The sequence below is a fragment of the Pseudomonas fluorescens genome (genome assembly GCF_000967965.1).
Classification (GTDB): Bacteria; Pseudomonadota; Gammaproteobacteria; order Pseudomonadales; family Pseudomonadaceae; genus Aquipseudomonas; species Aquipseudomonas grandcourensis.
Genome location: NZ_LACC01000036.1, coordinates 1 through 57,671 on the forward strand (window position 1 = coordinate 1; position 57,671 = coordinate 57,671).

Annotated in this window: 34 protein-coding genes and 1 pseudogene (1 of these 35 running past the window's edge); 13 read left to right on the forward strand and 22 right to left on the reverse strand. The window is 62.7% G+C overall.

The features are described from left to right. Positions 1-650, reverse strand: a 650-nt coding sequence (locus tag VC35_RS24555) for a type VI secretion system Vgr family protein (RefSeq protein WP_046043230.1), incomplete at its 3' end; no start/stop codon positions are given. Positions 651-983: 333 nt separating this feature from the next. On the opposite strand from VC35_RS24555, the gene VC35_RS24560 reads away from it, so the two are divergent. Together VC35_RS24560 and VC35_RS24565 are read left to right on the forward strand one after the other, a co-directional pair. Continuing rightward, the gene (locus VC35_RS24560; RefSeq protein WP_046043129.1) at positions 984-2,105 is read left to right on the forward strand and encodes an HlyD family secretion protein; all 1,122 of its coding nucleotides are present in this window, start codon (positions 984-986) and stop codon (positions 2,103-2,105) included. After that, the gene (locus tag VC35_RS24565) at positions 2,102-3,694 is read left to right on the forward strand and encodes a DHA2 family efflux MFS transporter permease subunit (protein ID WP_046043131.1); all 1,593 of its coding nucleotides are present in this window, start codon (positions 2,102-2,104) and stop codon (positions 3,692-3,694) included. The genes VC35_RS24560 and VC35_RS24565 overlap by 4 nt, the downstream gene beginning before the upstream one ends. A 12-nt stretch (positions 3,695-3,706) precedes the next feature. Here the strand turns inward: VC35_RS24565 and VC35_RS24570 are convergent, their stop codons facing one another. From VC35_RS24570 to VC35_RS24590, 5 genes are all read right to left on the reverse strand, one after another. Next, entirely contained in the window at positions 3,707-4,147 is a 441-nt protein-coding gene (locus tag VC35_RS24570; protein WP_046043133.1) for a carboxymuconolactone decarboxylase family protein, read from the reverse strand. A gap of 91 nt (positions 4,148-4,238) precedes the next feature. Further along, positions 4,239-5,681: a cyclic nucleotide-binding domain-containing protein gene (locus tag VC35_RS24575; protein ID WP_046043134.1), complete on the reverse strand. Its 1,443-nt coding sequence runs from the start codon at positions 5,679-5,681 to the stop codon at positions 4,239-4,241. A 222-nt stretch (positions 5,682-5,903) separates the two neighbouring features. Next, entirely contained in the window at positions 5,904-6,530 is a 627-nt protein-coding gene (gene ycaC / locus VC35_RS24580; RefSeq protein ID WP_046043135.1) for an isochorismate family cysteine hydrolase YcaC, read from the reverse strand. 56 nt (positions 6,531-6,586) lie between these two features. Then, entirely contained in the window at positions 6,587-7,270 is a 684-nt protein-coding gene (locus VC35_RS24585; RefSeq protein ID WP_046043137.1) for an isochorismatase family protein, read from the reverse strand. Between the two features lie 93 nt (positions 7,271-7,363). Next, positions 7,364-8,230 (reverse strand): pirin family protein, encoded by an 867-nt coding sequence (locus VC35_RS24590; protein ID WP_046043139.1) that lies wholly within the window; start codon positions 8,228-8,230, stop codon positions 7,364-7,366. 104 nt (positions 8,231-8,334) lie between these two features. On the opposite strand from VC35_RS24590, the gene VC35_RS24595 reads away from it, so the two are divergent. After that, on the forward strand, positions 8,335-9,243 hold the full coding sequence (locus VC35_RS24595) for a LysR family transcriptional regulator (RefSeq protein ID WP_046043140.1): 909 nt from the start codon (positions 8,335-8,337) through the stop codon (positions 9,241-9,243). A gap of 216 nt (positions 9,244-9,459) precedes the next feature. After that, positions 9,460-9,549 (forward strand): annotated as a pseudogene (dkgB, locus tag VC35_RS30115) (2,5-didehydrogluconate reductase DkgB); the annotation flags it as partial. A 3-nt stretch (positions 9,550-9,552) separates the two neighbouring features. On the opposite strand, the gene VC35_RS24600 reads toward dkgB, so the two are convergent. The 7 genes from VC35_RS24600 to VC35_RS24630 all read right to left on the reverse strand — a co-directional run bounded on the left by VC35_RS24600 (position 9,553) and on the right by VC35_RS24630 (position 20,157). Next, positions 9,553-12,780, reverse strand: a complete 3,228-nt coding sequence (locus tag VC35_RS24600; protein WP_046043141.1) for a transporter substrate-binding domain-containing protein — start codon at positions 12,778-12,780, stop codon at positions 9,553-9,555. After that, positions 12,781-13,407 carry a response regulator transcription factor gene (locus VC35_RS24605; RefSeq protein ID WP_046043143.1) on the reverse strand — a complete coding sequence of 209 codons (627 nt, stop codon included), beginning with the start codon at positions 13,405-13,407 and terminating at the stop codon, positions 12,781-12,783. It lies immediately after the preceding gene. Between the two features lie 108 nt (positions 13,408-13,515). Next, the gene (locus VC35_RS24610; RefSeq protein ID WP_046043144.1) at positions 13,516-13,917 is read right to left on the reverse strand and encodes an ANTAR domain-containing protein; all 402 of its coding nucleotides are present in this window, start codon (positions 13,915-13,917) and stop codon (positions 13,516-13,518) included. Positions 13,918-14,022: 105 nt separating this feature from the next. Then, positions 14,023-14,739, reverse strand: coding sequence for an MgtC/SapB family protein (locus VC35_RS24615; RefSeq protein WP_046043146.1), 717 nt, complete (start codon positions 14,737-14,739; stop codon positions 14,023-14,025). A 180-nt stretch (positions 14,740-14,919) separates the two neighbouring features. After that, on the reverse strand, positions 14,920-17,634 hold the full coding sequence (mgtA, locus tag VC35_RS24620; protein WP_046043148.1) for a magnesium-translocating P-type ATPase: 2,715 nt from the start codon (positions 17,632-17,634) through the stop codon (positions 14,920-14,922). A 569-nt stretch (positions 17,635-18,203) separates the two neighbouring features. After that, entirely contained in the window at positions 18,204-19,541 is a 1,338-nt protein-coding gene (locus VC35_RS24625) for a lysine N(6)-hydroxylase/L-ornithine N(5)-oxygenase family protein (RefSeq protein WP_046043149.1), read from the reverse strand. Positions 19,542-19,674: 133 nt separating this feature from the next. Beyond that, complete coding sequence (locus tag VC35_RS24630) at positions 19,675-20,157, reverse strand: sigma-70 family RNA polymerase sigma factor (RefSeq protein WP_046043151.1); 483 nt, start codon at positions 20,155-20,157, stop codon at positions 19,675-19,677. A gap of 334 nt (positions 20,158-20,491) precedes the next feature. On the opposite strand from VC35_RS24630, the gene VC35_RS24635 reads away from it, so the two are divergent. The 3 genes from VC35_RS24635 to VC35_RS24645 are packed head-to-tail and all read left to right on the forward strand — an operon-like array spanning position 20,492 to position 25,040. After that, positions 20,492-21,664 carry an efflux RND transporter periplasmic adaptor subunit gene (locus VC35_RS24635; RefSeq protein WP_046043152.1) on the forward strand — a complete coding sequence of 391 codons (1,173 nt, stop codon included), beginning with the start codon at positions 20,492-20,494 and terminating at the stop codon, positions 21,662-21,664. Next, positions 21,665-23,638 (forward strand): MacB family efflux pump subunit, encoded by a 1,974-nt coding sequence (locus VC35_RS24640; RefSeq protein WP_046043153.1) that lies wholly within the window; start codon positions 21,665-21,667, stop codon positions 23,636-23,638. Between the two features lie 7 nt (positions 23,639-23,645). Then, positions 23,646-25,040, forward strand: coding sequence for an efflux transporter outer membrane subunit (locus VC35_RS24645; RefSeq protein WP_046043155.1), 1,395 nt, complete (start codon positions 23,646-23,648; stop codon positions 25,038-25,040). 131 nt (positions 25,041-25,171) lie between these two features. Here VC35_RS24645 and pvdP read toward each other — a convergent pair whose 3' ends face one another. Further along, entirely contained in the window at positions 25,172-26,791 is a 1,620-nt protein-coding gene (gene pvdP, locus VC35_RS24650) for a pyoverdine maturation tyrosinase PvdP (protein ID WP_046043157.1), read from the reverse strand. 258 nt (positions 26,792-27,049) lie between these two features. On the opposite strand from pvdP, the gene pvdM reads away from it, so the two are divergent. The 5 genes from pvdM to VC35_RS24675 all read left to right on the forward strand — a co-directional run bounded on the left by pvdM (position 27,050) and on the right by VC35_RS24675 (position 34,920). Then, positions 27,050-28,399: a pyoverdine-tailoring dipeptidase-like protein PvdM gene (gene pvdM / locus VC35_RS24655; protein ID WP_046043159.1), complete on the forward strand. Its 1,350-nt coding sequence runs from the start codon at positions 27,050-27,052 to the stop codon at positions 28,397-28,399. Between the two features lie 29 nt (positions 28,400-28,428). Further along, on the forward strand, positions 28,429-29,709 hold the full coding sequence (gene pvdN / locus VC35_RS24660; protein WP_046043161.1) for a pyoverdine-tailoring periplasmic protein PvdN: 1,281 nt from the start codon (positions 28,429-28,431) through the stop codon (positions 29,707-29,709). Between the two features lie 16 nt (positions 29,710-29,725). Further along, a complete protein-coding gene (pvdO, locus tag VC35_RS24665) occupies positions 29,726-30,610 on the forward strand; it encodes a dihydropyoverdine dehydrogenase (RefSeq protein WP_046043162.1) in 885 nt (294 codons plus the stop codon). A 116-nt stretch (positions 30,611-30,726) separates the two neighbouring features. Further along, positions 30,727-32,376, forward strand: a complete 1,650-nt coding sequence (locus VC35_RS24670) for a cyclic peptide export ABC transporter (RefSeq protein WP_046043164.1) — start codon at positions 30,727-30,729, stop codon at positions 32,374-32,376. A 126-nt stretch (positions 32,377-32,502) separates the two neighbouring features. Then, positions 32,503-34,920 carry a TonB-dependent siderophore receptor gene (locus tag VC35_RS24675; protein WP_046043165.1) on the forward strand — a complete coding sequence of 806 codons (2,418 nt, stop codon included), beginning with the start codon at positions 32,503-32,505 and terminating at the stop codon, positions 34,918-34,920. Between the two features lie 100 nt (positions 34,921-35,020). Here VC35_RS24675 and VC35_RS24680 read toward each other — a convergent pair whose 3' ends face one another. From VC35_RS24680 to relB, 3 genes are all read right to left on the reverse strand, one after another. After that, complete coding sequence (locus tag VC35_RS24680; protein ID WP_046043166.1) at positions 35,021-35,527, reverse strand: PaaI family thioesterase; 507 nt, start codon at positions 35,525-35,527, stop codon at positions 35,021-35,023. 111 nt (positions 35,528-35,638) lie between these two features. Continuing rightward, positions 35,639-35,908, reverse strand: coding sequence for a type II toxin-antitoxin system RelE/ParE family toxin (locus VC35_RS24685; RefSeq protein WP_046043167.1), 270 nt, complete (start codon positions 35,906-35,908; stop codon positions 35,639-35,641). Continuing rightward, on the reverse strand, positions 35,898-36,089 hold the full coding sequence (gene relB, locus VC35_RS24690) for a type II toxin-antitoxin system RelB family antitoxin (RefSeq protein WP_046043169.1): 192 nt from the start codon (positions 36,087-36,089) through the stop codon (positions 35,898-35,900). Before relB ends, VC35_RS24685 begins: the two co-directional genes overlap by 11 nt. A 567-nt stretch (positions 36,090-36,656) precedes the next feature. Here relB and VC35_RS24695 point away from each other — a divergent pair. After that, a complete protein-coding gene (locus VC35_RS24695; protein ID WP_046043171.1) occupies positions 36,657-37,016 on the forward strand; it encodes a DUF6124 family protein in 360 nt (119 codons plus the stop codon). Positions 37,017-37,211: 195 nt separating this feature from the next. Here the strand turns inward: VC35_RS24695 and VC35_RS24700 are convergent, their stop codons facing one another. The 5 genes from VC35_RS24700 to VC35_RS24720 form a co-directional block, all read right to left on the reverse strand. Continuing rightward, on the reverse strand, positions 37,212-38,177 hold the full coding sequence (locus tag VC35_RS24700) for an alpha/beta hydrolase (protein WP_046043172.1): 966 nt from the start codon (positions 38,175-38,177) through the stop codon (positions 37,212-37,214). Between the two features lie 272 nt (positions 38,178-38,449). Beyond that, positions 38,450-50,251 (reverse strand): amino acid adenylation domain-containing protein, encoded by an 11,802-nt coding sequence (locus VC35_RS24705; RefSeq protein WP_046043174.1) that lies wholly within the window; start codon positions 50,249-50,251, stop codon positions 38,450-38,452. Further along, positions 50,248-53,346, reverse strand: coding sequence for a non-ribosomal peptide synthetase (locus tag VC35_RS24710; protein WP_046043175.1), 3,099 nt, complete (start codon positions 53,344-53,346; stop codon positions 50,248-50,250). The genes VC35_RS24705 and VC35_RS24710 overlap by 4 nt, the downstream gene beginning before the upstream one ends. Positions 53,347-53,357: 11 nt before the next feature. Continuing rightward, the gene (locus VC35_RS24715; RefSeq protein ID WP_046043176.1) at positions 53,358-54,416 is read right to left on the reverse strand and encodes a TauD/TfdA family dioxygenase; all 1,059 of its coding nucleotides are present in this window, start codon (positions 54,414-54,416) and stop codon (positions 53,358-53,360) included. 52 nt (positions 54,417-54,468) lie between these two features. Beyond that, a protein-coding gene (locus VC35_RS24720; protein ID WP_046043177.1) for a non-ribosomal peptide synthetase crosses the window boundary here: on the reverse strand, positions 54,469-57,671 show its final stretch. The gene runs 6,046 nt beyond the window's last position; the window shows 3,203 of its 9,249 coding nt (coding positions 6,047-9,249); its start codon lies beyond the right edge, outside the window; its stop codon occupies positions 54,469-54,471.

Genomic DNA, 57,671 nt, shown 5'->3' on the forward strand with positions numbered 1-57,671 from the left:
TCGACGTCGAACTGGTAGCAGCGCTGGTCGTCGCAGAACTCGACGACGTCGAAGGCGAGCTCTTCGTGCTGGATGCAGCGGTACCAGATGCCGACCTCGGCCAGGATCCGGCTGATGAAAGCCAGGTCGCTTTCCTGGTACTGCATCACCTGCTCGCGCGGCGGGTACTCGCGCTTGAGGTTGAAGCGAAAGTGCCCGGTGTCCAGACCGTGGCGGTCGCGCAGAATGCTTTTGACGATGTCTGGCACGGACTGGTGCTGATAGATCCGCGTTTGCTGGCCGCGATCGAGCAGGGCCAGGCGCGGTTGCAGGGTGACTTCGTAGCGGGCTTCGTCGATTGAGCCGGACAGGCGCTGGCATGCGGTGATGCGGCCGTAGAGGGTGCGCAGAGGCGTGGGCGGCTTGGGCACTTCCCAGTCGAACACGGGCACGTCGGACGGTGCGTCGTACAGGCTGAACTCGACGTACTGGCCGATGAATTTTTCCGCGCCGATGTCGAGGTCGCTGGCGGTGAATTCGATGCGGTAGAGGTAGGGTTGGCTAAGGTACTCATGACCCTCGAAGGTGAGGACGTCGAGGTGGGTGTCGAGGCCATCGATCTGTAGTTTGTGGCGGCTGTGGTCGAAGAAGGTGCGCGGTGTGTTGGACAAAATCAGGCCTCCCTTGGCTTTTGAAGCGGACGGGGAGGCTTCGTTGCCACCCTCGTTCAAACGCTCGGCAGCTTTCAGGAAGGTAAAAAAGGTTGATATAGGACGTTTCTAATAAGCGTGTAGGGTGCTTCCGAATAATGCAGCAGGCCACGACGCCCTAAGAATCTACCTACAACAGCAAAAGAATCCTCGGCATCTCGACACCGACCATGAATGAGTCTTTCTGACCAGGACTCCACCTGACGACCGGCAGCAAAAACCATTTGCCACAAAATATTACATACGTCATATTACAGCCATCATAATTACCGACACCCTGACAGGTATCCCTCCATGACCAGCATGTCCACCGTAGAACCCGATCTGGACTCCCCGGTGAAGCCGGCAAAACCTCCCCTGCTCAAACGCCTGCTGTTGCCAACCGTGGGCATCGCAGCACTGGTGCTGGCTGGTGTGTATGGCGCGCACTGGTGGAGCGCCGGGCGTTTTATCGAGGAAACCGATGACGCCTACATCGGCGGCGATGTGACGGTGATCGGGCCGAAAGTGGCGGGTTATATCGACGAAGTGCTGGTGGCCGACAACCAGCAGGTCAAGGCCGGCGACGTGCTGATCCGTCTCGATTCGCGCGACTACCGCGCCAACCTGGCCAAGGCCGAAGGCGCAGTGGCCGCCCAGGAGGCCTTGCTGGCCAACCTCGACGCCACCGAACAACTGCAACAGGCCGTCATCGGCCAGGCCCGTGCCGGCATCGACGCCGCGGGTGCCGAAACCGCCCGTTCGCGGGATGACGATGCCCGCTACAAGAAACTGGTGATCACCAACGCTGTCTCGGTGGAAAGCGCCCAGCGCGCCAACACCACGTTCAAGACGGCCCAGGCCCAAAGCAACCGCGCCCAGGCTGAATTGCTGGCCGCGCAACGCCAGTTGAATGTGATCGACACCCAGAAACAACAAGCCCGGGCCGCCCTGATCCAGGCCAAGGCTGAGCGCGACCTGGCGCAATTGAATGTCGGCTACACCGAACTGAAGGCACCGGTCGACGGTGTGATCGGCAATCGCCGGGGCCGGGTCGGCGCCTATGCCCAGGCCGGCTCGCAATTGCTCTCGGTGGTGCCGACCAGCGGCCTGTGGGTCGATGCCAATTTCAAGGAAGACCAACTGGCACACATGGTGCCGGGGCAACGGGTGGTGATCCGTGCCGACGTGCTGTCGGGGCAGGAATTCCACGGTCACCTGGACAGCCTCGCCCCCGCCAGCGGTTCGCAATTCAGTGTGTTGCCGCCGGAAAACGCCACCGGCAACTTCACCAAGATCGTGCAGCGGGTGCCGGTGCGGATTCACCTCGACCCGGCCGACAGTGTGCTCGGTCACTTGCGTCCGGGGTTGTCGGTCACCGCTGAAGTGGACACGCGCAAGGAGCCTGAAGCGCCAGCCGTGGCCAGCGCGCCATGAGCCGCGCCCTCGCCGCCCCGGCGCAACCGTTCAATGCCGCGAACATGGCCACGGCGACCAAGGTCTTCGCCTTTGCCAGCATGTGCATCGGCATGTTCATTGCGCTGCTGGATATCCAGATTGTCTCGGCTTCGTTGCGTGACATCGGCGGCGGGCTCTCCGCCGGCACCGACGAAACCGCGTGGGTGCAAACCAGTTACCTGATCGCCGAAATCATCGTGATCCCCCTGTCGGGCTGGCTGTCCCGGGTGCTCTCGACGCGCTGGCTGTTTTGCGCATCGGCGGTGGGTTTCACCCTGACCAGCCTGCTGTGCGGCGTGGCCTGGAACATCCAGAGCATGATCGCCTTCCGCGCCCTGCAAGGGTTTCTGGGCGGCTCGATGATTCCGCTGGTGTTCACCACGGCCTTCGTGTTCTTCACCGGCAAGCAACGGGTGATCGCCGCCGCCACCATCGGTGCCGTGGCGTCCCTGGCACCGACCCTGGGACCGGTGATCGGTGGCTGGATCACTGACATATCGTCCTGGCACTGGCTGTTCTACATCAACCTGGTCCCCGGCATCTTTGTCGCCGTGGCCGTGCCGATGCTGGTGAAAATCGACCAGCCGGAACTGTCGCTGCTCAAAGGCGCGGATTACTTGAGCATGGTGTTTCTGGCGCTGTTCCTCGGCTGCCTGGAATACACCCTCGAAGAAGGCCCGCGCTGGAACTGGTTCAGCGACCGCACGATCCTGACCACCGCGTGGATCAGTGGCCTGGCCGGGCTGGCTTTCATCGGCCGGACCCTGCACGTGGCCAATCCGATTGTCGATCTGCGCGCCTTGAAGGACCGCAACTTTGCCCTCGGCTGTTTCTTCTCGTTCGTCACCGGCATCGGCCTGTTCGCCACCATTTACCTGACGCCGCTGTTCCTCGGCCGGGTGCGTGGCTACGGAGCGCTGGACATTGGTCTGGCGGTTTTCTCCACCGGGGTGTTCCAGATCATGGCGATTCCGCTGTATGCCTTTCTGGCCAATCGCGTCGATCTGCGCTGGATCATGATGACCGGCCTTGGACTGTTCGCCTTGTCGATGTGGGATTTCAGCCCGATCACCCATGACTGGGGGGCCAAGGAGTTGATGCTGCCGCAAGCCCTGCGCGGGATTGCCCAGCAATTGGCAGTGCCGCCAACGGTGACCTTGACCCTAGGCGGTCTGGCGCCGGCACGGCTCAAGCATGCGTCGGGGTTGTTCAATCTGATGCGCAACCTGGGCGGCGCTATCGGCATTGCCGCCTGCGCGACCATCCTCAACGACCGCACCAACCTGCATTTCACCCGGCTGGCGGAGAATCTCAACAGCACCAACGAGGCCCTCAACCAATGGCTGTCCCAGGTCGGCAACAACTTCGCCGCCCTCGGCCAGAGCGGTGACGCCGGAGTCACCGCCAGCCTGCATCAGTTATGGTTGTTGACTTACCGCGAAGCCCAGACGCAAACCTATGGCGACGCGTTCTTGATGATCATGGTCTGCTTCATTATCGCCACGGCGATGGTGCCCCTGATGCGCAAGGTGCAACCACCGGCCGCACCGAGTGCCGATGCTCATTGATGCTTGTGCAGGTCAGGCCTGAGGCATTTTGCGAAAGCCGATCGCCAGGCGGTTCCAGGCGTTGATGGTGGTGATGGCGACGGTCAGGTCGACCATTTCCTTGGCATCGAACTGGGCGGTAGCCAGTTCATAGTCTTCGTCCGGGGCATGGGTCTGGCTGATCAGGGTCAGGGATTCGGTCCAGGCCAGTGCGGCGCGTTCACGCTCGGTGAAGAACGGCGTTTCGCGCCAGGCCGACAGTGTCGCCAGGCGACGCTCGGACTCACCACCCTTGCGTGCATCGGCGCTGTGCATGTCCAGACAGAAGGCGCAGCCGTTGATTTGCGAGGTGCGCAGCTTGACCAGTTCGATCAGGTTTTTTTCCAGCGGCAGCTTCGACACCGCTGTTTCCAGGGCGATCATCGCCTTGAGGGCATCAGGGGAAGCGGTGTAGAAATCGATACGGGTTTTCATGGCGTGCTCCAGGGCAAGTGGGTGTGTCACTACGTTAGTCCCACGACCGGTCTGCACAAATAGCCAATCCTTCAGAAGTCGAGGAGGCCATTCAAACCCGATTGCGCAACCACTGCAAAAAGCCCTTTTTCGCCTCCGTCACCGGTAGCTCCTGAGTCAGGACTTTCGCTTTGTGCAGCCGGTAATCGAGCAAGGTTTTCATTGCATCGCTGATGTCGTGACGGGCATCCAGGCATGGCTTGAGGTATGACTTTTCGATGCGGTACAGGCCACAGAAGGTCTTGGCGGTAAACTGCGCAGGCAGCGCGCTGTCGGTCAGAATACCCGCCTCGCCGATCACCTCCCCTGGCCCCATGCGGCCGGATTCGATCGGCGCTCCGTGGCGCATCAGCGTCACCGAGACCACGCCGGACTCAATGATGTACAAGTGATCGCTGATCTCCCCCGCTTCCAGGATCGCCTCCCCGGCGCGGAAGGTTTGCAAGGTCATGTTCTGGCTGAACGTGTCTTTCTCTTCCTGACGCAAAGTGGAAAAAATCGGCGAGCTGTCGAGCAATGCCCGCGGCCGTGTCAAGTTGACCGGTGGATTGGGCTCCGCGCTCGACAACAAATTGACCCCCGACGCCTGCAAGTGCCGGTAGGCCAGGTCGTATAGCTGATTGCGCGCTGAACGTTTCTCATCCATCGACGCGACAAAGCCGCTGATTTCGTAGACCGCTCCGGTGTTGCTGGCGTTTTTCAGGCCGACGCTTGGCGACGGGGTATCCAGAAGCGCACGGCAACCCTGCATGGCCCGCTCCAGGGCTTCGATCACCGTGTTCGGCCGCGCGTGGGGGCTCACTTCCAACGAAACGGAGATGCCGAACATATCGCTCGGCCGACTGAAATTGATGATCTTGGCCTTGGCTGCCAGGGAGTTGGGTATGACCGCCATGCAACCCTGGGAAGTCTGCAGGCGCGTGGCACGCCAGTCGATGTCGGTGACCCGGCCCTCCATGCCATCGATGGAGATGTAGTCATCCAGTTGATAGGGTTTGGTGGTGTTCAGGACGATTCCGGAGAACACGTCGCTGAGGGTACTTTGCAAGGCCAGGCCTACGATGATCGCCAACGCACCGGACGTCGCCAGCACGCCCTTGACCGGCAGATCCAGTACATAGGCCAGGGCGGCAATGACCGCGATCAGGAAAATCACCGCACCGAGCAAGTCCTGAAGCAATCGCCCGGTATGACCGACCCGTTGCATCATCACCGCGCCGATCAGCACGGTCAGGGTCCGCGCACCGAACAACCACCAGCCGATCTGCAAGCCGGTGGCCGCCAGGTGCAGCGGCACGTTGTCGGCCCAGGGCGGCGGCTCCATCGGGTTCAGGCCTTCGTTGAACAGCAGGAGACTGAACAACGAAAAAATCACCACCCGTACCAACAGCCGCCAGGCGCTGCCAACGGCACTGAGCAAGTACCACAACCCAAGATCGATCAGGATCAGCGCCATCGCGCAAATCAACGGGTGTTCGGTGAGCAATGACAGCATCAAGCAACTCCAGCCAGGGTCAATAACGCGAAGATCGCATGGATTGGCCATAGTGTAGGAGCAATTGATTTGGCAGGAGGAACACGTCTGGCAGGACACCCAAAAAACCTGTGGGAGCGAGCTTGCTCGCGATGGCGGCAAAACAGTCACTGATGTTCTGACTGTCAGGTCGCTATCGCGAGCAAGCTCGCTCCCACAGGGGGGGGATGCGTGATGCCGAAGTTACTTGCTATTGGCCAGCGAGCTGTAGCTGGTCATCAGGTTGCGGTAATCCGGAATATGGTTGGAGAACAGCGTGCCCAACCCTTCGATATCGTTGCGCCAGTCGCGGTGCAGTTCACAGGCCAGGCCGAACCAGGTCATCAGTTGCGCGCCCTGAGCGGTCATACGGTTCCACGCCGATTCGCGGGTCAGTTCGTTGAAGGTGCCGGACGCGTCGGTGACCACGAACACGTCAAAACCTTCGGCCAGTGCCGAAAGCGCCGGGAACGCCACGCACACTTCGGTTACCACACCGGCGATGATCAGTTGTTTCTTGCCGGTGGCCTTGATCGCCTTGACGAAATCTTCGTTGTCCCAGGCGTTGATCTGCCCCGGGCGAGCGATGTACGGCGCGTCCGGAAAAAGTGCCTTGAGTTCGGGCACCAGCGGTCCGTTGGGACCGGTTTCGAAACTGGTGGTGAGGATGGTCGGCAGCTTGAAGTACTTGGCCAGGTCGGCCAGGGCCAGCACGTTGTTCTTGAAGCGATCCGGGTCGATGTCGCGTACCAGTGACAGCAGGCCCGCCTGATGATCAACCATCAGAACCGCGGCGTTGTCCTTGTCCAGACGTTTGTAGGAAGTAGTCATTGCAGTAGTCCTCGCATGTTATCGATGCCGAATGAAAATCGGCGTGGGGTCACCGGTCAGCGCTGGGAGTCCAGCGCCTCGTGTTCGTTCGCCACTTGCTGGGCCTTGAGGTAACTCTCGATCAGCAATTGATAATGCGGCATGGCCTGGGCGTAGACAGCGGCCCACTGCTCGGCATCCGGACGGTTCCACGAGCCTTGCAGCTCAGAAAGCGTAGCCATGATGTCGATCGGTACCACCCCGGCCTGGGCCAGACGGGCAACGGTCAGATCAGTGGCCAGTTTCGAGTGGTTGCCGGAGGCGTCGACCACGGCAAACACCTTGTAGCCTTCATTCACGGCGGCGATGGACGGGAACGCCAGGCACACGCTGGTCAGGGTGCCGGCGATCACCAGGGTTTTCTTGCCGGTGGCCTTGACCGCCGCGTGAAACTCCGCGTTATCCCAGGCGTTGATTTCACCTTTGCGCGCCACGTACTGCGCATGGGGTGCGGCCTCGTGGATTTCCGGAATCAACGGCCCGTTCGGCCCCTGGGGAACGGAAGCGGTGGTGATCACCGGCATCTTCAGCAGGGTCGCGGCCTTGGCCAGGGCAATGGCGTTGGCGCGCAGTTGGGGCACGTCCATGTCCTTGACGATCTGGAACAGTCCGCTCTGGTGATCGATCAACAGCATCGCGCTGTCATTGGGGTCGATGGTCGGTTTCTGGCCGTTGAAGTTGGCCGCGTAGACAGTGTTCATGTGCGTTTCCTCTTTCTTTTGGGCAACAGCCATCCCTGGCCTGAAAACCGGCCTACTCATCCTGTGTAGAGTCGGGTGTTGAAGCGCTGCGAATTAAGCGTGCATCCGGCCGAACTGGCCGGACTGGAAGTCGGCGAAGGCCTGGTGGATTTCTTGCTCGGTGTTCATCACGAACGGCCCATGACCGACGATCGGCTCGTCGATCGGCTCGCCGCTGAGCAACAGCACCACCGCGTCTTCGCTGGCTTCGAGGGTCAATTGATCGCCCTTGCGGTCGAACAGGGCCAGTTGCCCCTGGCGCACCGATTCCAGGCCGTTGACCTGAACCGTGCCGCGCAGCACCACCAGTGCGGTGTTGCGCCCTTCATGCAGATCCAGGGTGAGCAACTTGCCGGCATTCAAACGAATGTCCCACACGTCGACCGGGGTGAAGGTGCGTGCCGCGCCCTTGTGGCCGTCGAACTCACCGGCGATCAGGCGCAGGCTGCCGGCGTTGTCCTTCAAGGCGATGCTCGGGATGTCACGGTCGAGAATCGTCTGGTAGCCGGGGTCGGCCATTTTGTCCCTGGCCGGCAGGTTGACCCACAGTTGCACCATCTCCAGGGTGCCACCGCTCTTGGCGAAACCTTCGGAGTGAAACTCTTCATGCAGGATCCCCGAGGCCGCGGTCATCCATTGCACATCGCCGGGGCCGATCTTGCCGCCGCTGCCGGTGGAGTCCCGGTGCTCCAGCTCGCCCTTGTAAACGATAGTCACGGTTTCGAAGCCACGATGAGGATGCTGACCAACGCCCCGTCGCTCGCCGGTCGGGGTGAATTCAGCGGGGCCGGCGTGATCCAGCAACAGGAACGGGCTGATGTGCTTGCCCAGGTTGTCGTAGGAAAACAGCGTGCGAACCGGAAAACCGTCGCCAACCCAATGGGTCCGTGGACTGGTGTAGATACCGATGATGTTTTTCATGGTGTCTCCTGATGAGGTGAGTGAAGCCATGGACAAAGCTTAAAACCGTGACCATTGCTGCGCTAGACTGCAAAAATCAGCTTTAGCGTTCTATTTGGAGAACGATGGTGGAAGACCTCAACACCCTCTACTACTTCACCCAGGTGGTGGAGCATCACGGTTTCGCCGCGGCCGGCCGGGCACTGGACATGCCCAAGTCCAAGCTCAGCCGACGCATTGCCGAACTCGAAGAACGCCTCGGTGTGCGCCTGCTGCACCGCACCAGCCGGCACTGTTCATTGACGGAAATCGGCCAGGCCTATTACCAGCGCTGCCTGGCCATGCGGGTGGAGGCGGAAAGCGCCGCCGAACTGATCGAGCGCAACCGCTCTGAGCCCCAGGGCCTGGTGCGTGTCAGTTGCCCGACGGCGCTGCTCAATTCCTGGGTCGGGCCGATGCTGACCCGCTACATGCTCAAGTACCCGTTGGTGGAATTGTTCATCGAGAGCACTAACCGCCGGGTCGACCTGATTCACGAAGGCTTCGACATTGCCCTGCGGGTACGTTTTCCGCCGCTGGAGAACACCGACATGGTGATGAAGGTGCTGGGCAACAGCACCCAGAGCGTGGTTGGCAGCCCGATCTTTTTATCTCGCCTGTCGACACCGGCCTCCCCGGCCGACCTCAGCGGCTTGCCGAGCCTGCACTGGGGCGCGGCACAGCGCGAATATCAGTGGGAGCTGTTCGGTGCCGATGGCAGCACCGCGATGATCCGGCATGCCCCGCGCATGGTCACCGACGACCTGTTGGCCTTGCGCCATGCGGCGCTCGCCGGGATCGGCATCGTGCACCTGCCCAGTGTGGTGGTGCGCGATGAAATCGCTGCCGGGCAACTGGTGGAACTGGTACCGGGATGGGCACCGAAGAGCGGTGTCATCCACGCGATCTTCCCCTCGCGCCGGGGCCTGCTGCCTTCGGTGCGCACGTTGATCGATTTTCTCGGGGAGGAATTCAGTCGTAGTGATATTGCCTGAGGGCGGGGTAAGGCTTTGGACCGAGTGATGGCTATCGCGAGCAGGCTCGCTCCTACAGGGGGAACGCATTCCAAATGTGGGAGCGAGCCTGCTCGCGATGGCGTCAGACCAGACACCATCAACACATCTTCCTACCCCGATTCTTGACTTGCGGTAAACATTGCTTTGCCGATCCAGCGGTTTTTCTCACGGATGCAGGCGCGGATACTGCCGCCCATTCCCAATGCAACCATGGCCTTGATCGCAACGCTGGATCGCGGCCACCGCTTGACCAGCCCGAAAGGCATCGCACCGAACTGGGATTGAGTCTCAGTCCTGCTCCAGACGCTGGTCCAGGCGGGCCATGGCTTGCTGCAACCGGTCGACGGCTTCGTTGATCATTGCTGCGCGGCCGTCATTGCACGCCTGCTCCAGTTGTTCGCAACACTCGACCAGGGCGAGCGCTCGCACCATCAGCGCCCCGCCTTTGATCCGGTGTGCCAGTTCCTGTAAGCCCGGGCGATTGCCGCCAGCGTGCAAGGCGAGCAAATGCACGCGATCCTCGCGGTTGCTCAGCGCCAGATCGTGCAACAGTTGATCGATCAGCTCACGGTCCGCATCCGCATAACGCTCCAACCCGCTCAAATCGAACTCGGCGATGCCAGGATCGTCGATTGCCGTTGAGGGTGCGCTGGAAAACCGCTGGGCCAGCCACGCCTGCAAATCCACCAGGCGAATGGGCTTGAACAGGCAATCGTCCATGCCCGCCGCCTGACATCGAGCCTTCTCCTCGGCCTGCGCATTGGCGGTAAAGCCCAGAATCAGCGTCGACGACAGCCCCTGCACCCGCTCTTGCTCACGTATCGCACCCGCCAATTCATAACCATTGAGCTGCGGCATGTTGCAGTCGGTGATGACCAGATCGAACCCTTGCCCGCGCCACTGTTCAAGCCCCTGCGCCCCGTCTTCAGCCAGCACCACACGATGGCCCAGGTAGCTCAGCTGTCGAGAGAGCAACAGGCGATTGGCCGGATAATCATCGACCACCAGAATCGACAACGCCCGGGTCGTGAGCTGCGCCGGATCCAGGGGCTTGCCCCCCGCGGGTAACGCTTGCAGGGCAGGCAGCACCAGGCTGACGTCCACCCGCGTGCCGCGCCCAAGCTCACTGTCGAGATGCAACTGCCCGCCCATCATTTCGCACAGGGTACGACTGATCACCAGGCCCAGGCCGGAACCTTGCCGGGCACTCTGCTGGCTATTGCCCGCCTGCACGAACGGGCTGAACAGGCGTTGCTGGTCGAAAGCGCTGATACCGATGCCGCTGTCTTCGATGCGTACGCTGATGGCGAGGTGCGCCGGGGCTTGAGGTCGCACCCGCAACGTCAGGCTCACCTGGCCTTCCCGGGTGAACTTGATCGCATTGCTCAGCAGATTGGACAGCACCTGTTTGAAGCGCGTGGGGTCGAGCATCACGTCACAGTCACTGTGTTCGTCGAGCTCGACCTGCCACTGCAGATTTTTCTGCACCGCCAGCCCTTCGAAAACCCGGCAGACCGACGTCACCAGCGCGTGCAGATTGACCCGTTCCGGCGCCAGCGACAAATGCCCGGATTCGATCCGCGCGACGTCCAGAATATCGCCGATCAAATCCAGTAACTGCTGCCCGGCATCGGACGCCACCTCGATGGCGGCGCGGTCGGTCTCCCCTTCATCGGCCCGTTTCAGTGCCAGTTCGAGCATGCCGATCAACGCGTTCATCGGCGTGCGGATTTCATGGCTCATGGTGGCCAGGAACGTGGTCTTGGCTCGGTTGGCCTCGTCCGCCGCGTCCTTGGCTTCCTGCAATTGCCCGAGCAATTGCTGACGCTGGCGAATCTGCCGCCGCTGCCAGACGATCCCGACCAACGCGAGCAACAGCAAGACGCCTGCCACCGCAAACGCCTGCACGATCGCCTGCCGGTGTCGCAACCAGTAACTCTGCTCGACCATCGAGTCGTAGCGCCAGGGCTGGGTCAGCTCGTCAATTTCTTCGGGAGGGATGCTCAACAGCGCCTTGTCCAGGATCGAATGCAGCTCGGTGGCCTCGCGACCGGTCGCCAGGGTGCTTCGTGCAGGGTCGGTGCCCACGGTGCTGGTCACTTGCAGGCGATCGCGATACTGCCGGGAAATCAGGTAACGGGCGCTGATCAAGGAGTTGATGCCGCCCTGGGTCTTGCCCTGGTCGACCATTTCCATGGCATCCGTCGACAGGGGCGCATCCACCAGCTGGATCAGCGGGAAATGCTGGCGAAGGTACTCGCCGACAATGTTGCCCCGGGTCAGCGCCAGCGTCCTTCCCGCCATGTCATCCAGCGTCCTGGGGCCATCCGTGTCCACGCGGGTCACCAGCACCGAAGGGCTGCTCAGGAACGACCGGGTGAACAGCAATTCATCCTCACGCTGGGAACTGAGGCCAATACCGGCCAGTACATCAATCTGCCCGCTCTTGATAGCGGTCATCATCTCGGCCACCGACTTCATGCCCTGGATGTCAAATTGCAGTCCGGTGCGCAAACTGATTTTCGCCAGTACATCGATGCCGATACCGCGAAACTTGCCTTCGCTGTCGACAAATGAAATCGGCGGGATATTTTCGTTGATCGCGACCCTTACCCGCGGATGGCGTTCGAGCCAGCGCTGTTCGGCCACGCTCAATTGCAATGACTGGGTGCCCGGGATAGATGCCCCGTTTGCCCCCCAACGACGCAGGATATTCATTTGTTCATTGGTGGTGATGGCCGCCAGTGCCTTGTTGACGATGCGCAACAGCGAGTTGTTGTCGCGGGCCATCGCAAAGGCAAAACGCCCGGACTCCATGGGTGAGAAGTCCGTCAGATGCACGTTGTCCAGGTTATTCCTGCTGATCAGGTAATGGGCATTGATCGCATCGCCCAGGTAGACATCGGCCTGGCCGAAAGCCACGGCGCCCACCGCCGCCAGTGTCGAGGGAAACAGCTGGACCTGCGCCCTGGAATAGAACTGTTGCACGCTGTATTCGGGCAGGTAGTGATACAGCATCACCAGCCGCTTGCCGGCCAGTGTCGGGTCGAGCACCGGCGGGAAATCGGTGCGGGTCACCAGCACCGGTTGATCGACCGCGTAGGCGCTGGACATCTGTAGCTGCGGATCTTCGGCTTCAAACCGATTGGCCGTTCCCAGCAGGTCCGCCTGCCCTTCCTTGATGGCCAGCACCGCGTCGGCCCGCGACGGATAACGTCGGACCTCGATGACGACGTTCAACAATTGTTCGAGCAAGCCGGCGTAATCGGCTGTCACGCCTTCGAATACCTTGCCCGCCGTGTTGAACTCGAAGGGGGGATAGTCCGGCGCCGAGACTGCCAGCACCAATCGGCCCTTTTGCTGTAGCCAGCGCGACTCGGTTTGCGAGAACCTGACGCTCAGGCCTTCGACGCTCGAGCGCCCCAACAGGGTCAACGACTGTTGCGCACAGGCCGTCGATGCCCAGAGAAGAAGGGCGATCAGCACCCCACCTGCCAGTCGTCGGAGTGCGTTCATTCAGATCAGATGATTGCGCAGGGCGAAATCCCTCAAGTGCACCGACGAACTCACGTTGAGCTTGAGGGTAAGTCGGGTCTTGTAGGTGCTGACGGTCTTGTAGCTCAGGTGCATGATCTCGGCGATTTCCAGGTTTTTCGAACCCCGGGCCAGGTACTGCAGAATGGTCAACTCACGATTGGAGAGCCTGTCGATCAATTGCTTTTCACTGCGTTGCAACTCCCCCATCGACACGGAGCTCGAGGGAATCTGGGCGAAATAGGTGTAGCCGGCCATCACGGAATTCACCGCCGCCTTCAGGTCATCCAGGTCCTTGCTCTTGGAAACGTAGGCAACAGCTCCGGCACGCATGCAGCGGTCCTGATAGAACTGGGCCTCCAGTGAAGTGAACACCACCACGCGACATCGCGTGTTTTCGGCCTTGATCCGGTCCATCACCTCAAGCCCCGCCACACCGGGAAGACCCAGGTCAAGCAGCACGACATCCGGTTGATGCTCCCGGATCAACGCCAGGACCTCATCGCCACGAGAGGCCTCGTAAATCTGCGTGAACCCCTCGCCCTTGAGTACGAGTTTGATCATGGAGCGAACCACCGGATGATCTTCCACAATCAGTGCTGACTTCATGACAACTCCCGTGCAAAACAACACGATCGGGCAAAAAATGCCCTCCAGGCACCGCAGCGGTTGGGCACAACGCTGCGCATAGACTTTTGCATGGAAGGCTGGAAAGTACTACCTGACAGAAATGACAGTTCCGACGAACGGCAGGCGCCGATCGACGGCGCTCATCAGCTGCGTAATGGACGCCAGGTCAGGCAGGGCGGCCTGGCTGACCTGGACGTTACCCACGACTGACGGCAACGGCGTCTGCTGTTCATTGAAGATAAAGGCGTGATGAACCTGCGGGTTGTCGGCAAAGAAATTCAACAGGTCCAGCCCTTCGTTGGCCATCGCTCCATTGATGAGCACCAGGTCCAGAGGCTCGCAACCGTACTCCACCAGTGGAAGGAGCTCTTCGAGGCTCTGCACCGGTGCCACGCGAAAGTAGCCGAGCTGATTGAACAGCCGCTCGATCCGCAGGCGGTTGAAGTGCTGCGCATCGGCGATCAGGATGCGCAAGGATTTGTTCGGCATGGTGACCTCCAAAAGGATGTCGGTTTCAAGAGGTCGCAAAGCCTACGGAAGACCTTCCTAGGTTTATGTAGGAATATTCCTAAATAAATGCCGGTTAATCTGACTTTACTCCGTGGTACTCGGACTCCAGAACGCCTGCACCACCAGGGTCGAGGTCGAAATCCGTGCCACCAGCGCATCCAGTTCATCACCATCGACCGAGGTGGTGGCCAGGGTGGCTTCGATTTCGATTTCATCCGCGCCGAAGGCATGTACATCGACATCGCTGGCCGGGTAGTTGCTGCGTTCCAGCTCGGCTTCGAGCAAGGCCAGCACGGTTTTCTGCTGCGTGCGCCGGGCAATGACGTAGACGATGTTGGTGACTTCCGCCGAAATCACATCCAGCGGCTGACGGTTGATGTTGTTGACGATCGGCCGCAGCAGCGTGTTTGCCGCGAGCACAAACAAGGTGCCAAGCAAGGCCTCGGCCAGCAGGTCGGCACCGGCGCAGGCACCGACTGCCGCCGAGGTCCACAGCGTGGCGGCGGTATTGAGGCCACGCACATTGCCCTCTTCGCGCATGATCACCCCGGCACCGAGAAAGCCGATGCCGGAAACCACGTAGGCTACGACCCGCACGGCGCCTTCGGCACCGGCGAGCCGGTTGGCCATGTCGACGAAAATCGCCGCGCCCACCGCCACCAGCACATTGGTGCGCAGGCCGGCGGTGCGCTGCCGGTACTGGCGCTCGAAACCGATCAGGCCACCGAGGATGAAGGCCGCGCTGAGGCTGACCAGGGTGTCGAGCAGGGAGGTCAGGTTGAGGTTGTTGATGGCTTGCATATGAAACTCCTGGAAAAACACACAACCCTTGTGGCGAGGGAGCTTGCTCCCGCTGGGCAGCGAAGCGGCCCCAAAACCTGACAATGCGGTCCCTCCAGCAAACCTCGCTCGCCGGTTTTGCGACTGCTACGCAGTCGACCGGGAGCAAGCTCCCTCGCCACAAAGATCATGCTGGCGGCTTTATTGCCAGCCAAACCGGCGAATGTAGAACCCCTTCACTGCCTGGGTCAGCGCCATGTACGCCAGCAGGATCACCGGCAGGAACACGAAGTACAGCGACGGCAACGCCTGCAATTTGAAGTAATGGGCCAGCGGTCCCATCGGCAGGAAAATCCCCACGGCCATGATCAGTCCCGTCATCACCAGCAACGGCATGGCCGCGCGGCTTTGCAGGAACGGGATCTTCGGCGTGCGGATCATGTGCACGATCAGGGTCTGGGTCAGCAGCCCGACCACGAACCAGCCGGACTGGAACAGGGTCTGGTGATCCGGGGTGTTGGCATCGAACACGTACCACATCAAGGCGAACGTGGTGATGTCGAAGATCGAGCTGATCGGCCCGAAAAACAGCATGAAGCGCCCGACATCCGCCGGCTGCCAGCGCTGCGGTTGCTTGAGCATTTCGTCATCGACGTTATCGAACGGGATGGCAATCTGCGAAATGTCATAGAGCAGGTTCTGTACCAGCAGGTGCATCGGCAGCATCGGCAGGAACGGGATGAACGCACTGGCCACCAGCACCGAGAACACGTTGCCGAAGTTCGAACTGGCGGTCATCTTGATGTACTTGAGCATGTTGGCGAAGGTCCGGCGCCCTTCCAGTACGCCCTCCTCCAGCACCATCAGGCTCTTTTCCAGCAGGATGATATCGGCCGCTTCCTTGGCGATGTCCACGGCGCTGTCCACCGAAATACCGATGTCGGCGGTGCGCAGGGCCGGGGCGTCGTTGATACCGTCGCCCATGAAACCGACCACATGGCCGTTGCCCTTGAGCAGACGGACGATGCGCTCCTTGTGCGAGGGAGTCAGTTTGGCGAAGACGTTGGTGGTCTCCACCGCCTTCGCCAGCTCGGCATCGCTCATGCGTTCGATGTCGTTGCCCATCAGCAGGCCTTGCTGTTCCAGGCCGACTTCGCGGCAGATTTTCGCCGTCACCAGTTCGTTGTCGCCGGTCAGCACTTTCACCGCCACGCCATGGGCGGCCAGAGCCTTGAGGGCGGGCGCGGTGCTTTCTTTCGGCGGATCGAGAAAGGCTACGTAACCGATCAGCGTCAGTGCCTGTTCATCGGCCAGGCTGTAGGTGTCGCGGCCTTCGACCATTGGCCGTGCCGCCACCGCAACCACCCGCAGGCCTTCGGCGTTGAACGTGGCCGTGACCTGGCGGATGCGCGCCAGCAGTTCTTCGGTCAGGGCTTCATCGACTTCGCCATGGCGCACCCGCGAGCACACCGCCAGCACTTCTTCCACCGCGCCCTTGCAGATCAGCAGGTGCGGTTGATCGCGCTCGGCGACCACCACCGACATGCGCCGGCGGGTGAAGTCGAACGGGATCTCGTCGACCTTGCGAAACGCCGTGCCGACTTTCAGCTCACGGTGGATCTCGACGTGTTCGAGCACCGCCACATCCAAAAGGTTTTTCAGGCCGGTCTGGTAGTAGCTGTTGAGGTAGGCCATTTCCAGCACGTCATCGGAGTCGTTGCCCCAGACGTCGACGTTGCGCGCCAGGAAGATCTTGTCCTGAGTCAGGGTGCCGGTCTTGTCGGTGCACAGCACGTCCATGGCGCCGAAGTTCTGGATGGCGTCGAGGCGTTTGACGATGACTTTCTTGCGCGACAGGAACACCGCGCCCTTGGCCAGGGTCGAAGTGACGATCATCGGCAGCATTTCCGGGGTCAGGCCCACGGCAATCGACAGCGCGAACAGCAACGCTTCGGTCCAGTCGCCCTTGGTGAAACCGTTGATGAACAACACCAGCGGCGCCATCACGAACATGAAGCGGATCAGCAGCCAGCTGACTTTGTTGACCCCGGTCTGGAACGAAGTCGGCGCCCGGTCAGTGGCGCCGACGCGCTGGGCCAGGGCACCGAAATAGGTGCTGTTGCCGGTGGTGAGAATCACCGCCATGGCCGTGCCGGACACCACGTTGGTGCCCATGAACAGAATGTTGTCCAGGTCCAGGGGGTTCTGCGTGTCGCGGTCCTGTTGGCGGGGAAACTTTTCCACCGGCATCGATTCGCCGGTCATGGCCGCCTGGCTGACGAACAGGTCCTTGGCGCTGAGCACCCGGCAATCGGCGGGAATCATGTCACCGGCAGACAGCACGATCAGGTCGCCCGGCACCAGTTGCCTGATCGGCAATTCGATACGCTGCGCGCCGCGGTCTTCGAGGTCGCGGCGCATCACCGTGGCGGTGTTGCTGACCATGGCCTTGAGGGCATCGGCAGCCTGGTTGGATTTGGTTTCCTGCCAGAAACGCAGAAAGGTCGAGAGCACCACCATGGAGAAAATCACAACGGCGGCTTTCATGTCTTCGGTCAGCCAGGAGATGACCGCCAGCAAGGTCAGCAGCAGGTTGAACGGATTCTTGTAGCAGTGCCACAGGTGCGTCCACCACGGCAGCGGCTGTTCGTGCTCGACTTCATTGAGGCCGAATTGTTCGCGCAGGGCATCGGCTTCGAACTCGCTCAAGCCGTCGGTGTGACTGCCCAGGGCGTCGAGCAATTGACCCGTATCGCTGCCGGCAGCAGCCACCAGGGTTTGCGCCAGGGTGGGCGGGACTTCACGGCTGACCGTGGTGTCAGTGAAGGTTTCCAGCAACGCCAGGCGACGAAAGTGCCGGGCGATGTGGCGGTTACGCAGGAAGCCTGCGAAGAGTTCCTTGAGGGTAAGTTTCATGGCTGGTGCCCCTTTTGTCAGCCGGGAAACCGTCGAGCAGGCAGGTCCACGCCTCTTCCGCCGGAACAACCGGCAAAGCAAGGCCTGGCACGCCGGTCACGAATGACAGGCGTGTCGATAGAGCGGCGGCACGACAAAAAAGTCGAAACCACGCACTGTTCAGCGTCGATGAGAGGGACGTCGGGACACGGCCAGGACTGGCCATGATCGGGATGCCGCTGCTCGCTTGTCGGCGAGACAACGGCACAGGAGACTGCGCGTTATCTTGCCGAGAAAATGCCGGTTACCGAGACCGGCCGACAACTGTCACTCGAACAAGTACCCACTGTGGGTCTCCGTAATGGATGAAAACGCGCGAAGCTTACGCCCCGATGTCTGGAGAGTAAACCCGTTACAAAACCTTGCAGGGGGAATCGCGGGGTTCTTCAGGAAGGGTTCAGGAATCAATATTTGCGGTGTTCTTTCAGGCCCCATCGCGAGCAGGCTCGCTCCTACAATGGACCTGTGTTCGCAGGACAAATGTAGGAGCGAGCCTGCTCGCGATGGCGGTCTGACAAGCGCCGATGAACTCAGCTAGCCGTCGCCAACAACAAATCCACCACCGACCGCCCCTGCCCGCGATGCTTGCCATGCTCATACAAGGAGCCTGCAATCTCATCGGCACGAATCGGCAGGATCGACAGCAAGGTGTCGCTCAGCCCATGGCTGGCCTGGCAAAAGCCCTGCATGTAGAGGCCGGCCTTGCAGCGTTCATCGGTGATCAGTTTGTAGTTGCGATCGACCTCGAAATCACCCAGGTACTCTTCCAGCGGCGCCAGCAGCTTGCGGTGCATCTGCCGCTCGTAACCGGTAGCCAGCACCACGGCGTCGTAGTGACGCACCGAGACTTCGCCGGTGGCGTTGTTGCGCAACACCAGTTCGATGCCCCGTTCGTTGGCGGTGACTTTTACGATGGTGGTCAGGGTGTGGAACGCATGACGGGCGATGCCCGAGACTTTCTGCCGGTAGAAGATGCCGTAGATGCGCTCGATCAGATCGATGTCCACCACCGAGTAGTTGGTGTTGTGGTACTCGTTCACCAGTCGCTCGCGCTCGCTGTCGGGCTGCTGGAACACCAGGTCGGTGAACTCCGGCGAAAACACTTCGTTGACGAAGGGGCTGTCGTCGGCCGGCTTGAGTGCCGAGCCGCGCAGGATCATGTCCACCTGCACCGACGGGAAGCTGTCGTTCAAATCGATGAAGGCCTCCGCCGCGCTCTGCCCGCCACCGATGATCGCAATGCTCATCGGCCGGTTGTCCACGCACGGCTGCCTGGCCATCTGCGCCAGGTACTGGGAGTGATGGAACACCCGGCCGTCATCCTTGAGCGCCTTGAACACTTCGGGAATGCGTGGCGTGCCACCGGCGCTGACCACCACCGAACGGGTGGTGCGCACCTGTTGATGCCCTGTCGCGTCGCGGGAAATCACCCGCAGCGCCTCGACCTGATGGTTGTGCAGCACCGGCTCGATGGTCAGCACTTCTTCGCCGTAGCGGCTTTGCGCGGTGAACTGCCCGGCGACCCAGCGCAGGTAGTCGTTGTACTCCATGCGGCACGGATAGAAGGTGCCCAGGTTGATGAAATCCACCAGGCGCCCGTGGACCTTGAGGTAATTGACGAACGAGTAAGGGCTGGTCGGATTGCGCAAGGTCACCAGGTCCTTGAGGAAGGAAATCTGCAACTCACTCTGGGTCACCAGTGTGTTGCCGTGCCAGCGGTAGTCGGCCTGCTTGTCGAGGAACAGCACATCCAGATTGCCCTGGCTCGCCCCGCGCTCTTGCAGCGCGATGGCCAGTGCCAGGTTCGACGGGCCGAAACCGACGCCGATCAGGTCGTGAACGAGGGGCGAAGCAATTGCCTGTGTCATTTCCAGTGTCCTCTGGATGTTCCCCTCAAAGGCGGGGCATTGAACCTAAGTGACCTGACCCACCAAGGGCCGCACAACAAGTCGTCTGTTGAGTAGGAACGAGGACCGTGAAAAAAAATTTAACCGCGCAGGATCACTGGGCGTCCCACTGTCGCATCCGCACACGGCAATGCTTCATGGCGTTGACAATGTGCTTCTCGACCATTGCCCGGGAAATGCCCAGTTGCTCGGCAATCTGCGGATGGGACAGGCCTTCGATCTTGCGCAGCAGGAAACTCTCGCGGCACAACCTCGGCAACTCCGCCAGGGCACACTGGAGCATTTCCAGGCGCTGGCCATGATCGAGCACGTTTTGCGGCGAAGGGGTGAAATAGCGCTCCTCATTGTCGAGCACGTCCAGGGGTTCGGCCTGACGCAGGGTGTTGCGTCGATGGTCGTCGATAACCAGGTTGAGGGCGGTGCGATAAAGGAATGCCCGGGGCTGCTCGATCGGCGTATCACTGGAACGCTCCAGGACCCGCAGGTAAGCGTCATGCACCACATCTTCGGCCACCTGACGGTTGCCCAGCCTGGCGTTCAGGAAACACACCAGTTCGCGATAGTAGTTTTCCAACATGACTCCCGTCCGCACGGGGGTGCGGTTTCTGTCCTTGAGCCGGTTCGGCGACTGCTGAATCACACAGTGGCACGATAGTGGCAGTTCGAGTCGCGTAATTTATAGTAATTCTCATATAGATTTAAAGTACTGCGTCGCCTTGCCCGATAAAAAGTCATGGTCTAGCGGCTGTACACCGCTCCTACAGGTGTTACACCTTGTGTCGCTGGTTAAATTTCCCGCCCGGTTCATCGTTTACAGGACAGCTCCCCGTCCCTGTCCGGCCTAGCCGGCAGCGTTCAGCCATCGTCCCGCCGCTGAACGACGGGCCGATTTTCCTAGGCCGGAACCCTGCATGAAACGTCCCCGACAGACTCGACGCGCCCTGCTTGCAGCACTTTGTCTGATCCCCGTGGCTGCCATCGCCGCCTGGCAGTTCATCCCGCCGGGCCGCGACGGGTTCGCCACCGTCCAGGTCAGCCGCGCCGACATTGAAAGCAGCGTCACCGCATTGGGTACCCTGCAACCGCGGCGCTATGTCGACGTCGGTGCCCAGGCCTCCGGGCAGATCCACAAGATCCACGTGGAGGTCGGTGACGTGGTCAAGGAGGGCCAGTTGCTGGTGGAAATCGACCCGTCCACGCAACAGGCCAAACTCGATGCCGGGCGCTTCTCCGTCGAAAATCTCAAGGCGCAGCTGCAGGAACAGCGGGCGCAACACGACCTGGCCCGGCAGAAATACCAGCGTCAACAGAACCTCGCCGCCGGCGGCGCCACCCGTGAAGAAGACGTGCAGACCGCCCAGGCCGAACTGCGCGCCACCCAGGCACGGGTCGACATGTTCCAGGCGCAGATCCGCCAGGCCGAAGCCAGCCTGCGCAGCGACCAGGCGGAGCTCGGCTACACGCGGATCTATGCGCCGATGGCCGGCACCGTTGTGGCGCTGGATGCCCGCGAGGGTCAGACTCTCAATGCCCAGCAGCAGACTCCGCTGATCCTGCGCATCGCCAAACTGTCGCCGATGACCGTGTGGGCCGAGGTCTCGGAGGCCGACATCGGCCACGTCAAACCCGGCATGCACGCCTGGTTCACCACCCTGAGTGGCGGCACCCGGCGCTGGACCAGCACCGTGCGGCAAATCCTCCCCGTCCCGCCCAAACCCCTGGACCAGACCAGCCAGGGCGGCGGCAGCCCCGCCAGCGCCAGCAAAAGCGGGAGTGCCCGCGTGGTGCTGTACACCGTGTTGCTGGACGTCGACAACGCCGACAACGCGCTGATGGCGGAAATGACCACCCAGGTATTTTTCGTCGCCAATCAGGCGCAGAACGTACTCACCGCGCCCATCGCAGCCTTGCAGGCCGGCCCGCAGACAGACCAGCAGACCGCGCAAGTGGTCGCCAGCAATGGCAGCATCGAGCAGCGCAACGTGCGCACCGGCATCAGCGACCGCCTGCGGGTACAGATCCTCGACGGCCTGCAGGAGGGCGATCACCTGTTAATTGGCCCGGTCGACGGGAGTGGCGGCTGAATGCACACGCCCCTGATCGATCTTTCGGACATCCGCAAAGCCTACGGCGGTGGCGACGCGCCTGAAGTCCACGTGCTGCGCGGCATCGACCTGTCGATCCGTGCCGGGGAGTTCGTGGCGATCGTCGGCGCTTCCGGCTCCGGCAAGTCGACGTTGATGAACATCCTCGGCTGCCTCGACCGCCCGACCTCGGGCGAATACCGCTTCGCCGGGGAAAACGTCGCGGCGCTGGACAGTGACGAACTGGCCTGGCTGCGCCGCGAAGCCTTCGGGTTTGTGTTCCAGGGCTACCACCTGATTCCCTCCGGTTCGGCCCAGGAAAACGTCGAGATGCCGGCCATCTACGCAGGCTTACCGGCCGCCGAACGCCACACCCGCGCCGCCGCCTTGCTCGAGCGCCTCGGCCTGGCTTCGCGCACCGACAACCGCCCCCACCAACTCTCCGGCGGGCAGCAGCAACGGGTGTCGATTGCCCGCGCGCTGATGAATGGCGGCCACATCATCCTGGCCGACGAACCCACCGGCGCCCTCGACAGCCACAGCGGCGCCGAGGTCATGACCCTGCTCGACGAACTGGCCAGCCAGGGTCACGTGGTGATCCTCATCACCCACGACCGCGAAGTGGCGGCCCGGGCCAAACGCATCATCGAGATCCGCGACGGCGAGATCATCAGCGACAGCACCCGGGACAATCCCGCCGCGCAACACTCGGCCAACCCCGGCGCCCTGCAAGCCGTCGACTTGCGCAGGCGCCTGAGCGAAGGCGCCGAAGCCACCGGCGCCTGGAAAGGCGAGCTGGTCGATGCCGTGCACGCGGCGTGGCGGGTGATGTGGATCAACAAGTTCCGCACCGCCCTGACCCTGCTCGGCATCATCATCGGCGTGGCTTCGGTGGTGGTGATGCTCGCCGTCGGCGAAGGCAGCAAGCGCCAGGTGATGGCGCAGATGGGCGCGTTCGGCTCCAACATCATCTACCTCAGCGGCTCGGCGCCAAACCCGCGCACGCCCATGGGCATCGTCACCCTCGATGAGGTCGCCGCAATTGCAAGCTTGCCCCAGGTGATGCGGATCATGCCGGTCAACGGCCAGGAGGCCGGGGTGCGATTCGGCAACCTCGACCACTTGAGCTACGTCGGCGGCAACGACACCAACTTCCCGGCCATTTTCAACTGGCCGGTGGTCGAAGGCAGCTACTTCACCCACGCCGATGAACAGAACGCCGCGGCGGTCGCGGTGATCGGGCACAAGGTGCGGACTAAACTGCTCAAGGACGTGGCCAACCCGATCGGCCAGTACATCCTGATCGAAAACGTGCCCTTCCAGGTGGTCGGCGTGCTCGCGGAAAAAGGCGCCAGCTCCGGCGACTCCGACAGCGACGACCGCATCGCCATCCCCTACTCCGCCGCCAGCGTGCGCCTGTTCGGCACCCACAATCCCGAGTACATCGCCATCGCCGCCGCCGATGCGCGCAAGGTCAAGGAGACCGAAAAAGCCATCGAACAACTGATGCTGCGCCTGCACGACGGCAAGCACGATTTCGAACTGACCAACAACGCGGCGATGATCCAGGCCGAGGCGCGCACGCAGAACACCCTGTCGCTGATGCTCGGCTCGATTGCGGCGATTTCGCTGCTGGTGGGCGGGATCGGCGTGATGAACATCATGCTCATGACCGTGCGCGAGCGGACTCGCGAAATCGGTATCCGCATGGCCACCGGTGCTCGCCAGCGCGACATCCTGCGCCAGTTCCTCACCGAAGCGGTGATGCTCTCGGTGGTGGGCGGCCTCACCGGGATTGCCTTGGCGCTGCTCGTCGGTGGCGTGCTGATTTTCAGCGAAGTCGCCGTCGCGTTCTCCCTGATAGCGGTGCTGGGCGCCTTCGGCTGCGCCCTGGTCACCGGTGTCGTTTTCGGCTACATGCCGGCCCGCAAGGCTGCCCGACTCGACCCGGTCACGGCCCTTACCAGTGAATGATCGATTGATGAAGCCGCCACTCAGTGTGTTAACCCTGTGTCTGTTGCTCAGTGCCTGCGGCACCCCGGCCCAGCGCCCCGACAGCGGCATCCAGCCGCCGGCCGCCTGGCAATCGCCGCACACCGCAGTTGCTGTCCATGACAACCAGCAATGGTGGGACCGCTTTGGCAGCCCGCAACTGGGGCACCTGATCGAACAGGCGCGGCTCGGCAGCTATGATTTGGCCGCGGCCATCGCCAGAGTGCGCCAGGCCCAGGCCGACACGGTGATTGCCGGCGGCTCGCAACTGCCCGAGGTCAAGGCCGCGGTCAACGCCAATCGCCAGAAACTGCTGCGGGGCAGCGGCTACAGTCAGCTCGATGCCGACAGCGATAACGACGCCGTCGACTACTTCACGGCGAACCTGACTGCCAGCTACGAAATCGATTTCTGGGGAGGCCAGCGTGCCAGCCGCGACAGTGCGCAATTCAGCCTCAAAGCCAGCGAGTTCGATCAAGCCACGGTGGAATTGACGTTGCTCAGCGGTGTGGCCAACGGCTACGCGCAAGCCTTGTCGTTGCAGGAGCAGAGCCGCATCGCCGAGTTGAATCTGGCCAATGCCCAAAGCGTGTTGAAACTGGTGCAGACCCGTTTCGATTCGGGTTCGGCCACGGCCCTGGAACTGGCGCAGCAAAAAAGCCTGGTGGCGGCGCAGCAACGCCAGCTGCCGCTGGTGCAGCAACAGGCCGAGGATGCGCGCATCAGCCTCGCCGCCTTGCTCGGCCGCCCGGTTCAGGCCCTGTCACTGGGCCAGGAACGCTTCGATCAACTGACCTGGCCGACGATTGACGCCGGGGTGCCCAGCCAGTTGCTCAGTCGCCGCCCGGACATTGCCCGGGCCGAGGCGCAACTGGCCGCCGCCCAGGCCGACGTTACCGTCGCCCGGGCTGCGATGTTGCCGACCGTGACCCTCACCGCCGAAATCGGCTCCGGCGCCGACCGGGCCGACGACATCCTGCGCAGCCCCTTCTACAACCTCACCGCCGGGCTGCTCGCTCCGGTGTTCAACAACGGCCGCCTCGGCGCCCAGCGCGACAAGGCCACGGCGCGCCAGGAAGAACTACTGGAGACTTATCGCGGCGCGATCATCAACGGCTTCGCCGACGTCGAAAAAGCCCTCAACAGCATTCGTGGGCTGGATGAACAGCGCGGGTGGCAGAGTGAAGAACTGAGCCAGGCACAGACCGCCTTCAACATCGCGCAAAGCCGTTATCAGGCCGGGGCCGAGGATTTGCTGACGGTGCTGGAGACGCAGCGCACCTTGTACGTGGCGCAGGATTCGAACGTGCAACTGCGCCTGTCGCGGATGCAGGCGAGTATTGCCCTGTACAAGGCGCTTGGGGGTGGGTGGCAGGTTTTGTAGTTGCGGAGCCTGTCAGGACGCCATCGCGGGCAAGCCCGCTCCCACAGTGGTTTTTGTTGTTCGCAGATTTCGCGTACACCCACTAACCCTGTGGGAGCGAGCTTGCCCGCGATTGAACGATAACGCGGGTATCAAGCCTGGTTCTGTCTAGCCTTCAGATTGCGCGCATACCACGGCCGCTGCGGCACTTTGCGGAACAGATCCTTCAGCGTCTTCTCGTCCTCGCCAAAGGTAATCCGCAGCGCCAGCTTCATGGTTTCCGGGTCCATTTCCACTGACTTGCCGGCCTGTAATCCCGGAGTGGTGCTGCAACCATGGGTGCTCGGCCCGAGCCAAGGGTCATCGATCTCGACCCAGCGCCCCGGCGCGAACCATTGCACGCCGTTGACCTGCAGCCGACTGACCTGCCCCGGATGGAAGCGCTCGTGGGCGCGGAACCAGTCTTCCAGGCGGTCGTCGATCCAGCCGTGGAAATGCCAGAACACCGGGCTCACATGGGAAGAAAACGGATCGCCGAGAAAATCGTTTTCCGGTGCAAACCAGCGTGCGGAAAAGTCCGCCGGATCCCGGGCGAACGGCACCGGCTGACCGTTGGACGGGTCACGGGGCACCGAAGCCCAGCGCATGTGCAGCCAGTCGTGCAGGCCCAACTCGACCTCCGAGCCAAACTGGCCGAGCGTCAGCGTCGACAGGTAACGCGGGTCGCGGTAGCGGGATTCCCAGACCTGGAAATTGCTGTGATAGGTCTCGCCAGTCTTGAGGTCGCTGACCCATTGCGTGTACTCGTCATCGTCCTCGGCCAGCCAGGTCGGCGGCAGCGCGGTGCCGTCGTGGTTGTCGAAGTAACGCGCAAAGCCGAGCCGGTCACGCGCCAGCTCCGGTTGCGGCAACGGGAAGTGCGTCCAGGACGGCAGGTCCTGCATCGACCGCGCCGTACCGAGCATGTGCCGGTGCATGAAGAAAAAGTCCACGCCCGAACCGTTGCGATCCTTGCGCTCGCCCCGGGCATCGCGCTCCTGGTCCCGAGAGCCAGGCTGCCAGCCGAGCCCGCGCAAGGCGCCGCGCTGGTCTTCGGAAAGCTTGTGCCACTTGTCCCGGGAGGCATGCCAGAGCTGGTGGAACAACCGGTGCTCCGGCGATACCAGCCAGGCCAGCAGGGTCGAATTGAGGCCGGCGCGCTCGCGGGCTTCAGGGAATACACGTTTGACGGCAATGAATCGATTGTCCTGGGCCGTCAGCATCAGCAGCCGATTCAGGTCCAGCACCCGCCCACTGAGACTGCCGCTGCCGGCGTTACCGAAACCGGCCCAGACTTCGTCCAGGGTCATGTCGAATTCGTAATCGCAACAGCCGCTAGCGCCCAGCAGCCGCCAGGCCAGCTGCTTCGGGTTGGCCCCGGACAGATCGCCGAGCACCCGGTAACGGGGCTCTTCGGTGGAGCGCAAACGCTCGGCGGTGTCGAGATATCCACTGACACCGCGCCCCTTGTGGCCGATGTCGAGGAACACCTCCAGGCCTTCGAGGGGCAAGCCTTCGATACCGGCATCACGACCTTCGAAACGAATCTGCCAGACCCCGCGCAAGGTATCCGCCAAGCGTTGGCCGGCAACATCCGCCACGTCGAACGAGGCTTCACCGGGGGTGATCGTCGGGTCCGGCCTGGTCAGTTCGCGATGCCCGTAATACGCCGCCGGCACGGCGGCACCGGTCAGCGCCAGACCCGCGAGGAACCATCGTCGAGAAATCGTCATTGCCCTACCTGTGTCAGCCATGGAGCAGGCTTTATCCAAGCTAGAACGTTTGTTGCCTGCATAAATTTAAAAAGCATCGCGAGCAGGGCTCGCTCCTACAGGAGAACGCATTCCCATGTAGGAGCGACGGTGCGGCGATCCGACCTGCTCGCGATGAGGCCATCAGCCGCGCTAAATTTTCCGGCCAGCCACTCGTTCCCCCCAGATAGCAAAGGCCCCTACGCCTGATCCTCGACGGCGAACCTGACTGAGACGGCAATGACAAAACCACGTTCGAAAAAGGCTCTTTTCATTGGCCTGCCGCTGGCCCTGGCGATCAGCGCGGGTGGGGGTTTCGCGGCCTGGGACTACGGGTTCAGGGACAACCCCGGCTACCCGGTCAAGGTGATGAAACAGGCCGATCAGTTGCAGGAACGCATCCTCTCTTTCGACAGCCACATCACCGTGCCCATGGACTTCGGCACCGCCGGCAACGAAGTCGACAAGGACGGTGAAGGCCAGTTCGACCTGGTCAAGACCGGGCGCGGGCGCCTGTCCGGTGCAGCCCTGACGATTTTCGGCTGGCCGGAAATCTGGAACGGCCCCAATGCCCCCCATCGCCCTACCGCCGGTTTCGTCGACGAGGCCCGCTTTGAGCAGGAAACCCGCTACAAGATCATCAGCACGATGGTGCGTGACTTCCCCAATCAAGTGGCCATCGCCTACACCGCCGACGACTTCCGCCGCCTGCACGGCGAAGGCAAGTTCGCGGTGTTCATCAGCATGCTCAACGCCTATCCGCTGGGCAATGACCTCAACGCCCTGGACAAGTGGGCCGCGCGCGGCATGCGCATGTTCGGCTTCAGCTACGTGGGCAACAACGCCTGGGCCGACTCGTCGCGGCCGCTGCCGTTTTTCAATGATTCGCGGGATGCCTTGGGTGGGCTGTCGGACACCGGCAAGCAAGCGGTGCATCGCCTCAACGACCTGGGCGTGATCATCGATGTGTCGCAGATGTCGACCAAGGCCCTGGAGCAAGTCGCGCAACTGAGCCGCACGCCGATGGTCGCTTCCCACTCGGCGCCGCGCGCCCTGGTGGACATCCCGCGCAACCTCAGCGACACGGAAATGCAACTGATCAAGAACAGCGGCGGCGTGGTGCAGATCGTCGGCTTCCCGACCTACATCCGCCCGCTGAGCCAGGCCACCCAGGACAAGCTCAACGCCCTGCGCGCCCGCTTCGACCTGCAACCGCTGCAAGGCCTGGAGATGGCCCTGATGCCCGGCGACCCGGTGATCACCGTCTGGCCCGAGCAGCGCTTCGGCAAGTACGCCAGCCAGCTCTATTCGATCCTCGACGAAGAACCCAAGGCCACCCTCAAGGATTACGGCGATGCAATCGACTACACAGTGAAGAAAATCGGCATCGACCACGTCGGCATCAGCTCCGACTTCAACGACGGCGGCGGCCTGGACGGCTGGAAAGACGTCAGCGAAGCCCGCAACGTGACCGCCGAACTGATCAGCCGCGGCTACAGCGAGGCCGATATCGCCAAGCTCTGGGGCGGCAACTTCCTGCGGGTCTGGGACCAGGTGCAGAAGTCCTCCCGGCCTGTCGCTAAAAACTGATTTCTCCTTTGCCAAAGCGAACCGAATCCATGACCAACCGTCGCTCATTCCTCAAGCAGGCCGGCATCCTCGCGGCCGGTATTCCCTTGGCCTCCGCCGTGAACCTGCCCGCACAGGCCGCCAGCCCCACGCCACTGCCCAAGGACAAATGGGACCAGTTGCGCCAGCTCTTCACCCAAGATCCGAACTACCTGCACTTCGCCAACTTCCTGGTGACCTCGCACCCGCTGCCTGTGCGCGAGGCCATCGAGATGCACCGCGCCAACCTCGACCGCAACCCGGGCCTGGCCATGGACTGGCATCGCGGCGAAACCGAACGCCGCGAAGAAGAGGTGCGCGTGTGGGCCGGCCGTTACCTGAAGGCCAAGCCGTCGCAGATTGCCCTGACCGGCAGCACCACCGAAGGCCTGGCGATGATCTACGCCGGTATCCACGTGCGCCCGGACCAGGAGATCCTCACCAGCGAACACGAGCACTACGCCGCCAACAGCGTGTTCGAATACCGCACCCAGAAGGACGGCACCCAGGTTCGCAAGATCAAATTGTTCGAAGACCCGTACAAGGTTTCGACCGCCGAAGTGCTGGCCGCGATTGAACGCAACATCCGCCCCGAAACACGAGTGCTGGGCATGACCTGGGTGCATTCCGGCAGCGGCGTGAAGCTGCCCATCGGCGAGATCGGCAAACTGGTGGAGGAGAAAAACCGTGGCCGCGAGGACAAGGACCGCATCCTCTACGTGATCGATGGCGTCCACGGTTTCGGCGTGGAGAACGTCGATTTCCCGGACATGCACTGCGACTTCTTCATCGCCGGCACCCACAAATGGATGTTCGGCCCACGGGGCACTGGGATCATCTGTGCCCGTTCCGACGAGCTCAAGGACGTGACCCCGACCATCCCGACCTTCTCCGAAGCCACCCAGTTCTCCACGGTGATGACCTATGGCGGCTACCACTCGTTCGAACACCGCTGGGCGCTGAACGAAGCTTTCAAATTGCATCTGGAGCTGGGCAAGGCCGAGGTCGCGACGCGCATCCACGCCATCAACAGCTACCTGAAAAAACGCTTGCAGGCACACCCGTCGGTAGAGCTGGTCACGCCACTGTCGCCGGAGTATTCCGCCGGGTTCACCTTCTTCCGCATCAAGAACCGGGACTGCGAGGAAGTCGCCAATTACCTGATGGACCAGCGTGTGGTGTGCGATGCCGTCGACCGTGATGTCGGGCCGATCATTCGCGTGTCGCCGGGGCTGCTCAATACCCAAGCGCACATCGACCGCCTGATGGAACTGCTGGCCAACCAGGTCTGACCGAGCGATAGTCATTATGAAAAGCACCCTGAAAAAACTCGGCGCCCTGACGCTGCTGGCCGTGCTCGGCAGCGCCTTGCCCGGCCTCGCCCTTGCCTACACCGCGCCATTGCCCGGCAAGGTCTTCAAGGATTGCCGTAACTGCCCGGAAATGGTGGTGCTGCCCGCCGGCACCTTCACCATGGGCACCCCGGACGACGAGGTCGGCCGCGAGCCTGATGAAGGCCCGATGCATGCGGTGACGTTCGACAAACCCTTCGCCATGAGCCGCTACCAGATCACCGCCGGCGAATGGGCCCAATACATGAAGGAAACCGGGATCACCCTGCCCGATGGCGACACCCGCCCCGGCCGCGAGTGCATCAACAGCAAGCCGCGTTATCCACAGGGCCCGCGTCAGCCGGCGGTGTGCATGAACTTCGCCGAGGTCAGCGCCTACGTCGCCTGGCTGTCGATGAAGACCGGCCAGCACTACCACATCGTCAGCGAGGCCCAGCGCGAATACGCCGCCCGCGCCGGGTCAACGGGAGCGTTCCCCTTCCCGTTCGACCCGGGCACCGAGTACAGCATCGCCACCCATGCCAACACCTATGGCCCTACCGATGGCTACAGCTATTCCTCACCGGTGGGCAGCTATCCGGCGAATGCCTTCGGCATGTACGACATGCACGGCAACGTCTACGAATGGATCGCCGACTGCTACCACCCGGACTACGTCGGCGCGCCCACCGACGGCAGCGCCTGGACCGAACCGAACTGCGACACCCTGCGCATCCGTGGCAACGACTGGGGCGAAGCGCCGGTGTTTTCCCGCTCGGGCAACCGCAATGACATCGACCCGCAAACCCGTGGCGACTGGATCGGTTTCCGCGTCGTGCGCGACCTGACACCCAACCTCTGACTGCCTTTCTCAAAGGCATCTCCAGCGGCCACCGCCAGTCGGTGGCCGTCTAAATTAAACGCCTGACCGCACGTTCTACTGGGTATCTGCCTCAAGACCCAAGGAACCCTCTGCTCATGACCCAGCCAACGCGCGGTGCAATTCATGAATTGTTCACCCTCCTCAAACCGTTCCGGCTCGTCGTCAGTCTGGCGATCCTCCTGGGCATGGTGGGTGGCCTGAGCGTGACGGTGTTGCTGGCCACCATCAACAACGCGCTGCACTCGGCGGATGGCCTGACCCAAGGCGTGGTCGCCCTGTTCGGCGGCCTGTGCCTGCTGGCCCTGGGCAGTTCGATCTGCTCGGACATCGGCACCAACTACGTCGGCCAGCACATCATCGCCAGGCTGCGCAAAGAGCTCGGGAAAAAGGTGCTTTCAGCGCCCATCGAACAAATCGAGCGCTACCGCAGTCACCGGCTGATCCCGGTGCTGACCCACGACGTCGACACCATCAGCGACTTCGCCTTCGCCTTCGCGCCGCTGGCGATTTCCCTGACCGTGACCCTCGGCTGCATGGGTTACCTGGCGATGCTGTCGTGGCCGATGTTCCTGATGATGGTGCTGGCGATTGCCATCGGCACCGGCATCCAGTTCTACGCCCAGGGCAAGGGCATCCAGGGTTTCATGGCCGCCCGCGACGCCGAGGACGATTTGCAAAAGCACTACAACGCCATTGCCGGCGGCGCCAAGGAGTTACGCATCCACCGCCCGCGCCGCCAGCGCATGTTCGAATCGGGCATCCAGGGCACTGCCGATTTCATCTGTAACACTCAGGTGCGTTCGATCAACACCTTCGTGATCGCCAAGACCCTGGGCTCGATGCTGTTCTTCGTGGTCATCGGCCTGGCGCTGGCCCTGCAATCGTTCTGGCCCAGTGCCGACCAGGCGGTGATGAGCGGCTTCGTACTGGTGCTGCTGTACATGAAAGGCCCGATCGAGCATCTGGTCAGCACCTTGCCGATCATCAGCCGCGCGCGTATTGCCTTTCGCCGCATCGCCGAACTGTCGAGCCAGTTTTCCTCCCCCGAGCCGCACCTGTTGCTCAATGACAAAGGCACCCCGCCGACCGTGGTCAACCGTCTGCAACTGGACAACGTCAGCTACGCCTTCCCCGCCGCACCGGGCAGCGACGCGTTTCGCCTGGGCCCGGTGAACCTGACCATCGAGCAAGGCGACATCATTTTCATCGTCGGCGAAAACGGCTGCGGCAAGACCACCCTGATCAAGTTGTTGCTGGGCCTCTACGCACCGCAACAGGGTTCGATCCTGCTCAACGGCCAAGGCATCGATGCGCACAATCGCGACGACTACCGCCAATTGTTCACCACGATTTTTGCCGATTACTACCTGTTCGATGACGTGGTCCAGGGCGACCAGCACATCCCCGAAGAAGCCAACAAATACCTGCAACGGCTGGAAATCGCGCACAAGGTCAGCGTCAGGGACGGCAGCTTCACCACCACCGACCTGTCCACCGGCCAGCGCAAACGCCTGGCGCTGGTCAATGCCTGGCTGGAGGAACGCCCGGTGCTGGTGTTCGACGAATGGGCCGCCGACCAGGACCCGACCTTCCGCCGCATCTTCTACACCGAGCTGCTGCCGGACCTCAAACGCCTGGGCAAAACCATCATCGTCATCTCCCACGACGACCGCTATTTCGACATGGCCGATCAACTGGTGCGCATGGAATCGGGCCGGGTCATCACCGAGCGCGCAACCGCCTGAGCGTCGTTGCCGCGCGCAAATCATTGTTTTTTGAAGTTTGTTTTCCGGTTTAACGAAAGCGGTACGTCTAATAATAATTATCATTAACTAAAACACTGCACACACCATTCTGGAGCGATTCGAGCAATGCAAAGCCTTACTCTGTCCCGCGCACCCTTGGCGTTAGCCATCGAACGGCAAAAGAAATTCCGAACGGTCGTGCCGGGCGCGCTGCTGACCTTGTTGCTGCTGGGTACGTCCCAGGTCGAGGCAGCCCCGGTGAACGTCGATGTGCCGGCTCAGTCGCTGGCCAGCGCATTGCGCCAACTGGGCCAGCAGACCAACCTGCAGATTCTCTATAGCCAGGACATGGTCAACGGCATCAAGTCCACGGCGGTGTCCGGCAACATGGAACCGGAACAGGCACTGAAAACCTTGCTGCTGGGGAGCGGCATCAATTTTCAGTTGAATGGCAATACCGTGTCGCTGGTGCCATCGGCCGGTGACTCCAGTGCACTGCAGCTGGGCGCGACGTCCATCACCGGCGTGGCGCTGGGGCCGACCACCGAAGGCTCGCACTCCTACACCAGCGATGAAGTGACCATCGGCAAAGGCAACATCAAGCTCAAGGACATCCCGCAGTCAGTGTCCGTCGTCACGCGCCAGCGCATGGACGACCAGAACCTCAACAGCCTGCAGGACGCCATGCGTCAGGTCACCGGCGTGACCATCAAGACCTACAACTCCGGCTCCAGCCTCAACGACGTCTACATGCGTGGCTTCCTCGTCGACCAGGTGCAGGTCGACGGCGTCTCGCAGCCCACCGGCCAGGGCGACATGGCCACCAGCTTCGACCTGGCGATGTACGATCGCATCGAAGTACTGCGCGGCCCGTCGGGCCTGTACCAGGGCGCGGGTGAACCCGGCGGTACGATCAACGTGGTGCGCAAGCGTGCTCTGAGCAAATTCGCCCTCGGTGGCGAACTGGCTGCCGGCTCTTACGATCGCTACCGTTCTTCGGTGGACGTCACCGGCCCGTTGAACGACCAGGGCACCGTGCGCGGTCGCTTCATCACCGCCTACGAGAACAACCAGTCCTTCGTCGACTACGCGCAGAACGAACGCCCGATGGTCTACGGTCGCCTGGAATTCGATCTCGACCCGGCCACCACCCTGTCGGTCGGTGGCGCTTACCAGAAGAACAACTCCACCCCGGCCTTCGGCCTGCCGGCCTACGCCGACGGCTCGTTGCTCGACGTATCACGCTCGACCTTCGTCGATGCCAAGTGGAACACCCTCAACGAAAAAGTCTGGGAATCCTTCGCCGAACTCGACCACGAACTGGACAACGGCGGTCAGTTCAAGACCACCCTGACCTACCGCGACGCCGAAACCCCGGAGCGTAACTTCACCTGGGCCGACGGCGCGGTCGACCCGACCACCGGTGACAGCTGGGCCGTGGCCTACGACTACTACACCCACATCAAGACCATCGGCGTCGACAGCTTCGTCACCACGCCGTTCGAGTTCGCCGACCGCCGCCACGAGTTCACCGTGGGTGCCGAGTACCAGCACCTGGACAAGGACTTCACCTACGGCGGCGGCGAGTACTTCCCGATCAACGTGTTCGATCCGGGCAGCATCGACATCCCCCGCAACGACTATGCGCACGTCAACGGCAACTGGTCCAAGTCCGACCAGTACGGCGTCTACACCCGCGCCAAGATCAACGTCACCGACTGGCTCGATGTCATCGGCGGCAGCCGCGTCACCTGGTACGAAAGCGATGCGAAGAACGCCAACGCCTTCTTCAACAACTTCGGCGAGGCCCACACCAGCATCAACCGCAAGGTCGTGCCGTACGGCGCCATCATCGGCAAGATCACCCCTGAACTGTCGACCTACTTCAGCTACACCGGCGTGTTCAAGCCGCAGAGCGAAATCGGCACAAACGGCCAGCCGGTCGGCCCGCGCGAAGGCAAGCAGTACGAGATCGGCCTCAAGCGCGAATTCTACGAGGGTCGCCTGAACGCCAGCCTCGCCGCCTTTCGCATCTACGATGAAAACCGCGCCGAATACGACAACACCTCCGGTGCCTACATGACTGAAGGCAAGGCACGCAGCCAGGGTTGGGAAACCGAGTTGAGCGGCAACCTGACCGACAACTGGAGCATCGTCACCGGTTACGCCTACACCTCCACCAAGTTCCTGGACGGCGATCAGGCCAACAAAGGCAAGACCTTCAGCACCATCACGCCCAAGCACAACTACAACCTGTGGACCAAGTACGAGTTCACCGACGGTGCGCTCAAGGACTTCAGCGTCGCCGGTGGCGTGCGAGTGGTCAGCGACACCTACTACCAGCGTGATGTGAAGTTCAAACAAGGCGGCTATGCCGTTACCTCGGCCCAGGTCGGCTACAAGTTCAACGAACACCTGTCGTCGACACTGACCGCCAACAACCTGTTCGACCGCAAGTACTACGACCGCGTCGATGCCTCCTGGGGCACCAACTTCTACGGCGACCCGCGCACCCTGACCTTGAGCCTGCGCGCGCAGTACTGATTGCCGGCTGCGTCAACAGCCACACTCCACCGGGCCGCTTGCGGCCCGGTGCTGATTCGCTGACGAACCGCAAAGGTGATGTGCGTTTATTGCTCCGGGTTCAGGATTCGACCTTGCGGCCGTGTGCGTCGGCTCTGAGTTGCCCGGTATCGACTCGGACAAAAGTGGAGTCCCCGACCGCGGTCAGGACATCCCCGGCGAAGACCTCACAGATGACCCGGCTTTTGCGCCCGACCTCGCCCTCGACTCTTGCACGCAGTGTCAGGGGGACACCCATCGGGGTGGGCTTGATGTACTTGATGCCCAGGTTACCGGTGACGCATGTAACGTGAGGCAGGCTGCCGACCTCGCGCTGTTCTGCCCGGTAGTGATAAGCCATCGCCGCCCAGTTGGAGTGGCAATCGACCAGCATCGCGATCAAACCGCCGTAAACCAGACCCGGCCAGCCGCAGTACTTGTCATCCGGCATATGCTGCGCCATGACATGCACCCCGTCTTCATGCCAGAAGCTCTTGATGTGCAGCCCGTGCGGGTTCTGGCTGCCGCAGCCATAACAAACGCCTTCAGGCGCGGCGATGTCTTGAAGCGAAGTGTCCTGCGTGGTCATGCCGTGTCCATCCTTAATACCGGGGGCCAATTGTCGTGGTTCAAAGCGAACCGGGTCACCGGATCAATATTGGCAGATTGCTGTGCCGGAAACGACGCAATACCCTGAGAATCAGGGATACTCCTGCCGAGCATGCAAAACGCTCAATATCTCGATTCGATCCGTCACTCGGTAAACCACAAGGTAGTTGGGATGCACGACAATCTCCCGAGTGCCGGGTACTCGACCGAATCGATAAAGGTAGGGATGTTCAGGAAGGGCCGATGTAGCAGCCTCGATTGCTTGAAACAGCTCGCTGGCCGCTACGAAGTTTCGGTCGCCAATGTAGTTCAGGATTTGCCAGAGTTCGGCCCGTGCTTCGGGCCGCCACTCAACCAGCATCGTACTTGTTGCGCTTTGATTCGATGAGGGCTCGCATATCAGCCATCACTTGATCGTGCGGGACATTCTGGCGCGGGTCGTCAATCGAAGCTTGCACCTTGGCGCGGAACCAATGGTCATAGCTGGCGGCCTGCTCTTTGGTCTCAAACTCTGAAACGATGGGGGAAAGTTCGGCGCTCATGATGGCCTCCGGGGTCAATGGGTAGCAGTCTAATCGGTATCGGGGGCGCTGTCGTCGATCGCAAGATGAAGTGTCATTTGCCAAACCGACCAACGCGTAAAGCCAGATCGTAAGGGCTGTACTTCCGAGGGCCAACCGCAAACTTTCGTAGGACTCTTCCTGCCGACTCCGAGGAATTCAACGCTCTCTGACAAGGCATGACAGCAGGTTAAAAACCACTCAATAGCGCCTATTTAAGCGGCCTACAGGTTACTTCGTGAAAGCCACAATGCCTTGCGCCGTTGCCTACAGGTACGCCAGAATCCGCCGGCTTGTGCGCCTTGGGAGTCGTCGGTAACTTGGTTCGGGTCACTGATTTCCAGTGATCGGGTTTAGTAGCCCGGTATTTCCACCATCGGTTGCATAAGCGTCGTTCAGTCAGGTTTACCTGTGCTTAATGGTGGCTGTGTGCATGGCGTCTTCGGATGCGCCGGGTTTTGGGTGGATTACCGGTCTACTAACTTGCACACAGCCGCCACCCTTTCGTTTAGTAGCGCGATGGTTGTGGCCCTAAATGGAATGCCACCAATGTTCAAGCCCACACCCAATCCGCCGGACTCCGACCCGGCCTCGCCGTACGAAAGCCCCGACTCCAAACAATTCCACGAAGCCGCCGAACGCGCGCTCAATCACTACCTCAACCCGGGCGCCAACATCATGGCCACCCCGCGCACACCCAGCACCATGTTCATCGTCAACCCCGAACTCAGTACCGAAACCCTGCTGGTGCACGCCTGCGAATCCCTGGCGTCGGCCAATGTCATGGCCAACGATCTGGTGGATCATCTGGAGGGGACGAGTCGCAGTGCGCTGCTGGGGATTGCACAGGTGATCATGCTGGGGGAACTGGCGGTGAATCGGGCGCTGGATCGGCTTGATCCGCCTTAGTAGCCACCGCTCTTGTGTTGAAGGCACTCACCTGTGGCGAGGGAGCTTGCTCCCGCTGGGCTGCGAAGCGGCCCCAAAATCGACTATCGCGGTGACTCAGACATACCGCGTTGTTCGGGTTTACGGCTGCTGCGCAGCCGAGCGGGAGCAAGCTCCCTCGCCACAGATTAAGCAGTGCCCACATGAGTGTGTCGGTCAGGCCAAACTCTCGCCAATCTGCGCCGCCAGTTGCACCAGCATCCCCGGCACTTCCTGGACCATCTCGCCCATGCGCGCAAAGTCGTGGGTCATGCCGGCCTTGACCTCCAGCACCACGGGTTGCCCCGCCGTGCGCAGTTTCTCGGCCCAGGCCAGGCCTTCATCGAGCAACGGATCGTACTCGGCCAGCCACAGCACCGTCGGTGTCAGCCGTTGCAGGTGCTCGGCGTACAGCGGCGAAAAACGCCAGTCGGCACGATCCGCTTCGCTGCGTTGGTATTGCTGGTAGAACCACTCCAGCGTGGTGGCTTCCAGCAGGTATCCTTCGGCGAACCGCTCAAGGGATGGGCGCTTTTTTACCGCGTCGATCACCGGGTACAGCAGCACTTGCAGGCGCGGCACCAGCGGCCAGCCCAATGGGTCCTGGGCAATGGCGATGCACAGCGATGCCACCAGGCTGCCGCCGACGCTGTCTCCGGCCAGCGCTATAAGATTCGCGTCCAGCCCCAGTGCCTTGGCTCCGGTAATGGCGAGCCAGCGCGTCACGTCCTCGGCATCTTGGTAAGCGGTGGGAAACCGGTGCTCCGGCGCAAGGCGATAATCCGCCGACAACACGGCAAACTCCCCCGCCAGCGCCAGGCGTCGGCACAGGGTGTCGTGGGAATCGAGGCTGCCCACAACGTAACCGCCGCCATGGAAGTACAACAACACCGGGCGCGGTTCGCTGTCCGGTTGCGGTTTGGCGTACAGCCGCGCGTTGAGCACATGCCCGTCCCGCGCGGGAATGCTGAGCGCCGTCACCGTCAACATGCCCGTCGGGGCCGCATCGAGCAACTGTGAGGTCTGTTCGAACTGCTGGCGCGCTTCGTCGGGATTCAGCTCATGCATGGGTTGGCTTTTGCCGCTGAGGCGGCCGAACTCGGCCAGTTCTAGAAATCCTTCGATGTCCGGGTGCAGTGCCATGGGCGGTGGTCTCCAAAAATAAAAAAGCTCGCCCAATAAACGAACCGTGAGGACCGTTCATTAGGGCGTAATCCTGTTCAATCAAAAACCTCCTGCACCGAACGAAAATCTGTGGCGAGGGAGCTTGCTCCCGTTCGGCTGCGAAGCAGTCGTAAACCCGAGCAATGCGGTATACCTGAATCACCGCGATGCCCGGTTTTGGGGCCGCTTCGCGACCCAGCGGGAGCAAGCTCCCTCGCCACAGGGAAGCTGCCTTACCACAAATGATTGGTTTAGAACTGCGGCACCACCTCCCGGCCAAGCGCCGCCACCACGGCGTCCAGGCACTCATCCTGCTGCAGGATATCGAAGTGGCCGGCCGTTACCGTTTGCACCTTGCGCAGCCGTGGTTGCTGACGTTCCAGCGTCGCGCGTTCGGCCGTCGGGTTGCCGTCGGCCCACCAGCAATACAGTTCGGCCTGCGTAATCGGCAGGCTTTCGACCTGCCGCGACAGCGCCTTCAACCGCGTGCTGACCATGAACGTGTGGGCCAACTCGTCGGCACCGAGCAGCGCGTAACCGCTGGCCTGATCGCTTTCGCTGTCGATCACCGCGCGAATGACCCGCGCCACGGCGTCGTGGTCCCCTGCGATCTCGGCATTCAATGCCTGGGCGATCACTGCGTCGTCCATACCCAAAGTTGCACCAAGGAACTCGGCCAGATCCGCGCGCCACTCATCCGGGCTGACGATGGCATTGGCCTGGGTCGGCACAAAGCTGTCCACCAGACCGACGAATGCCACACACTGGCCCTGCTGTTCGAACAGGTCACTGACCATCAACGCCAACGCCCCGCCCAGCGACCAGCCCAGCACGTGGTACGGCCCCTGGGGTTGCCGGGCGCGAATCGCCTCGACGTAATCGCCGGCCATCTGCGCCAACGACGTGTCCTGCCACTGCCGGTCGAGCAGCATCCGGCATTGCACGCCGTACACCGTGCGCTCGCCCTCCAGGCGTCGGGCCAGTGGCTCGTAGTCGAACACCGTGCCGAAACCGGCGTGCAGGCAGAACAGCGGCGGCTGATCATTCACCACCTGATTGAGCAGCAACAGCGGTTGCGGACTCTGTCGCAGCGGCTGTTCATCGACACCGGACAACCCGGCAATCGTCGGCTTGGCCATCATGTCCCGCAGCTTGAGCTGGAAGCCAGGTTCATTCAGGGCACGGACTTTCGAGATCACCTTGAGGGTGCGCAGCGAATCGCCGCCCAACTCGAAGAAGTTGTCGGTAATGCCGACCTTCTCGATGCCCAGCACCTGCTGCCAGATCTCCGCCAGCGCCCACTCCAGCGGCGTGCGCGGGGCCACGTAGTCGCGACCGGTGAAGGCCGGATCCGGCAAGGCCTTGCGGTCGAGCTTGCCGTTGGGGGTCAGCGGGAAGCGCGGCAGCACCACGACCTGCGTCGGCACCATGTAGTCGGGCAGGCTTTCGCGCAATGCCGCCTGGCAACGCGGGCCGAGGCCTTCGTCTTGCGCTACCACATAGCCCACCAGTTGCGGCCCCTGCGCGTTGTCACGCACCACCACCAGCGCATCGTTGACCCCGGCCTGCTCGCGCAAGCGGGCTTCGATTTCGCCAAGTTCGATGCGGAAGCCGCGCACCTTGACCTGATGGTCGATTCGCCCGACGTAATCGAACACGCCATCCTCGCGCCGGCGCACCAGGTCGCCGGTGCGGTACAGGCGCCCGCCCTCGCTGCTGAACGGGTCGGCGACGAAGCGCTCGGCAGACTGCGACGGGTGACGATGGTAGCCGCGCGCAACACCCCGTCCGCCGATGTACAACTCGCCGACCATGCCCACCGGTAGCGGGTTGAGGTCCATGTCCAGCACGTGCAGGCTGCGGGCGCCGACGCGTTGGCCAATCGGTGCATACATCGCCTGGCAGTGGCCGTCGGCGGCGATTTTCCACAGCAGCGGCGTGACCACGGTCTCCGTCGGGCCGTAGCCGTTCACCAAATATTGCGGCTTGAGGGTGTGTTTGACCCGCTCGAAGGTGGCGTCCGGCACCGCATCGCCACCGAAGCAATAGATGCGCACCGGCGGCGGATCGCCGCCCTGCAACTCGGCGTGCTCGGCCAGTTGCAGCAGGTACGCCGGCGGGAAGCAGGCGACGCTGATGCGCTGGCGGTGCAGCACCGCCAGGGTCTGTTCGGCGGTCCACAAGGTGTTGTCGCGGATCACCAGGGTCGAGCCGCTGATCAGCGCGGTGATCCAGCGTTCATGAGCACCGTCGAAGGCGAACGACATGAAATGCAGCTCGCGATTGTCCGGGTCCATCTCGTACAGCTCGGCGATGGCCTGCACGTGCATGCTCAACGGCCCGTGGGCCACGGCGACGCTTTTCGGCTTGCCGGTGGAACCCGAGGTGTAGATCAGGTAGGCCAGTTGCCCGGCATGTACCGCGCGTTGCGGTGCCGGCACCTCGACGTCGAGGTTCAAGCGATCCACCGCGACCATCGCCGTGCCCGGATTGAGTTGTGCGCTATCGCGCAGTCGCTCCTGGGTCAGCAGCAGGCGCATGTCGCTGTCGGCCATCATGTAGCGCAGGCGTTCCTGCGGGTATTGTGGGTCCAGCGGCACGTAGGCGGCGCCGCACTTCATTACCGCCAGCAGCGACACCACCAGCTCCAGCGAGCGCTCCATGAACACGCCGATCACGTCTTCGGCCTGCACACCCTGTTCCAACAGATGCACCGCCAGGGCATCGGAGCGACGGTCTAGCTCGGCGTAGCTCAACTGCTCGGCGTCACGGTCGGCATAGCTCAGGACCAGCGCCGTGTGCTCCGGTTGCCGTCGCGCACGCTGACGGATCAGCTCGTGCACCGGGGTCTCGTCGCCGTCCGCCACTACCGGCAGTTCGCCGTCCAGCGCCCGGCCTTCGTCCAGGGTCAGCAGGCCCAGCTCACCGACGGCGCGCCCGGCGTCGTCGCACAGGCGCTGCATCAGGCTTTCCATGTGGCTGCGCAGCACTTCGACGGTCGCCAGATCGAACTGATCGCGCTGGTGCATGTACTCGATGCGCAACCCTTCATCGAGGCTGACCATCAGGTCCATGGCGAAGCTGGTCAGGCCGAAATCGGAGACATCTTCAAAGCGCAGGGAATCGCCGTTCCACTCGCGCAGGGTGCGGTCCACCGGCTGGTTTTCGAACACGATGATGCTGTCGAACAACGACTGTCCGCCCTGCCCGGCCCAGCGCTGGATATCGCTGAGCGGGGTCTGCTGGAAGTCGCGGATGTCGAGGTTGTAGGCCTGGAGTTCGCGCAGCCAGTCGCCGACTCGGGCTTCAGTCGGCACCGTGTTGACCACCGGCAAGGTGTTGATGAACAGCCCGAGCATGTTCTCCGAGCCGTTGAGGGTTTCCGGGCGGCCGGACACCGTGGCGCCAAAGGTCACCGTGCGCTGGCCGGTGTAGCGCTGCAACAGCAACAGCCACGCGGCTTGCACCAGGGTGTTGAGGGTCACTTGCTGTTGCTGGGCAAAGGCCTGCAAACCCGCGGTCTGCTGTGCACTCAGGTGCGTGTAGATCGCGTGATAACCGGCTTGCGGCGCCTTGACCGGCAAGGCGCGGGCCAGGTGGGTGGCGCCTTCCAGATTGCTCAGTTTGCCTTTCCAGAACGCTTCGCTGGCCTCGGCGACTTGCTGGCCGAGCCAGTCGATGTAGTCGCGATAGGCCGCCAGCGGCTCGTGCTCCTCACCGCTGTAATGACGCAGCACTTCACCGATCAGGCGCGAAACGCTCCAGCCATCCATGAGGATGTGGTGGTAGGTCCAGATCAGGCGATAGCGGTCGTCCTCCAGACGTACCAGCAACAGGCGCAACAAGGGTGCGCGGTTCAGCGAGAAGCCGCGTTCGCGTTCTTCAAGGGCCAGTTGGCGGACGCGTTCTGGCTGATCATCCAGCCCACGCCAGTCCAGTTCGGTGAGCAGTGACGGCGCGTCACGCAACACCACTTGCAGCGGTTCCTTGTCGCCTTCCCAGAGGAATGCGGTGCGCAGAATCCCGTGACGCCGAGCAGCATCGGCCCAGGCTTCGCGGAAACGCGCGCCATCAACTCCGCGCACGCCCACTTCGATCTGGTTGACGTACAGCCCCGAGTCGCCGTCCTGCACCGAGTGGAACAGCATGCCCTGCTGCATCGGCGACAGCGGATAGACGTCCTCGACTTCGTCCGCCGTCAATTCCAGCACCTGATATTGCGCTTCACTCAGTTCGATTTTTGCTGTCGGTGCAACCACAGCCGGTAAGGCTTGATCCGCCGTGAGCGGTTGAGCGACCGTCGCCAGTTCGGCGATGGTCGGGTGGCTGAACACGTCCTTGGGGGAAATGCTAAACCCGGCCTTGCGTGCGCGGCTGACGGCCTGGATCGAGACGATGGAATCGCCGCCCAGTTCGAAGAAGTTGTCCTGCATGCCAATCTGCGGCACTTCGAACAACGCCTGCCAAACCGCTTGCAGCGTTGTTTCCACGGCACTGCGCGGCGCAATGTATTCGCGCACTTGCTGGTCCGGTTGTGGCAGTGCGCGGCGGTCGAGCTTGCCGTTCGGCGTCACCGGCAACTGGTCGAGCAGCAGCACGTGGCTCGGCTGCATGTGCTCGGGCAGCGCATTGCGCAGGTGTTGCTCGAGTGGATCGACAGCGGCATCACCCACGACGTAAGCCACCAGTTGTTTGGATTTGCCGACGTCGAGGGCGATCACCACCGCTTCGCGCACCGATGGATGCTCCAGCAGGCAGGCTTCGATTTCCCCCAGCTCGATGCGCAAGCCACGGATCTTCACTTGATGGTCGATGCGCCCGACGTATTCGATCACGCCGTCCGCGCGGTAACGCGCCAGGTCGCCGGTGCGGTACAGGCGCTCGCCCTGCTCACCGAACGGGCTGGCGACAAAGCGCTCGGCGGTCAGGTCCGCACGGTTGTGATAACCACGGGCCAGGCCGATGCCGCCCAGGTACAGCTCACCGACGCAACCTTGCACTTGCGGTTGCAGGCTGTCGTCGAGGATGTAGGTCACCAGGTTGGCAATCGGATAACCGATCGGCACGCTGAAGCCACCGTCGTCGACACAGGTCCAGTGGGTCACGTCGATGGCCGCTTCGGTCGGGCCGTACAGGTTGTACAGACCGACGTTCGGCAAAACGCGGAACAGGCTGTGCTGCAAGTCCGCCGACAGGGCTTCGCCGCTGCACAGGATCTGCCGCAGGCTGGCGCAACGCTCGAAGCCTTCGCCCTGGACAAATGCCTGCAACATCGACGGCACGAAATGCAGGGTGCTGACCCGGTACTGCTCGATCAGGCTGACCAGTTGCGCCGGATCGCGATGGGCGCCCGGTTCGGCCACGGCCAGGCGTGCACCGGTCATCAATGGCCAGAAGAACTCCCAGACCGACACGTCAAAACTGAACGGGGTTTTCTGCAGCACCGTGTCGCGCCCGTCCAGTGGGTACGCGCCCTGCATCCACGCCAGGCGGTTGTACAAGGCATCGTGGCGGTTGGCCGCGCCCTTGGGTTTACCCGTGGAGCCGGAGGTGTAGATCATATAGGCCAGCGATTGCAGCTCGACCACGCAGGGCAGGTTTTCTTCGCTGCGGCCTTCGAGCAACGGCGCCATGTCGTCCAGGCAGATCGCCGTGGTGGCGGCTGGAATCGGCAACTGCTGCAGCAAATGCCGCTGGGTCAGCAGCAGGTGTACGCCGCTGTCGTCGAACATGTGCTCCAGGCGTTCGCGCGGGTAGTCCGGGTCCAGCGGCACGTACGCGCCACCGGCCTTCATGATCGCCAGCAAGCCGATCACCAGTTCCAGCGAACGCTCGGCGGCAATGCCCACCAACACTTCGGCGCCGACGCCCTGGCTGCGCAGGTAGTGCGCCAGGCGGTTGGCCTGTTGGTTGAGTTCGCGATAGCTGAGGGTCTGGCCAGCAAACACCAGGGCCGGGGCCTCCGGGGTTTGCAGTACCTGGGTCTCGAAGCATTGGTAGACCGGGCGCACATCCGGCCAGGCCTGCGCGGTGCGGTTGAAGCCTTCGACCTGCTGCGCCGTTTGTGCAGCATCGAGCAGGCTCAAGCGCCCCAATGGCTGCTGCGGCGCACTCACCATGGCATCGAGCAACGCCAGCAGACGTGTGCTCAAGCCTTCGATGGCTTCGGCGCTGAATAGCGCCGTGTCGTAGTTGAAACGCAAATCCAGGCATTCACCCAGCTCGGCGGCGATGGCCAGGGGGAAGCTGGTCTGGTCGTGGTGGCTGATGCCGGAGAACTTCAACGCGCTGGCGCTACCCTCTTCCAGCGCTTGCGCCACCGGATAGTTTTCGAACACCAGCAGCGTGTCGAACAGCGCTTCGCCGGAATGACCGGCCCAGCGCTGTACATCTGCCAGCGGCGTGTATTCGACTTCGCGCAACTTGAGGTTGAGTGCCTGGACTTCATCGATCCATTGGCTGACCGTGCGTTCGGGGTGCGGTGTGGCGATCACCGGCAAGGTGTTGATGAACAGACCGATCTGCTGCTCGATGCCCTGCAACTCACTCGGACGCCCCGACACCGTGGCGCCGAACGCCACGGTCTGCTGCCCGGTGTAGCGCTGCAACAGCAACAGCCACGCCGCTTGCAGCAGGGTGTTGGGCGTGACGCGGGCCTGACGGGCAAAGCCGCTCAGGCGCTCGGTGGCGGCGCGATCCAGGCTCAGGTGCAGGGTGCGATGAGCATCGCCCTGCCCTGCAACCGGTCCTGGCAAGGCGCCGGCCAGTCGCGTCGGCTCGGTGAACGACTGCAACTGCTCCAGCCAGAACGCTTCGCACGCGGCGCGATCACGGGTGCCCAGCCAGGTCATGTAATCGCGATAACGACCGACGCTTGGCGCGGGCATGATTCCGGAATAACGCTGCAGCACTTCGCCGAACAACTGCGAAGTGCTCCAGCCGTCCAGCAGGATGTGGTGGTTGGTGAAGATCAGGTGATGGCGGTCATCGGCGGTCTGCACCAGGGTCAGGCGCAGCAAGGGTGCTGCTGTCAGGTCGAAGCCGCGCAAACGGTCGTCCTCGGCCAGGCGATCCAGCGCTTCAGTAACCTTGGTGTGATCGCGCCAGTCGAGCACGGTCAATGGCAGTGTGGCGTCGGCCAGGATCACTTGCAGCGGCCGCGAGCCGTTGCTTTCGCTGAAGATCGCGGCGCGCAAAACTTCATGGCGATTGAGCGTCTGCTGCCAGGCGTCACGGAACGCCTCGACGTCGAGCCCCTGCACGTCCACGCGCATCTGCGGGATGTAGGCCCCGGCATCCGGGGCGAACAGGCTGTGGAACAACATGCCTTGCTGCATCGGCGACAGCGGCAGGATGTCTTCGATCTGGCTGGCCGCCAGCGGCAATGCATCCAGCTGCGCCTGATCGACGCGTACCAGCGGCACGTCGCTCGGGGTCAACCCGCCGGCACCGCTCAGGCAATGTTCGATCAGCTGTTGCAGTTCCAAGGCGTAGGCATCGGCCAGGCGCTGCACGGTCTGCGGGTTGAACACTTCACCGCTGAAGGTCCAGCTCAGGCGCAGTTGCCCGGCATATACCTGACCGTTGATGCTCAGGCCCCGGTCCAGTTCGGCCGACGCGCCCTGCTCGGCGCCACCACTTTCCTTGGCCGGACGCCATGGCGCGTTCTCGTCGAAACTCGCGTCGAACTGGCCCATGTAGTTGAAGGTGACCTGCGGTGACGGCAGACCCTCAAGGCCGGCGTCGGCCAGATAGCGCAGGATGCCGAAACCGATGCCTTTGTCGGGCACGGCGCGCAGCTGTTCCTTGACTGCTTTGATGCTTCCGGCCAGATCGCCAGCCGGGGTGATTTTCACCGGGAAAATCGAGGTGAACCAGCCCAGGGTGCGGGTCAGGTCGATGTCGTCGAACAGGTCTTCACGGCCATGGCCTTCCAGTTTCACCAGGGTCGAAGTTTGACCGGTCCATTGGCCCAGCACCCGCGCCAGCGCCGTCAGCAACAGGTCGTTGACTTGGGTGCGGTAAGCCGCCGGAGCATCTTGCAGCAGTCGGCGGGTCAAGGTGCTGTCGAGCACGGTTTCCACGCTGACGGCGTGCTGGCTGGCCAGGCTGCCTTGGGGGTTGTCGGCGGGCAGTTCAACTTGCACGTCGCGGTACTGGTCTTGCCAGTAAGTGGCCTGGCTGGCCAATCCGGCACTATGCGCATGGGATTGCAGGCGAGTGGCCCAGGCCTGATAGGCGCTGGTTTTCGCTGGCAGACGCAAGGGTTGAGCTTGCTGCGCTTGTTGATAGGCGGTTTGCAAATCCTCCAGCAGCAATCGCCAGGACACGCCGTCCACCGCCAGGTGATGCACCACCAGCAACAGGCGCTGACCCGCTGCGCCCATGTCCACCAGCAACGCGCGCAGCAACGGGCCGTCCTGCAGATTCAGGCTGGCTTGCGCGGCGTTGCACAGTTCAAGCAGTTCATCGGTATTGGCGGCCTGGCGCTGCCACAGCACCTCGGCGCTGTTCCACTGCTCGGCTTGGGTCTGTTGCCAGACGCCGTCGACATTACGCAAACGCAGGCGCAATGCATCGTGATGCTCCACCAATGCAGTCAAGGCCTGTTGCAGGCTGGCGCTGTCCAGCGGCTCGCGCAGCTCCAGCAGCAGCGACTGGTTCCAGTGATGACGGGCCTCGATGTCTTGCTCGAAGAACCAGTGCTGGATCGGCGTCAGCAACACCTCGCCACGCACCGGCCCCTGATCGATCACCAATCCGGCGCTGCGTACCGCAACCTTCGCCAGGCTCTGCACGGTCTGGTGCTGGAACAGGTCTCGCGGGGTGATGCGAATCCCGGCCTGACGCGCGCGGCTGACCACCTGGATCGAGATGATCGAGTCGCCGCCCAGTTCGAAGAAGTTGTCGTCGATGCCTACCCGCTCGAGCTTGAGCACGTCCTGCCAGATCGCCGCCAATGCAGCCTGCATCTCGTCCAGCGGTGCCGTGTAAGCCTGCTGCGCCAATGCCGCGTCGGGCTTGGGCAATGCGCCGCGATCCAGCTTGCCATTGCCGGTCAGCGGCCATTGGTCGAGTTTGATCAGGTGCGCCGGCACCATGTAATCCGGCAAACCGGCCTGCAAATGTTCACGCAGGGACTGGCGCAAATCGCTGTCGTCACCGGTCGCGGTGAACCACGCCACCAGTTGCGGGCTGCCATTGACCTCGGGCGCCAGGACCAGCGCCTGCTCGATGGCCGGATGGCTTTGCAGGCGGTCCTGGATTTCCCCCAGTTCAATTCGAAAACCACGGATCTTCACTTGATGGTCGATACGCCCGGCGTACTCGATGCTGCCATCGGCGCAGTACCGCGCCAGATCGCCGGTGCGATACAGGCGTGCGCCCGACTCGGCGGCGAACAGGTCCGGAACAAACCGCGTGGCGGTCAGATCGGAACGCTGGTGGTAGCCGCGAGCCAAGCCGGCACCGCCGACGTACAGCTCACCGACGCAACCCTTGGCCACCGGGTTCAGGCGCAGGTCGAGCACGTACCAGCGCAGGTCGGCGATCGGCTCCCCCAGCGGCGAGCTGTTGGCGCCGTCGAGGTCGGCGCGGGACAGCGGTCGGTAGGTCACGTGCACCGTGGTTTCGGTGATGCCGTACATGTTGATCAGCAACGGCTGCCGGTCGTCGAAGGCGTCATACCACGGACGCAGGCTGGCCACGTCCAGCGCCTCGCCGCCGAACACCACGCAGCGCAGGGCCATGTTTTGCGCGTTGGCGCAGGCGAACGGCAGCAACTGGCGGAAGGCCGAGGGCGTCTGGTTGAGAACTGTGACGCGCTCGTCACGAAGCAAGCGGGCGAAGTCTTCCGGGGAGCGGCTGACCGCGTGGGGTACCACCACCAGCTTGCCGCCGTAGAACAACGCGCCAAAGATTTCCCACACGGAAAAGTCGAAGGCATAGGAGTGGAACAGGCTCCACACATCCCGCGCATTGAAACCGAACCAATGTTCGGTGGCACTGAACAGCCGCGTCAGGTTGCTGTGGGGCAGCAGCGTGCCTTTCGGTTTGCCGGTGGAACCGGAGGTGTAGATGACGTAGGCCAGGTTCGCTGGCGCGGTCAGGTTCGGCAGGTTGTCGGCGCTGGCCTCGGACAGCCAGTCGCTGGCGTGATCGAGGCAGATCACTTCAATGCCTGCGTTCAACGGCAGGCGCGGCAACAGCGCGGAATCGGTCAGCAACAGGCGCGTGCCGCTGTCAGCGAGCATGTAGGCCAGGCGATCCTGCGGGTATTGCGGGTCCAGCGGCACGTAGGCACCACCGGCCTTGAGGATCGCCAGCAGGCTGACGATCATCTCCAGCGAACGCTCCAGGGCGATGCCCACCAACACGTCCGGGCCGACGCCGCGCTCGCGCAGGCGATGGGCGATTCGGTTGGCGCGGCGGTTCAGTTCGGCGTAAGTGAGGGTGACGCCGTCGCAGGTCACGGCGATGTTGTTCGGGTGCGCGGCGGCCTGGGCCTCGATCAGTTGATGGGCGCACAACAGGTTCGCCTGATCGCTGTTCAACCCGGCAGTGCGATTCCAATCGAGCAAGGTCGCCTGCTGCTCGGCGGCGTCGAGCATGCACAGGTCCGCCAGGGCAACCGTGCTGTCAGTGCAAATCGCCTGCAACAGGTTCAGCCAGTGCCGGCCGAGGCGCTCGATGGTCGAGGCGTCGAACAGTTCGGTGGCGTAGACGAACGACGCATGGATGCCCTCGTCGCCCTCGACGGTGTCGAGCATCAGGTCGAACTTGGTGGTCTTTTCGTCCCAGATCAGCGGTTCGACGCTCAGCCCCGGCAAGTCCCAGCGTTGTGGGCCGCCACTGTCGCGCTGGTGGTTGAACATCACCTGGAACAACGGCGTGTGGCTCAGGCTGCGTTCCACCCCCAGGCCATCGACCAGTTGCTCGAACGGCAGGTCCTGATGGGTCTGGGCGCCGAGGGCCGCGGCCTTGATCTCGGCCAGCAATTGCCCAAACGGCTGGTCGGCCCGTGGCTGGCTGCGCAGTACCTGGGTGTTGACGAAGAAGCCCAGCAGGTTTTCCACGTCCTGGCGGGTGCGGTTGGCAATCGGCACGCCGACGCGGATGTCCTGCTCGCCGCTGTAGCGATGCAGCAACGTCTGCAATGCCGCCATCAGCAGCATGAACAAGGTGCAGCCTTCGCGGCGGGCAAGATCACGCAGTTGAGTGGTCAACGCGGCAGGGATATCCAGCTCGATACTGGCCCCCTGCTGACTCGGGATCGCCGGGCGACGACGGTCGGTCGGCAGGTTCAGTGGCGGGTGTTCATTGCCCAACTGCCCACGCCAGTAATCGAGCTGGCGCTCGGCCTCGCCGGCCTCCAGCCACAGGCGCTGCCAGCGGGCGAAGTCGGCGTACTGGATGCCCAGCTCCGGTAGCTGCGGGGCCTGCCCGGCACTGAGCTGTGCATAGAGCCGGGTGAACTCCTGCAACAGGATCGGCAGCGAGCCGCCGTCGGTGACGATGTGGTGGAAGGTCAGCACCAGCACATGTTGCTGCGCATCGAGGCGGATCAAGCGGCAGCGCATCAACGGGCCGTGCTGCATGTCGAATGGTTGCTCGGCGTTCAGGGCGATCTGCCGTTGCAACTCGACCTCGTCGCCAGCACTGACTTCGACCAGCGGCGCATCCATCCGTGGGTGAATCTTTTGCAGCACTTGCTGCTCATCGAAGACGAAGGTGGTGCGCAGCACTTCGTGACGCTGCACCAGCGCGCTCAGGGTTTGCGCCAGTGCCTCAGGGTTGAGCTCGCCGCTCAGGCGGAAAGCACCGGTCAGGTTGTAGGCGGTGACCTGGGGCTGCATCCGCCAGAGGAACCACAAGCGCTGCTGCGCGTAGGACGCCGGCAACGTGTCGACGGCGCGGTCCCGTGGCGGGATCGGCAGCAGTTCCAGGGTCAGCCCCTGGGCGTGCATCTTCTGTTGCAACGCACGCCGGGCGTCCGCGCTCAAGCCGCAGAAACGCTGGGCCAGGGTCATCATTCTGTCCGGTGCAGCACTCATCGCGCGTGTTCCTCATCCACTTCGTCGAACAACGCTTCGAGGGCGTCTACATCGTTTTCTTTATGGTCACTTTGCTCACGGAACTGCTCGATCTGCGCCGCCAGCCGTTCCAGGGTGTCACCGTCGAAAAACAGCTTGAGCGGGATCGCCAGGTTCAGTTCTTCCTGAATCCGCGCACGAATGCGCGTGGCCAGCAGCGAGTGCCCGCCGAGTTCGAAGAAGTTGTCGTACACGCCGACGCGCTCGACGTGCAGCGCTTCGGCCCAGATCGCCGCCAGGGTTTTTTCCAGGTCGTTGCGCGGCGCGACAAAGACGCTGCGGCGCACATCGAGATCGAGCAAGGCCTGGCGATTGAGCTTGCCGTTGGGCATCAGCGGGAAACGCTCCAGCACCTGCAAGCGCGCCGGTTGCATGTGCTCGGGCAGCGTTTCGGCCAGATGGCTGCGCAATTCGTTGAGGCGGATGTCGGCGGTGTCGGTCGGGGACACCACGAAGCCCAACAGTTGCGGGCCGGTCGGGGTTTCCCGGGCAATCACGGCGGCGTCTTCTATGCCGGGAGCACCGCGCATGGCCGACTCGATTTCGGCCAATTCAATGCGGAAGCCGCGGATTTTCACTTGGTGATCGACCCGCCCCAGATACTCCAGCACGCCATCGGCGCGATAGCGCGCCAGGTCACCTGTGCGGTACAGGCGCTGACCGGCGCTCGCGGTGAAGGGGTCCGGAACAAAGCGCTCGGCTGTCAGCGTGGCGCGCTGCAAATAGCCCCGGGCAATGCCGGCGCCGCCGACATACAACTCTCCTTCGACGCCAACGGCCGCCGGTTGCAGGTCCGGGCCGAGCACATGGATGCGCATGCCGGCAATCGGTTGACCGATCGGCACACTGTCATGCTCTTGACCGAGGGGCAGCTCCCAGGCCGAACACCACACGGTGCCTTCGGTCGGGCCGTATTCGTTAACCAGCGCCACCCCCGGCAATGCCTCGCGATGTCGCTGTACCAGTGCATTGCCGCAGGCTTCGCCGGCGACGATCACACAGGCCAGCGCCTGGTGGTCGAGGTGTTCGAGAATCTGCGCGTGGTAGGACGGCAGGGTCAGGTAGTGGGAAATCTCTTCGCGCTGGATCAACGCCGCCAGTCGGGCCGGGTCCTTGTAGCTGTCTTCGTCCGGCAGGCACAGGGTCGCGCCCTGCCCCAGCGCCCAGAAAACCCCGGCCACCGAGCTGTCGAAGGAGAACGACGAGAGCATCAGGAATGCCCGCAGCGGCTGGCGATAGAAAGTGTTGCGCGCCAGGGTCGAGGCCACGGCGCTGGAATGGCTGATCATCACGCCCTTGGGCTTGCCGGTGGAACCGGAGGTGTAGATGACGTAGGCCAGATTGGTGCTGTCGCCCTGTGGCTCAGGCCGGGTTGGCGCAGCGGACCAGACTTCGGCCCCCGGCATCAGGGAGATTGTCCGCTCGCTGCGCAACGCTTCGGGCAATGGCTGGCAGGCCAGCACATGGCGCGCGCCGGTGTCGGCAAGCATGAACGCCAGACGTTCGATCGGGTAGTTCGGGTCCAGCGGCAAGTACGCAGCGCCGGCCTTGAGCGTGCCCAACAAGGCGATGACCATTTCCAGGGAGCGCTGGCCGTAGACCGCCACGATCTGGTCCGGCGCCACGCCTTGGGTGCGCAGGGTATTGGCCACCTGGTTGGAACGCGCATCCAGCTCGGCGTAAGTCAGGCGCTGACCGTTGACACTCAGGGCGATGCGTTGCGGATGCAGGCATGCTTGTTCGCTGAACAGTTCTTGCAGGAAGCGGCACGGCAATGCCTGTTCGGAGGCGTTCGGGTTGAAGCCTTCGATCAGGCGAGTTCGTTGCGCAGCACTCAGCAGATCAGCCTGCCCCAGGGTCAGTTCGGGCGCCCCCAGCAATTGGTGGCTGAACTCGACAAACTGCTCCAGCCATTCGGCCAACATCGATTCCGGCAGCGCACCGTCAAGACACGACAATTGCAACTGATCGCCCAGCACCCGCAGGCGCAGGACTTCGGGGTTGCCGTCGTCCACCTCGATAGCGCTTTCAATGGCGGCCTGATAGACGAAGCCGTAACGCAGCGGCGCGGTGCCTTCGGCGCTCAGTTCAAACTCATTGAGGCAATCGAGCCACGACAGCGACTGTTCGACGCTGGCGGCAAACGCCACCAATGCTTGCGCCAGGGTCTGCTGGCTGCGGTGCTCGAAAGCCACCGGCAAGCGCCGGGCGAAGCGTCCGAGGGTGGCGATGGTTTGCTCGTTGCGACCCTCCACCTGCCAGCCCATCAGCAGCTTTTCCTGATGGCCGATGCGCGCGACGAATGCGGTCCACAGTAACAGCGCCAATTGCTCTGCCTCAACGCCAGCTCCGGCAGCGGCTCGTTGCACGCCAGCCAACCATGGGGCGTCAATCAACGTTGCCTGATGACGAACCAGCGTGACATCGACGGTTTTTTCGAACGGCAAGCGATGGGCCACGGCGAACGGCTGTTGCAGGTTGCGCCAGAACGCCGCGCCCTGGTGGCCGATGTCTTCTTCGCGCAGTTCTTCCTGCCATGCGCTGTAGTCCAGGTATTGCAGCGCGTCCTCGTCGTCACCCAGGGTTTCACCGCGCAACAGGCTGCCCAGTTCACTCGCCAGCACCCGCAGCGATACCTCGTCGAAGCTACATGCCGGGGCCAGCAGGGTGATGAAAGTCTGCCCTGCTCCGTCTTCAAGCTGCGCCACCACCAGCGCCTGATTCGAATCTTCAACCATGACTTCACGGCTGCGGCTCAAGGCCTCGGCCACCGAAGGCTGGTTGCCCAGAAGTGTCAGCGGCAAGCCATCGCACAGGCTTTGCACTGGCCACTTCATGCCCGGCAGGCGGCGGTACAGCGTGCGCAGGATTTCATGGCGCTGACCGAGGGTTTCCAGTGCCGTGTGCAACGCCTGAGCGTCCACTGGCCTGGCGAGCGGCAACGTCAGCGCGGCGAACAGCGGCCGTGCGCCCAGCTCCTGGGCACGCAAATAAAAGGCCTGCTGGGCCGAAGTCTGGAATACGTCTACCGAAGGTTCGAGGGCGGTGGTGTTCATGTCGGGTGTCCTTATTCCTGATCCAGGTCGGCGCTTTTCTGCGCGATGGCCATGGCCGTGAGGATTTTTCTGTAGCCGGTGAATTCGTTGCGCGCATGCACGCTGAGGATGTTGTCGAGCAGCACCACGTCGCCCTTCTCCCAGGCGAACTCGACCATCACCTCGCGGTAGATGCCTTGCAGGTGGCGGATCACATCGTCGGGAATCGGCGAGCCGTCGCCGAAGAAGGTGTTTTGCGGCAAATCCTGCGGGCCGAATTCACGCAGCAGGTTGTCGCGGATGCTGTCCGGCAGGGTCAGTGCATTGAAGAAGGTGCCGTGGTTGAACCAGATGCGTTCGCCGGTCAATGGATGGCGCACGATGGCCGGGCCGCTCTGCCGGGTGCGCAGGCGGTTGCCCGGTTTCCACTCGGCCTGGATGCCGATTTTCGCGCAGTAGCCCTCGACTTCGCCGCGATCCTCGCTCTGGAACACCGTCTGCCATGGCAGGCCCATGCCGTCGCCGTAGTTGCGCACGTACATGATGCGTTTGCGGGCAAATTCTTCGCGCACCGCCGGGTCGATCCGCGCGATGATCCGGCGGGTATCGCCAAAGGGTGTTTCACCGCCAGTGGCCGACGGCGTGTCGCAGTAGAAATACAGATGACGCGGGAACACCGGCGAATACGAGTGTTCGTTGTGCGGGAAGATTTTCTCCGGCGCCGGGTAATCGGTGGAGCTGTAGATTTTGAACTGGCCGCTGATCTGGGTCCGTGGCGAGGCGCGGAACAGGTACTCCAGGGCACCGCCGGAAATCCCGTCGACGCAGCGGTTGAACTCGCCGATATCCGCCACCTGGAAGCCACGGAACAGGATCACCGCGTGTTCCAGCAGCTTGCTTTCGATCAGCGCGCGATTCTGGGTCGCCCATTCCACCAGGCTCACGCCGGACACGGCCGGACGACACACCAACGGCATGCTGAGGCCTTCGAACATCGGCGCAAAACTCACCAGCCGCGCCGGATCGGTGGACAGGCTTTTGCGGGCACCACGGCCCATCCTGGGCATGGACTTGGTCGTTGAAACGGTCATAAACCCCTCCAGAAAATGTTGACGGTGGCGCTCGATGGCGCCACCGCCTGAATCAGTCCGCCGCAGATTGCGCTGCTGGCGCGCCACGGTTCGCCGAGCGGCGCTTGATCGCCATGGCACCGCCGAGCAAGGCCTTGCGTTGCTCGTTCAAGCGCGCATCGGCACGGCGTTGCACCTCGGCGGCCAGGTCCAGCAACTCACCGACCTGCACTCCGTCAGCGCGTATCAGCGCTTCGAGTACCGCCCGGATCTGCTCGAACAAAGACTCCAGCGTGCTTGGCAGGTACTGGCCCGCCGGCGTTTCGAAACTCAGGTGAATGTGTTCGGCATCGTTGTAGAACGCAGCGACCATGCCGATCTCGGCGGCCTGGCGCCCGGACGGGAAGTCCTCGACCTGCAGGCCCTCCATCGACGGCAGGCGACCGACGCCTTCCTGGTAGATCAGCTTGATGTCGAACAGCGGCGAACGGCCGGCCCGGCGCGGCAGACGCAAGGCTTCCACCAGACGCTCGAACGGCAGGTCCTGATGGTCCGAAGCCTCCAGCACCGCCCGGCGACAGGCCTCCAGCAACTGCGCCGCCGCCTGATCGGCATCGACCTCCACTTGCAGTACTAATTGGTTAACGAAGAAGCCGACCATTTCTTCAAGCTCGGCTTGATTTCGGTTGGCGATATCGGTGCCGATGCGCACCCGACTGACCTCGGTACGCTGGCGCAGGACCAGGGTGAAACCGGCCAGCAGCAGCATGAACAGCGACAGATCGCGCTGTTGGGCAAAGTCGCGCAACTGCCGGCTGAGCTCGCCGCTGAAGGTGAAATGGGCGCTGGCACCCTCTTGCGTCGTACGCCCGTCACCGTCGGCGGGCAACTCCAGTACCGCCTGTGGCTCGGCAAGGCGCTGCTGCCAGTAGTCGAGCTGGCGCTGCAACTCGCCGCCCTGCTCCAGCCACTGGCGCTGCCATTTGGCGAAGTCGGCGTACTGCACGCTGTGCGCCGGCAGTTGTGGGGTCTGGCCACGGTTGAGGGTTGGATAGAGCGTGACGAATTCATTGATCAGCACGCGGAACGACCAGTCATCGGCGACGATGTGATGCACCGTCAGCAACAGCACATGCTCGTCATCCGCGACCCGCAGCACCCGCACCCGCAGTAACGGACCGTGGCGCAGGTCGAATGGCCGGGCGACTTCCTCCCGGGCCAGTTGCTGCGCCTCGACGTCCGGCACCGGCCGCTGCCGCAGGTCGCTGGCCTCGAAGCTCAACGGCAATTGCCCGTGGACCCGCTGCCAGGCCTGGCCGTCTTCTTCGTAAAAGGTGGTGCGCAACACCGCGTGACGCTGCACCAGGGTTTCGAAGCTGAGGCGCAGGGCGTCGAGGTTCAACTCACCCCGCAGGCGCAAGGCACCCGGCATGTTGTACATCGAACTGTCGGGCTCCAGGTTCAACAGGAACCACAAGCGCTGTTGGGCAAAGGACAATGGCTGGCGTTCGCCGGAGGTGTCCGCTACCAGCGCCGGGCGTTCACAGCTGTGTTGCAGTGCCTGCACCTGAGCGGCGAAATCCTCGAGGCGCGGATGTTCGAACAGGCTGCGCAGGCTCACCGACAGGCCCAGGCGCTGGCGGATCTGCGAGACGATTTGCGTCGCCAGCAGCGAGTGCCCACCCAATTCGAAGAAGCTGTTTTCCCGGTCGACGCGACTGACCTGCAACACCTGTTGCCAGATTTGCGCCAGTTCGATTTCCAGCGCACCTTGGGGTGCGCTGCCGAATTCGGCCTCCCAGACCTCCGGGGCCGGCAGCGCGCCACGGTCGAGTTTGCCGTTGCGGTTGAGCGGCAACGCGGCCAGCAACACCAGTTGCGCCGGCAGCATGTAGTCCGGCAGGCGTTCGCCCAGAGCGCGGCGCACGCTGTCGGTGAGCTGACGCGCATCCGCCGCCAGCAGCCCGGCATCGGCCGGCACCACATAGCCGATCAATTGCTTGCCGCCGACGCCTTCGTGCACCAGCACCGCGGCTTCGCTGATCATCGGCAGGCCTTGCAGATGCGCTTCCAGTTCACCCAGTTCGACCCGGAAACCACGGATTTTCACCTGATGATCGATGCGCCCCAGGTACTCCAGCGCCCCGTCCTCGCGATAGCGCGCCAGGTCGCCGCTGCGGTACAGACGCGCCCCCGGCGTGGTGGAAAACGGATCGGCAATGAAACGTTCGGCGCTCAAGCCCGGTCGCAGGTGATAACGCTGGGCAAGGCCGGCGTCGCCGCCGATGCACAATTCGCCGACGCAACCGGTCGGCAGCAGGTGCCCTTCACTGTCCAGCACATACAGCGCGCGCCCAGGCAGTGCCTTGCCGATGGGCACGCCAAGGTGATTGCGGGTATCGGCCAGTGTGCATTCGTGGATGCTGGACACCACCGTGGCTTCGGTCGGCCCGTAGGTGTTGAGCAGGCGCACATCGCCCAAACCGGCGGCGTGCCATAGCTTCAGGCCTTCGAGGGACATGGCTTCGCCGCCGACGTGGACCTGACGCAAGCGCCCCTTGTCCCGCTGCGGTTGCGTGGCCCACTCCTGAGCCAGCAGGAACCAGTACGCCGCTGGCAAATCCGCCAGGGTCACGCCTTGTTCGATGATCTGGCGATAGAGGGTGTCGGTGTCCCACAGCTCATCGCCGCGCATCACCAGCGCCGCGCCCACGCACAGTGGCGGGTAGCACTGTTCGACAAAGCCGTCGAAGCTGAATGTGGCGAATTGCAGCACGCGGTCTTGCGCGGTGAGTTGTGAATAGTCCGCCGCGATCACGCAAAACTCGCGCAGTGCGGCGTGGGCCAGGCACACGCCTTTCGGCCGTCCGGTGGAGCCGGAGGTGTAGATCAGGTAGGCGAGGTCTTCGGCGTTGGCGAGGTTGACCAGGTTGTCGGTGCAATATCCGGCGTCTGCGCCCGGCTCCAGCGCCAGACGCGGCAAACCTTGCGGCAGCGCTACATCGGTCAACAACCCCGGTTGCGCCAGCAGCAGGTCCATGCCGCTGTCTTCGATCATGTAGCCCAGGCGCTCGGCCGGGTAATCCGGGTCCAGCGGCACATACCCGGCACCGGACTTGAGGATCGCCATCAGGCTGACGATCATCTGCGCATTGCGCCGCACCGACAGCCCCACCCGCTGCCCCGGCGCCACACCCTGGGCGCGCAGGCGATGGGCGAGCTGGTTGGCTTGGGCATTGAGCTGGGCGTAGGTCAGGCGTTCGTCACCGACCATCA

Excerpts from the sequence above, each read along its gene's own strand:
- VC35_RS24560 (WP_046043129.1), top strand. The coding sequence starts at position 984 with ATGACCAGCATGTCCACCGTAGAACCCGATCTGGACTCCCCGGTGAAG.
- VC35_RS24565 (WP_046043131.1), top strand. The coding sequence starts at position 2,102 with ATGAGCCGCGCCCTCGCCGCCCCGGCGCAACCGTTCAATGCCGCGAAC.
- VC35_RS24570 (WP_046043133.1), bottom strand. The coding sequence starts at position 4,147 with ATGAAAACCCGTATCGATTTCTACACCGCTTCCCCTGATGCCCTCAAG.
- VC35_RS24575 (WP_046043134.1), bottom strand. The coding sequence starts at position 5,681 with ATGCTGTCATTGCTCACCGAACACCCGTTGATTTGCGCGATGGCGCTG.
- ycaC (WP_046043135.1), bottom strand. The coding sequence starts at position 6,530 with ATGACTACTTCCTACAAACGTCTGGACAAGGACAACGCCGCGGTTCTG.
- VC35_RS24585 (WP_046043137.1), bottom strand. The coding sequence starts at position 7,270 with ATGAACACTGTCTACGCGGCCAACTTCAACGGCCAGAAACCGACCATC.
- VC35_RS24590 (WP_046043139.1), bottom strand. The coding sequence starts at position 8,230 with ATGAAAAACATCATCGGTATCTACACCAGTCCACGGACCCATTGGGTT.
- VC35_RS24595 (WP_046043140.1), top strand. The coding sequence starts at position 8,335 with ATGGTGGAAGACCTCAACACCCTCTACTACTTCACCCAGGTGGTGGAG.
- VC35_RS24600 (WP_046043141.1), bottom strand. The coding sequence starts at position 12,780 with ATGAACGCACTCCGACGACTGGCAGGTGGGGTGCTGATCGCCCTTCTT.
- VC35_RS24605 (WP_046043143.1), bottom strand. The coding sequence starts at position 13,407 with ATGAAGTCAGCACTGATTGTGGAAGATCATCCGGTGGTTCGCTCCATG.
- VC35_RS24610 (WP_046043144.1), bottom strand. The coding sequence starts at position 13,917 with ATGCCGAACAAATCCTTGCGCATCCTGATCGCCGATGCGCAGCACTTC.
- VC35_RS24615 (WP_046043146.1), bottom strand. The coding sequence starts at position 14,739 with ATGCAAGCCATCAACAACCTCAACCTGACCTCCCTGCTCGACACCCTG.
- mgtA (WP_046043148.1), bottom strand. The coding sequence starts at position 17,634 with ATGAAACTTACCCTCAAGGAACTCTTCGCAGGCTTCCTGCGTAACCGC.
- VC35_RS24625 (WP_046043149.1), bottom strand. The coding sequence starts at position 19,541 with ATGACACAGGCAATTGCTTCGCCCCTCGTTCACGACCTGATCGGCGTC.
- VC35_RS24630 (WP_046043151.1), bottom strand. The coding sequence starts at position 20,157 with ATGTTGGAAAACTACTATCGCGAACTGGTGTGTTTCCTGAACGCCAGG.
- VC35_RS24635 (WP_046043152.1), top strand. The coding sequence starts at position 20,492 with ATGAAACGTCCCCGACAGACTCGACGCGCCCTGCTTGCAGCACTTTGT.
- VC35_RS24640 (WP_046043153.1), top strand. The coding sequence starts at position 21,665 with ATGCACACGCCCCTGATCGATCTTTCGGACATCCGCAAAGCCTACGGC.
- VC35_RS24645 (WP_046043155.1), top strand. The coding sequence starts at position 23,646 with ATGAAGCCGCCACTCAGTGTGTTAACCCTGTGTCTGTTGCTCAGTGCC.
- pvdP (WP_046043157.1), bottom strand. The coding sequence starts at position 26,791 with ATGACGATTTCTCGACGATGGTTCCTCGCGGGTCTGGCGCTGACCGGT.
- pvdM (WP_046043159.1), top strand. The coding sequence starts at position 27,050 with ATGACAAAACCACGTTCGAAAAAGGCTCTTTTCATTGGCCTGCCGCTG.
- pvdN (WP_046043161.1), top strand. The coding sequence starts at position 28,429 with ATGACCAACCGTCGCTCATTCCTCAAGCAGGCCGGCATCCTCGCGGCC.
- pvdO (WP_046043162.1), top strand. The coding sequence starts at position 29,726 with ATGAAAAGCACCCTGAAAAAACTCGGCGCCCTGACGCTGCTGGCCGTG.
- VC35_RS24670 (WP_046043164.1), top strand. The coding sequence starts at position 30,727 with ATGACCCAGCCAACGCGCGGTGCAATTCATGAATTGTTCACCCTCCTC.
- VC35_RS24675 (WP_046043165.1), top strand. The coding sequence starts at position 32,503 with ATGCAAAGCCTTACTCTGTCCCGCGCACCCTTGGCGTTAGCCATCGAA.
- VC35_RS24680 (WP_046043166.1), bottom strand. The coding sequence starts at position 35,527 with ATGACCACGCAGGACACTTCGCTTCAAGACATCGCCGCGCCTGAAGGC.
- VC35_RS24685 (WP_046043167.1), bottom strand. The coding sequence starts at position 35,908 with ATGCTGGTTGAGTGGCGGCCCGAAGCACGGGCCGAACTCTGGCAAATC.
- relB (WP_046043169.1), bottom strand. The coding sequence starts at position 36,089 with ATGAGCGCCGAACTTTCCCCCATCGTTTCAGAGTTTGAGACCAAAGAG.
- VC35_RS24695 (WP_046043171.1), top strand. The coding sequence starts at position 36,657 with ATGTTCAAGCCCACACCCAATCCGCCGGACTCCGACCCGGCCTCGCCG.
- VC35_RS24700 (WP_046043172.1), bottom strand. The coding sequence starts at position 38,177 with ATGGCACTGCACCCGGACATCGAAGGATTTCTAGAACTGGCCGAGTTC.
- VC35_RS24705 (WP_046043174.1), bottom strand. The coding sequence starts at position 50,251 with ATGAGTGCTGCACCGGACAGAATGATGACCCTGGCCCAGCGTTTCTGC.
- VC35_RS24710 (WP_046043175.1), bottom strand. The coding sequence starts at position 53,346 with ATGAACACCACCGCCCTCGAACCTTCGGTAGACGTATTCCAGACTTCG.
- VC35_RS24715 (WP_046043176.1), bottom strand. The coding sequence starts at position 54,416 with ATGACCGTTTCAACGACCAAGTCCATGCCCAGGATGGGCCGTGGTGCC.